The sequence below is a fragment of the Aliiglaciecola aliphaticivorans genome (assembly GCF_054782055.1).
The window spans coordinates 57,672-115,342 of record NZ_BAAGTF010000019.1; the positions used below are offsets into that span (position 1 = coordinate 57,672).

The 57,671-nt window shown below is 40.0% G+C and carries 60 protein-coding genes (2 of these 60 cut by a window edge); 41 read left to right on the forward strand and 19 right to left on the reverse strand.

The features are described from left to right. The 11 genes from ACYVIL_RS10540 to ACYVIL_RS10590 all read left to right on the forward strand — a co-directional run. Positions 1–83 carry the end of a TIGR04063 family PEP-CTERM/XrtA system glycosyltransferase gene (locus ACYVIL_RS10540; RefSeq protein WP_460312540.1) on the forward strand. The gene continues 1,114 nt to the left of window position 1, outside the view, so the window shows 83 of its 1,197 coding nt (coding positions 1,115–1,197); its start codon lies off the left edge, out of view; its stop codon occupies positions 81–83. Positions 84–85: 2 nt separating this feature from the next. Next, positions 86–1,294 (forward strand): glycosyltransferase, encoded by a 1,209-nt coding sequence (locus ACYVIL_RS10545; protein WP_460312432.1) that lies wholly within the window; start codon positions 86–88, stop codon positions 1,292–1,294. 3 nt (positions 1,295–1,297) lie between these two features. Continuing rightward, on the forward strand, positions 1,298–2,656 hold the full coding sequence (locus tag ACYVIL_RS10550) for a phenylacetate--CoA ligase family protein (RefSeq protein WP_303470543.1): 1,359 nt from the start codon (positions 1,298–1,300) through the stop codon (positions 2,654–2,656). Positions 2,657–2,735: 79 nt separating this feature from the next. After that, the gene (locus ACYVIL_RS10555; protein WP_303470541.1) at positions 2,736–4,067 is read left to right on the forward strand and encodes a putative O-glycosylation ligase, exosortase A system-associated; all 1,332 of its coding nucleotides are present in this window, start codon (positions 2,736–2,738) and stop codon (positions 4,065–4,067) included. Between the two features lie 10 nt (positions 4,068–4,077). Continuing rightward, positions 4,078–4,776: a tetratricopeptide repeat protein gene (locus tag ACYVIL_RS10560; protein WP_303470539.1), complete on the forward strand. Its 699-nt coding sequence runs from the start codon at positions 4,078–4,080 to the stop codon at positions 4,774–4,776. 9 nt (positions 4,777–4,785) lie between these two features. Further along, on the forward strand, positions 4,786–5,778 hold the full coding sequence (locus ACYVIL_RS10565; RefSeq protein ID WP_460312433.1) for a hypothetical protein: 993 nt from the start codon (positions 4,786–4,788) through the stop codon (positions 5,776–5,778). Continuing rightward, complete coding sequence (locus ACYVIL_RS10570) at positions 5,771–7,225, forward strand: oligosaccharide flippase family protein (RefSeq protein WP_303470535.1); 1,455 nt, start codon at positions 5,771–5,773, stop codon at positions 7,223–7,225. Before ACYVIL_RS10565 ends, ACYVIL_RS10570 begins: the two co-directional genes overlap by 8 nt. A 32-nt stretch (positions 7,226–7,257) precedes the next feature. Beyond that, a complete protein-coding gene (locus ACYVIL_RS10575; protein WP_460312434.1) occupies positions 7,258–9,009 on the forward strand; it encodes an asparagine synthetase B family protein in 1,752 nt (583 codons plus the stop codon). Further along, on the forward strand, positions 9,002–9,931 hold the full coding sequence (locus tag ACYVIL_RS10580) for a polysaccharide deacetylase family protein (RefSeq protein ID WP_460312435.1): 930 nt from the start codon (positions 9,002–9,004) through the stop codon (positions 9,929–9,931). The genes ACYVIL_RS10575 and ACYVIL_RS10580 overlap by 8 nt, the downstream gene beginning before the upstream one ends. 21 nt (positions 9,932–9,952) lie before the next feature. Beyond that, entirely contained in the window at positions 9,953–11,494 is a 1,542-nt protein-coding gene (locus ACYVIL_RS10585; RefSeq protein WP_460312436.1) for a hypothetical protein, read from the forward strand. A gap of 41 nt (positions 11,495–11,535) precedes the next feature. Next, positions 11,536–12,288 carry a glycosyltransferase family 2 protein gene (locus ACYVIL_RS10590; RefSeq protein WP_460312437.1) on the forward strand — a complete coding sequence of 251 codons (753 nt, stop codon included), beginning with the start codon at positions 11,536–11,538 and terminating at the stop codon, positions 12,286–12,288. A 51-nt stretch (positions 12,289–12,339) separates the two neighbouring features. Here ACYVIL_RS10590 and ACYVIL_RS10595 read toward each other — a convergent pair whose 3' ends face one another. From ACYVIL_RS10595 to ACYVIL_RS10640, 10 genes are all read right to left on the reverse strand, one after another. Continuing rightward, positions 12,340–13,542, reverse strand: a complete 1,203-nt coding sequence (locus ACYVIL_RS10595) for a glycosyltransferase (RefSeq protein WP_460312438.1) — start codon at positions 13,540–13,542, stop codon at positions 12,340–12,342. Next, positions 13,539–14,720 (reverse strand): polysaccharide pyruvyl transferase family protein, encoded by a 1,182-nt coding sequence (locus ACYVIL_RS10600; protein ID WP_460312439.1) that lies wholly within the window; start codon positions 14,718–14,720, stop codon positions 13,539–13,541. The genes ACYVIL_RS10595 and ACYVIL_RS10600 overlap by 4 nt, the downstream gene beginning before the upstream one ends. A gap of 1 nt (position 14,721) precedes the next feature. Then, complete coding sequence (locus ACYVIL_RS10605; RefSeq protein ID WP_303470520.1) at positions 14,722–15,798, reverse strand: nitroreductase family protein; 1,077 nt, start codon at positions 15,796–15,798, stop codon at positions 14,722–14,724. Positions 15,799–15,805: 7 nt separating this feature from the next. Next, positions 15,806–17,104, reverse strand: a complete 1,299-nt coding sequence (locus ACYVIL_RS10610) for a flippase (RefSeq protein WP_303470517.1) — start codon at positions 17,102–17,104, stop codon at positions 15,806–15,808. A 27-nt stretch (positions 17,105–17,131) separates the two neighbouring features. Beyond that, positions 17,132–18,205 carry a glycosyltransferase family protein gene (locus ACYVIL_RS10615; RefSeq protein ID WP_460312440.1) on the reverse strand — a complete coding sequence of 358 codons (1,074 nt, stop codon included), beginning with the start codon at positions 18,203–18,205 and terminating at the stop codon, positions 17,132–17,134. Positions 18,206–18,291: 86 nt separating this feature from the next. Then, positions 18,292–19,518 carry a glycosyltransferase family 4 protein gene (locus tag ACYVIL_RS10620; protein WP_460312441.1) on the reverse strand — a complete coding sequence of 409 codons (1,227 nt, stop codon included), beginning with the start codon at positions 19,516–19,518 and terminating at the stop codon, positions 18,292–18,294. Next, positions 19,515–20,480 carry a glycosyltransferase family 2 protein gene (locus ACYVIL_RS10625; RefSeq protein WP_303470509.1) on the reverse strand — a complete coding sequence of 322 codons (966 nt, stop codon included), beginning with the start codon at positions 20,478–20,480 and terminating at the stop codon, positions 19,515–19,517. The genes ACYVIL_RS10620 and ACYVIL_RS10625 overlap by 4 nt, the downstream gene beginning before the upstream one ends. A 56-nt stretch (positions 20,481–20,536) precedes the next feature. After that, entirely contained in the window at positions 20,537–21,490 is a 954-nt protein-coding gene (locus ACYVIL_RS10630; RefSeq protein ID WP_460312442.1) for a glycosyltransferase family 2 protein, read from the reverse strand. 10 nt (positions 21,491–21,500) lie between these two features. Then, positions 21,501–22,523, reverse strand: coding sequence for a GNAT family N-acetyltransferase (locus ACYVIL_RS10635; RefSeq protein ID WP_460312443.1), 1,023 nt, complete (start codon positions 22,521–22,523; stop codon positions 21,501–21,503). 9 nt (positions 22,524–22,532) lie between these two features. Continuing rightward, entirely contained in the window at positions 22,533–23,678 is a 1,146-nt protein-coding gene (locus ACYVIL_RS10640) for a DegT/DnrJ/EryC1/StrS family aminotransferase (RefSeq protein WP_460312444.1), read from the reverse strand. 251 nt (positions 23,679–23,929) lie between these two features. On the opposite strand from ACYVIL_RS10640, the gene ACYVIL_RS10645 reads away from it, so the two are divergent. From ACYVIL_RS10645 to ACYVIL_RS10655, 3 genes are all read left to right on the forward strand, one after another. Then, positions 23,930–24,721 (forward strand): alpha/beta fold hydrolase, encoded by a 792-nt coding sequence (locus ACYVIL_RS10645; RefSeq protein WP_460312445.1) that lies wholly within the window; start codon positions 23,930–23,932, stop codon positions 24,719–24,721. After that, positions 24,718–25,572, forward strand: coding sequence for a hydrolase 1, exosortase A system-associated (locus tag ACYVIL_RS10650; RefSeq protein ID WP_460312446.1), 855 nt, complete (start codon positions 24,718–24,720; stop codon positions 25,570–25,572). The genes ACYVIL_RS10645 and ACYVIL_RS10650 overlap by 4 nt, the downstream gene beginning before the upstream one ends. An 89-nt stretch (positions 25,573–25,661) precedes the next feature. Then, positions 25,662–27,779: a PQQ-dependent sugar dehydrogenase gene (locus tag ACYVIL_RS10655; RefSeq protein ID WP_303470495.1), complete on the forward strand. Its 2,118-nt coding sequence runs from the start codon at positions 25,662–25,664 to the stop codon at positions 27,777–27,779. A gap of 100 nt (positions 27,780–27,879) precedes the next feature. On the opposite strand, the gene fghA is transcribed toward ACYVIL_RS10655, so the two are convergent. From fghA to ACYVIL_RS10670, 3 genes are read right to left on the reverse strand one after another with little or no spacing between them, the layout of a single operon-like run. Beyond that, positions 27,880–28,734 carry an S-formylglutathione hydrolase gene (fghA, locus tag ACYVIL_RS10660; protein ID WP_303470493.1) on the reverse strand — a complete coding sequence of 285 codons (855 nt, stop codon included), beginning with the start codon at positions 28,732–28,734 and terminating at the stop codon, positions 27,880–27,882. Beyond that, positions 28,734–29,852 (reverse strand): S-(hydroxymethyl)glutathione dehydrogenase/class III alcohol dehydrogenase, encoded by a 1,119-nt coding sequence (locus ACYVIL_RS10665; protein ID WP_303498941.1) that lies wholly within the window; start codon positions 29,850–29,852, stop codon positions 28,734–28,736. The genes fghA and ACYVIL_RS10665 overlap by 1 nt, the downstream gene beginning before the upstream one ends. A gap of 39 nt (positions 29,853–29,891) precedes the next feature. After that, a complete protein-coding gene (locus ACYVIL_RS10670) occupies positions 29,892–30,299 on the reverse strand; it encodes a hypothetical protein (protein ID WP_303470488.1) in 408 nt (135 codons plus the stop codon). A 378-nt stretch (positions 30,300–30,677) separates the two neighbouring features. On the opposite strand from ACYVIL_RS10670, the gene ACYVIL_RS10675 reads away from it, so the two are divergent. Continuing rightward, positions 30,678–31,295, forward strand: coding sequence for a hypothetical protein (locus tag ACYVIL_RS10675; RefSeq protein ID WP_303470485.1), 618 nt, complete (start codon positions 30,678–30,680; stop codon positions 31,293–31,295). A 94-nt stretch (positions 31,296–31,389) separates the two neighbouring features. Further along, positions 31,390–31,647, forward strand: coding sequence for a DUF3081 domain-containing protein (locus ACYVIL_RS10680; RefSeq protein WP_303470483.1), 258 nt, complete (start codon positions 31,390–31,392; stop codon positions 31,645–31,647). 34 nt (positions 31,648–31,681) lie between these two features. Here ACYVIL_RS10680 and ACYVIL_RS10685 read toward each other — a convergent pair whose 3' ends face one another. Further along, complete coding sequence (locus ACYVIL_RS10685) at positions 31,682–32,257, reverse strand: GspH/FimT family pseudopilin (RefSeq protein WP_303470482.1); 576 nt, start codon at positions 32,255–32,257, stop codon at positions 31,682–31,684. A gap of 230 nt (positions 32,258–32,487) precedes the next feature. On the opposite strand from ACYVIL_RS10685, the gene nadE reads away from it, so the two are divergent. Both nadE and ACYVIL_RS10695 read left to right on the forward strand, forming a co-directional pair. Further along, positions 32,488–33,318 (forward strand): ammonia-dependent NAD(+) synthetase, encoded by an 831-nt coding sequence (nadE, locus tag ACYVIL_RS10690; RefSeq protein ID WP_303498944.1) that lies wholly within the window; start codon positions 32,488–32,490, stop codon positions 33,316–33,318. A gap of 213 nt (positions 33,319–33,531) precedes the next feature. Continuing rightward, positions 33,532–33,870 carry a P-II family nitrogen regulator gene (locus ACYVIL_RS10695; RefSeq protein ID WP_303470479.1) on the forward strand — a complete coding sequence of 113 codons (339 nt, stop codon included), beginning with the start codon at positions 33,532–33,534 and terminating at the stop codon, positions 33,868–33,870. Between the two features lie 67 nt (positions 33,871–33,937). Here the strand turns inward: ACYVIL_RS10695 and ACYVIL_RS10700 are convergent, their stop codons facing one another. Further along, positions 33,938–34,423 (reverse strand): FKBP-type peptidyl-prolyl cis-trans isomerase, encoded by a 486-nt coding sequence (locus tag ACYVIL_RS10700; protein WP_303470475.1) that lies wholly within the window; start codon positions 34,421–34,423, stop codon positions 33,938–33,940. A 44-nt stretch (positions 34,424–34,467) separates the two neighbouring features. Continuing rightward, on the reverse strand, positions 34,468–35,415 hold the full coding sequence (gene ygfZ / locus ACYVIL_RS10705) for a tRNA-modifying protein YgfZ (protein ID WP_460312447.1): 948 nt from the start codon (positions 35,413–35,415) through the stop codon (positions 34,468–34,470). A gap of 192 nt (positions 35,416–35,607) precedes the next feature. Here ygfZ and ACYVIL_RS10710 point away from each other — a divergent pair, with 192 nt between their 5' ends. The 3 genes from ACYVIL_RS10710 to ACYVIL_RS10720 are packed head-to-tail and all read left to right on the forward strand — an operon-like array spanning position 35,608 to position 37,196. Further along, positions 35,608–35,859, forward strand: coding sequence for an FAD assembly factor SdhE (locus ACYVIL_RS10710; protein WP_303470470.1), 252 nt, complete (start codon positions 35,608–35,610; stop codon positions 35,857–35,859). A 25-nt stretch (positions 35,860–35,884) separates the two neighbouring features. Continuing rightward, on the forward strand, positions 35,885–36,301 hold the full coding sequence (locus tag ACYVIL_RS10715) for a protein YgfX (RefSeq protein ID WP_460312448.1): 417 nt from the start codon (positions 35,885–35,887) through the stop codon (positions 36,299–36,301). A gap of 55 nt (positions 36,302–36,356) precedes the next feature. Beyond that, entirely contained in the window at positions 36,357–37,196 is an 840-nt protein-coding gene (locus ACYVIL_RS10720) for a MaoC family dehydratase (protein WP_460312449.1), read from the forward strand. A gap of 70 nt (positions 37,197–37,266) precedes the next feature. Here ACYVIL_RS10720 and nadB read toward each other — a convergent pair whose 3' ends face one another. Further along, the gene (gene nadB, locus ACYVIL_RS10725; RefSeq protein ID WP_460312450.1) at positions 37,267–38,889 is read right to left on the reverse strand and encodes an L-aspartate oxidase; all 1,623 of its coding nucleotides are present in this window, start codon (positions 38,887–38,889) and stop codon (positions 37,267–37,269) included. Between the two features lie 183 nt (positions 38,890–39,072). Between nadB and rpoE the strand changes: the two genes are divergently transcribed. From rpoE to ACYVIL_RS10775, 10 genes are all read left to right on the forward strand, one after another. Beyond that, the gene (rpoE, locus tag ACYVIL_RS10730) at positions 39,073–39,651 is read left to right on the forward strand and encodes an RNA polymerase sigma factor RpoE (RefSeq protein WP_303470459.1); all 579 of its coding nucleotides are present in this window, start codon (positions 39,073–39,075) and stop codon (positions 39,649–39,651) included. Between the two features lie 57 nt (positions 39,652–39,708). Beyond that, on the forward strand, positions 39,709–40,332 hold the full coding sequence (locus tag ACYVIL_RS10735) for a sigma-E factor negative regulatory protein (RefSeq protein WP_303470457.1): 624 nt from the start codon (positions 39,709–39,711) through the stop codon (positions 40,330–40,332). Beyond that, a complete protein-coding gene (locus ACYVIL_RS10740; RefSeq protein WP_460312451.1) occupies positions 40,313–41,311 on the forward strand; it encodes a MucB/RseB C-terminal domain-containing protein in 999 nt (332 codons plus the stop codon). Before ACYVIL_RS10735 ends, ACYVIL_RS10740 begins: the two co-directional genes overlap by 20 nt. A gap of 1 nt (position 41,312) precedes the next feature. After that, complete coding sequence (locus ACYVIL_RS10745; protein ID WP_303470453.1) at positions 41,313–41,804, forward strand: SoxR reducing system RseC family protein; 492 nt, start codon at positions 41,313–41,315, stop codon at positions 41,802–41,804. 264 nt (positions 41,805–42,068) lie between these two features. Continuing rightward, entirely contained in the window at positions 42,069–43,865 is a 1,797-nt protein-coding gene (gene lepA / locus ACYVIL_RS10750) for a translation elongation factor 4 (RefSeq protein WP_460312452.1), read from the forward strand. Then, the gene (lepB, locus tag ACYVIL_RS10755; RefSeq protein WP_303470446.1) at positions 43,866–44,762 is read left to right on the forward strand and encodes a signal peptidase I; all 897 of its coding nucleotides are present in this window, start codon (positions 43,866–43,868) and stop codon (positions 44,760–44,762) included. Next, entirely contained in the window at positions 44,763–45,440 is a 678-nt protein-coding gene (gene rnc, locus ACYVIL_RS10760) for a ribonuclease III (protein WP_303470445.1), read from the forward strand. It begins immediately after the preceding gene. Positions 45,441–45,463: 23 nt separating this feature from the next. Continuing rightward, a complete protein-coding gene (gene era, locus ACYVIL_RS10765) occupies positions 45,464–46,345 on the forward strand; it encodes a GTPase Era (RefSeq protein WP_460312541.1) in 882 nt (293 codons plus the stop codon). A 45-nt stretch (positions 46,346–46,390) separates the two neighbouring features. After that, positions 46,391–47,056, forward strand: a complete 666-nt coding sequence (gene pdxH, locus ACYVIL_RS10770) for a pyridoxamine 5'-phosphate oxidase (RefSeq protein ID WP_460312453.1) — start codon at positions 46,391–46,393, stop codon at positions 47,054–47,056. A 16-nt stretch (positions 47,057–47,072) separates the two neighbouring features. Beyond that, positions 47,073–47,843 (forward strand): TatD family hydrolase, encoded by a 771-nt coding sequence (locus tag ACYVIL_RS10775; RefSeq protein WP_460312454.1) that lies wholly within the window; start codon positions 47,073–47,075, stop codon positions 47,841–47,843. A 37-nt stretch (positions 47,844–47,880) separates the two neighbouring features. On the opposite strand, the gene ACYVIL_RS10780 is transcribed toward ACYVIL_RS10775, so the two are convergent. Then, positions 47,881–48,495: an AhpA/YtjB family protein gene (locus ACYVIL_RS10780; protein ID WP_303470432.1), complete on the reverse strand. Its 615-nt coding sequence runs from the start codon at positions 48,493–48,495 to the stop codon at positions 47,881–47,883. A 173-nt stretch (positions 48,496–48,668) separates the two neighbouring features. On the opposite strand from ACYVIL_RS10780, the gene serB reads away from it, so the two are divergent. The 10 genes from serB (at position 48,669) to fdx (ending at position 56,833) form a co-directional block, all read left to right on the forward strand. After that, positions 48,669–49,673, forward strand: a complete 1,005-nt coding sequence (serB, locus tag ACYVIL_RS10785; RefSeq protein ID WP_303470430.1) for a phosphoserine phosphatase SerB — start codon at positions 48,669–48,671, stop codon at positions 49,671–49,673. Positions 49,674–49,772: 99 nt separating this feature from the next. Continuing rightward, positions 49,773–50,537 (forward strand): tRNA (cytosine(32)/uridine(32)-2'-O)-methyltransferase TrmJ, encoded by a 765-nt coding sequence (trmJ, locus tag ACYVIL_RS10790; protein ID WP_303470427.1) that lies wholly within the window; start codon positions 49,773–49,775, stop codon positions 50,535–50,537. A gap of 19 nt (positions 50,538–50,556) precedes the next feature. After that, a complete protein-coding gene (cysE, locus tag ACYVIL_RS10795; RefSeq protein ID WP_303470424.1) occupies positions 50,557–51,366 on the forward strand; it encodes a serine O-acetyltransferase in 810 nt (269 codons plus the stop codon). A 106-nt stretch (positions 51,367–51,472) separates the two neighbouring features. Continuing rightward, positions 51,473–51,961 (forward strand): Fe-S cluster assembly transcriptional regulator IscR, encoded by a 489-nt coding sequence (gene iscR / locus ACYVIL_RS10800; RefSeq protein WP_303470422.1) that lies wholly within the window; start codon positions 51,473–51,475, stop codon positions 51,959–51,961. 12 nt (positions 51,962–51,973) lie between these two features. Further along, on the forward strand, positions 51,974–53,197 hold the full coding sequence (locus ACYVIL_RS10805; RefSeq protein ID WP_303470420.1) for an IscS subfamily cysteine desulfurase: 1,224 nt from the start codon (positions 51,974–51,976) through the stop codon (positions 53,195–53,197). A 59-nt stretch (positions 53,198–53,256) separates the two neighbouring features. Continuing rightward, the gene (gene iscU / locus ACYVIL_RS10810) at positions 53,257–53,643 is read left to right on the forward strand and encodes a Fe-S cluster assembly scaffold IscU (protein WP_303470418.1); all 387 of its coding nucleotides are present in this window, start codon (positions 53,257–53,259) and stop codon (positions 53,641–53,643) included. A gap of 24 nt (positions 53,644–53,667) precedes the next feature. After that, complete coding sequence (iscA, locus tag ACYVIL_RS10815; RefSeq protein ID WP_303470416.1) at positions 53,668–53,991, forward strand: iron-sulfur cluster assembly protein IscA; 324 nt, start codon at positions 53,668–53,670, stop codon at positions 53,989–53,991. 54 nt (positions 53,992–54,045) lie between these two features. Further along, positions 54,046–54,573: a co-chaperone HscB gene (gene hscB / locus ACYVIL_RS10820; RefSeq protein WP_460312455.1), complete on the forward strand. Its 528-nt coding sequence runs from the start codon at positions 54,046–54,048 to the stop codon at positions 54,571–54,573. Positions 54,574–54,619: 46 nt separating this feature from the next. Next, positions 54,620–56,485, forward strand: a complete 1,866-nt coding sequence (gene hscA, locus ACYVIL_RS10825; protein WP_303470411.1) for a Fe-S protein assembly chaperone HscA — start codon at positions 54,620–54,622, stop codon at positions 56,483–56,485. Positions 56,486–56,494: 9 nt separating this feature from the next. Continuing rightward, on the forward strand, positions 56,495–56,833 hold the full coding sequence (gene fdx, locus ACYVIL_RS10830) for an ISC system 2Fe-2S type ferredoxin (RefSeq protein WP_303470409.1): 339 nt from the start codon (positions 56,495–56,497) through the stop codon (positions 56,831–56,833). 77 nt (positions 56,834–56,910) lie between these two features. On the opposite strand, the gene ACYVIL_RS10835 is transcribed toward fdx, so the two are convergent. Next, positions 56,911–57,671, reverse strand: the 3' end of a protein-coding gene (locus ACYVIL_RS10835) for a choice-of-anchor I family protein (RefSeq protein ID WP_460312456.1). 1,117 nt of this gene lie beyond the right edge of the window; the window shows 761 of its 1,878 coding nt (coding positions 1,118–1,878); the start codon falls outside the window, past its right edge; it ends in the stop codon at positions 56,911–56,913.

Below are 57,671 nucleotides of genomic sequence, written 5' to 3' on the forward strand. Positions count from 1 at the left end.
GCAACTTTGTGATGCAAATTAGAAACTGGAAAAACTCAGTGGCTAATTATCAGTCTATTTACGAAAATTTACTGAGAAAATGAGCATGAAACGCCTTCGAATTGTTGTATTGAGTTCCTTGTTTCCAAACTCAGTGCGAAAGCAATCAGGCTTGTTCGTGCGTGAAAGGATGTTTCGGGTCGCAGAATTCGCAGACATTGAGGTCATCAGTCCCGTCCCTTGGTTTCCTGGGCAAGGTTTGATCCGATTATTCAAACCAAACTATCGTCCAATGCCAGCAAAAAAGGAAGTTCAGCAAGGGATCACTGTGCATTTCCCGCGTTTTTTATCTATCCCCAAATTTTTTCGAAAACTAGACGGCACAATGATGGCTAGAGCGGCTTACAAAGTTGCTAAACAATTAGAACTGCAACAAACAATTGATATTATCGATAGTCACTTTACCTATCCTGATGGATTAGCCGCAACCAAAGTTGCCCAGCGACTCAATAAGAAGGTTACTATTACACTTCGCGGTACTGAATTGACACATAGTCAAGATCCTGAAAAGTTAAAGTTAATGTTACAGGCTTGGCAAGATGCCGATCACATGTTCTGTGTGGCAAACTCATTGAAGCAGCTTGCTGTCTCACTGGGAGCTCAAGAAGACAAATTTACTGTTGTAGGTAACGGAGTCGATACCCATAAGTTTTCTGCTTTGGAGCCGAAAAACGCGCGAAGACAAATGGGCATTGATGAAGATGCTAAAGTGCTGATTACGGTTGGTGGTTTAGTTAGACGAAAAGGTTTCCATCGAGTTATCGACTGCCTTCCTGAGTTACTGTTGAGCTATCCTAATCTGGTGTATTTAATTGTGGGGGGGGCAAGTGCAGAGGGCAATATTGAAGCTGAATTGCGTGCCCAAGTTAACAGCTTGGATTTAGACAAGCATGTTAAGTTTTTAGGTTCTTTACCACCGAATAAACTCAGTGCACCATTGTCATCTGCTGATCTTTTTGTGCTCTCAACAGCCAATGAGGGGTGGGCAAATGTTATTCTTGAAAGTATGGCCTGCGGCACGCCGGTTATTGCAAGTGACGTGGGCGGTAATAGCGAAGTGATAAACAGTGACGATGTTGGCGAGATTGTGCCATTTGATGACCATCCGGCATTGTTTACCTCGATTAAGCAAGGCCTCAATAAAGAGTGGGATAGGCAGGCAATCGTTAACTACGCCCAACAAAATCATTGGGATACAAGGATGGCCAAGATTATGGAAATTTACAACAATTTAGTCAGCTTAAGGGAGCATTAGTGGATGACTGGTCTATATACTCAATTTGTATCTAACGTATTATTTCCATTACATGAAAAGCTAAAAAAGCACGATACGGTCAAAATTCGTAAATCTTTAGAAAAGTCTCAATGGCTTGATCAAGAGACCTTAAAACAACAACAATCCCTGCGTTTGCAGGGGTTTATGCAAACAGTCTACAAACATGTACCTTACTACCGAGAATTGTTTGATTCATTGAATATCACTCCTGATGAGATTCAGTCTGCAGAAGATTTGGTTAAGCTGCCATTTTTAGATAAAAGCAAAATTTCCGCGAATTTTGATGCTCTAAAATCGGATATAGCCGGTCCACTGGCGCGATTCAATACTGGAGGATCCAGTGGCCAGCCCTTGATATTTCTTTTGGGCAATGAACGTGTGTCCTTTGATGTCGCTGAAAAATGGCGCGCCACTCGTTGGTGGGATGTAGATATAGGCGACAAAGAGATTGTTGCTTGGGGCTCTCCCATAGAACTTGGCGCGCAAGATAAAGTGCGTTTGATAAGAGATGGATTATTTCGTTCAGAATTAATTCCCGCATTTGATATGACAGAACAAAAGTTAATGTCATTTTTGAACACCATCCAAAAAACCAAGCCTAAAATGCTATTTGGTTATCCATCAGTATTTGATTTGTTGGCTAAAACCGCTAAACAACATGGTATGCAGATGGATAATTTAGGTATCAAGGTTGCGTTCGTAACCTCAGAAAGACTTTATCCATATCAACGGGAAAATATTGAAGCTGTTTTCGGTTGCCCGGTGGCCAATGGTTATGGCGGCAGAGATGCTGGGTTTATTGCCCATCAATGCCCAGAAGGGGGCATGCACTTGTCTTACGAAGACATAGTGGTGGAGATAATTGATCCTCAAGGCAATCCTCTGCCACCAGGTCAGTCTGGGGAAATTGTTGTAACCCACATGGGAACATCTGAATTTCCTTTTATCCGATATCGCACAGGTGATATTGCGATTATGTCCGATAAAAAATGTGCCTGTGGTCGCGGATTACCTATGCTTGAGTCAATTGAGGGGCGTAGTACTGATTTCGTGGTGGCTGCAGATGGCACGATTTTACATGGGCTTTCTTTGATTTATATCTTGCGGGATATTAAAAGTATTGAAGCCTTCAAGATAGTTCAAGAAACGAAACAGCATACTCACGTTCAAGTTGTATCAAAAACGGGCGAAGTGGATGAGCAGATACAAAATATTATTGTGACCGGGATTCAAGCGAGACTTGGAGATAATGTATCTGTTACTGTAGAATCTTTAAACGAAATTGCTCCGGAAAAGTCGGGCAAATATCGCTATGTAATAAGTAAAGTGAGCATAACATGATAGATAGTTTGTATCTTATGGCTGATATTGCAGCAATTTGTTATATGTTTTGGTGGTCAAGTTTGCAGGATGATGATTAATGCGCGACCTGCTACTCGTTGGCTTCCTATTTGTTGCCATTTATTACAGTTTTAAACGTCCGTATATCGGCACTGCTGCGTGGGTATGGATAGCACTAACTGCACCTGCGAAATGGGCTTTTGGTTTTTCCAGTCATTTTCGTTTGAATTTAACCATAGTGGTGATAACAGCTCTGTCATACATCATTGTCCAAAAATATAAACAGTGGAAGTTTAATGGACTAACATTTTGGATGTTAATTTTTGCAATATGGACATTGATCTCTACAGCAACCAATCAAACCTCTTACTCCGCTTATGTGTGGGATTATTGGAATCAGTTTATAAAAGTCATTCTATTGTTTTTATTTATTACTTTGACTATTTATAAAAAACTACACCTCAATACGATGATTTGGGCCATAGTTTTGGCTATTTCCTCTTTTGCAGCAATGGAAGCTGTGAAATTCATGTTATCTGGAGGAAGCCACCGCATAGTGGGTAAGGCCGGTATTATACGGGATAGAAATGACCTGGCGGTTGCTATCAATATGTGTATTCCATTAGTTATTTATTTAATATCGGTAACTGAAAACTTCGTAATTAAACGTGGTTTAAAAATAATACTAGTTCTGAACATATTGGCAATTATCGGTACCTATTCTCGAGGTGGATTTATAGGTTTGGTTATTTTGGGAGCCGCATTTTGGTGGACCTCGAAACGAAAGGTGTTGTACGGAGTTGTTGCCGCAATCATCATTCCTTTGTTTTTTGCTTTTGCCCCAGGAGAGTGGAAAGAAAGGCAAAACACGGTTTCTACAGCGGCGAGCAAAGATGGCTCATTTATCGGGCGACTGTGGGCGTGGAAAATATCTACTCTAATTGCCCTTGATTACCCGTTGACTGGTGGCGGCTTCCATGCGGTTAAAAACCAACCGCTTTGGCGCTATTACGCGCCTATGACTCCTAATTTTGGTCCCATTGAAACGCCACCTATTCCGCCGACTCTAGGTGCAAAAGCCGCACACAATATTTATATGCAAGTGTTGGGTGATCATGGCTTTGGCGGCTTATTTATTTTTATGATGATATTGTTGGGCACCTTAAGAATGAATTTTAAAAATAAAAAGTGGGCAGAGAAGAATAACCAAGTTTGGCTAGTCAATTTAAGTAAAGCCTTAACGCTTACCCTGGTTGGTTACTGTATTACTGGTGGAAACGTGAGTTTGGCTTATTTTGATTTATTTTATACCATAGTGGGTATAGTTTGTGCGATTTCTATTCATATTGTGAATCCAAAGAAAGTAATAGAAAATAATGCTTTTGGAAGACAACCTATTAAGCAGGTATAAGATGTTAACTATGGCTAAGATTAAAATAACGAAAACGGTATTGATACAGTCAGGTTTTCTCGCCTTATTGGTTTTGGGGCAAGTAGGCGAAGCTTTTGCTAAATCTAATTGTATGGAAATGAAATGGCGACGAGGGAAGCCATTTGATTATTATGCTGCTGAGACTAGGCAAAGTACCGGTACATACCGAGGCGGTTTACTGTATTTGGTAGAATCCGCACATTTTCCTAAAAAAGTTCGTCGTCTTACCGAGGGAAATACCGGTAAGCAGCCTGGAGATTTGTTGTTCGTGCTAGGGTCTATCCCCAATCATCCTGCTGCACTAGACGCTTATGCACGTTATGAATACCAGTGGGAGAATTCACGCTCATTTAAGGCCAATTTAAATACTGGTGCGCCTAAATATGACGCCGGTTGTTTTTTTGAACGTGCAGCTAAAATTTATCCTGGTCAGGCATCAACATATTTAACATGGGGAATTTATCACTATCGTCGTGGAGAACACCAAAGTGCGTTAGAGAAGTTTTTGGAAGCGGATAAGCTATCGCCTGGTTCAGCAGAGACAAAATACAATGTTGGGCTTGCATATGCGGAAGTGAATGATATTGCTAACGCGAAAAAATATGCCGAAGCGGCCTATAAATTAGGTTATCCTTTGCCAGGTTTAAAAATGAAAATTGCAGAGCTAGAAAAAGCTAAAAATAATTAGGAGTTTAGGGTGTCTAAAAAGCTGATGTTATCTGGCGGTTGCCTACGCCCGAATGGGTTTGAGTTGGGGGAAGGTAAGTATTACGGAAAAGCCAGTTTAGTGTTATTAGATTTAGAATCCGGAGAATTCTCTCAACTTCTAACTAAAACTGAAGGTGGTGAAAATTATCCTAAAGAACACCCAAATTTACAATTTACAGCAGGCTGTGTCGATGGGGATAAATTATGGTTACCCACCGATACAGAAGTGCATTGTTATAGTCTGCCAGGGTTAAAACCCTTGTCTGTTTTTTCTCATCCTTGTTTTCACAATATTCATTCTGTTCATGTTTTAAATGGCGATCTGGTAGTGACTTCCACAGGATTAGATAACGTTGTGGTAATGGATATTGAAAATGGCGAGATTAAGTCAATTTTAAATACCGAAGGTAAAGATCCTTGGCATAGATTTGATAAGCATGTGGATTATCGCTTAGTTCATTCCACCAGACCCCACGATAGTCATCCTAATTTTGTGTTTAAAATTGACGAAGACCTTTGGGCAACGCGCTGTACTCAAGAAGATGCGGTGAATTTGAGTAAACCTACAGAAATTATCGATATTAGCCTTGGCGGTGAAGTCAGTGTTCATGATGGTATCTGGTGGGAGAATAAGCTCGTATTTACACGAGTAGATGGTTACCTTGTGTTTAGTGATCCCAAATCTAAAAAGACACTCGATACTTTTGATCCTTTCAGTGGAGCATTAAATCGTCCTATGGGATGGTGCCGTGGATTGCATATTGATGGTGATATTTTTTACATTGGGTATTCGAAATTAAGAAAAACCAATTTGAAATCCAAAATCAAATTTTTAACCAAAGGAAACTTTAAATATTCTTCTGGTAACAACTCTTTGATTGTTGCTTTGAACATCAGAACTAAAAAAGTTGAGAGAATTTACACTACACCAGAAGGTTTAATAGACGCTATCTACGGTATTTTGCCTTTCAATTATGAGTAACGAAATAAAGACCAATACGCTTTTTAGTATTGTCTGGTCAATTCTTTCTAAGTGGGGCTCTAAGCTCATCGGAATGGTAAGTACTTTTGTACTTGCCAGGCTGCTTGCACCTGCTGATTTCGGAATAATTGCAATGGCGACAATCGTCGTTGCGTTGTTGGAATCATTAACTCAAGCTGGTTTAAACCTGTATATATTAAGATATAAAGAGCATGATAACCGTGTATTTAACGCAGCTTGGACAGTCGGCATAATTCAATCGTTTTTGATTGCAGTACCATTGGTGATAATCGCACCTTTTATCTCAGATTTTTACAGTCAACCAGTACTTACCGAGGTGATATATTGTTTAGCCGTTGTTCGCGTTATTCAGGGGCTTAACAATTTTGGAATAATCATTGCCCAGAAAGAGATGAACTTTAAAATCGATTTCGTGTTAACTATTTGGACGCGATTGAGTTATCTCACTGCAACAATTGGTTTTGCTTGGTATTTAGAAAGTTTTTGGGCATTGGTTATTGGTCAATTAGTATCGTCAATTATTGGCTGTATATTAAGTTATTTCTTACACCCGTTCCGTCCTAAATTATCTCTATATAATTGGCGAGATATGCTTAAATACTCGAAAGCCACTGTGCCTCTGAGTATCGCCAGGTATATCAATAATCAGGCTGATGTTGCCATTGTAGGTAGAGTCGCCTCAGCGCAGTTTCTTGGTATTTATCATATAGCGGTTAATTTAGCTGGTCTATTCACCAAAGAATTACTGATGCCAGTTATCCGAGGTCTAATACCTAATTTGGCTGTACTTAGGGAAAGTGCTAATTTTAAAGATATCTTACTAATTACCTTTGCCGCTGCTGTGTATGTGTTTCTGCCTGTTGGTATTGGTCTATCAATGGTAGCGCAAGAGTTTGTTCCTGTATTTTTGGGTGACAAGTGGCTCGCAGCCATCCCTATGCTGCAGTGGTTTAGCTTGTATGCCATGATTGGCGGGATAATGATGTTTTTTAGTGAGCAGTTTTTGGTCATGATGGAAAAAGAGGTTGTTTCTAATCGATTGATGTGGGCTCGCAATATCATTTTGATCAGTACCATAGTCCTAACGCTTTCATTTAAGCAGGTTTCCGACTTACCTAAAATGTTGTTTTTTAGTGCTTTACTTGCACTGCCTATGGTTTTGGTAAGTATCAGTCGTGAACTGGATATATCTTTGCAACGTATTTTTGGTAGCTGGTGGCCGGCATTGACCGGCGCTTTTGCTATGTTTGCCGTTTTAACCTTCTTTCCTGTTCTCCAATGGCCTCTATTTATCGTTCTATTGGCCAAAGTTGCTGTTGGTGGAATGAGTTATTTAGCTACCATAATGTTACTTTACGTTTTACGAGGAAAACCTGAAAACACACTTGAAAGCCTAGCTTTAAATAAGGCTTTTGGTTATAAATAAATTTGTTTCGTACTTATAAAGGATAAATCAGCGTGCAATTAGCCGATTGGTATCAAATAGCCGATGATAATGAGTTAGAGCTGTTCGTTCATCATCATAAACAAACGAGTTCTTATACTTCTGAGCAAAGAAGTCTAATCGTTCACGGTTATATTCTGCTTAATGGCGTTAAAGTCGAGCCAGAATTAGTGTTAGATGCGTATTCTTCAAGTGCTTCTTTAAGTGATTTTTATGAGCAACTTTCCGGGCAGTTTTGGTTAGTCATTAGTGAAAAAAATTCGCCAGTTATTGTGTTGACCGATCACCTTGCGACCAAACCTTGTTTTTATTATCAAAGGGGCAATCAGTTGTTTATTAGTGATTCGTTACGGGCCATAAAAGCCATTGATAATGTGTCACTAATGATCAGCAAACAAGCTTTATACAACTATATCTACTTTCACTGTATTCCTGCACCAAAAACCGTTTACGAAGATGTCTATAAAGTCGAGCCAGGTAAAGCAATATATTTTGGTTTAGATGGTGTGGTAAACAATGAATTATTATATTGCCCTGAATTTGCCACTCATATTAAGGATCCCAACGAGGCTTTAAAAACCTGTTTAAATACCATCGAAACAGCGGTTGAGTCCCATTCTACAGATAATGTAGGAGCTTTTTTAAGTGGAGGCTTAGATAGTTCAACCGTGGCGGGTATGCTGGCTAAAATTCAAGGTAGAAAAGATCAGCCTGAAAAAGCCAAAACGTTTTCCATTGGTTTTGAAGTGCCGGGATATGATGAAACGGAATATGCACTGATCACCGCTAAACATTTCGACACAAATCATGAAGTCTTATATTTAAAACCGGAAGAAGCAGCCAAGGAGTTTGTTAAGGTCGCACAGTATTTTGATGAGCCATTTGGTAACTCTTCGGCTATGGCTGCATATTTTTGTGCAACATTTGCGAAAAGCAAGGGCATTGAGGTCCTTTTGGCGGGTGATGGTGGAGATGAGTTTTTTGCTGGAAACGAGCGCTATGCTAAACAAAAAGTGTTTGAGCACTTCACTAAGTTACCAACATGGCTAGCCAATAGTTTGGACGTATTATTGAATAATGGATTTACACGAAAACTTCCGTTATTTAAAAAAGTCGCCAGTTATATTGCCCAAGCAAAAGTGGCTTTACCGGGGCGGCTACAAACCCATAATTTCGTAAATCAATTGGGTAACGACGCCATTTTCTCACAGGAAATACTTGATAATGTTGATGTGACAGAACCTGCTCAACAGCTCAAAAGTCGTTTCCATGATTGCAAAAGCGAGCACCCAGTTGATGGTATGTTATATCTAGATTGGAAGTTTACCCTTGCTGATAACGACTTGGTTAAGGTCAACAAAATGTGTGAACTTGCAGGAGTTGAAGTACGTTACCCATTGATAGATAAAAATATTGTAGATTTTAGTTGTACTATTCCTGCAGATGTTAAATTGCCTGGGAGTCAGTTACGAGATTTTTATAAAAAAACCTGCAAAGGGTTCTTACCCGATGAAACACTTAATAAAAGTAAACATGGCTTTGGGTTACCCTTTGGTGTGTGGATGAATGAAAATCAAACATTAAAAGATTTAACCATAACGGCATTGAATAGTTTTAAAAAACGCAACATTGTTAAGCAAAGTCTAGTTGAACAAGCACTTGAATCACATGGTAGTGTGCATGCTGGCTATTTTGGTGAGCTTATTTGGATAATGGTGGTATTAGAATTGTGGCTACAAAAAGAAGCTAAGGATTTTCGTGCATAGTATTCTAGGGGCGATAAATAGTCTATTTGGTGGCAATAAACTCAGTATTCTAATTTACCATCAGGTGTTAGAACAGTTTGATCCCATGCGCCCCTATGAAGTCACTGCGGATACTTTTGATTGGCATATGCAACTGATATCCAAACATTTTTCACCCATTAGCTTGTGTGAAGCAGCTAGACACATAGAAAACAATACTGTTCCTAAGCGCGCAATATGCGTTACTTTTGATGATGGATATTTAAATAACTTAACGGTTGCCCAACCTATCTTAGCCAAATATAAGGTTCCTGCTACTGTCTACGTTGCCACTGCTTTTAGCGAAGGGGCGGATATGTGGAATGATAGGGTGTTGGATTTATTTAAAGATCCTCGCTTGGATAATTTGATCATAGAAAATACACAGGTGGCTTTAGGGGATTGGAACAATCGCAATCGGTTAGCTGAAGAACAGTTGATGCGACTAAAATACCTTCCTATTGATGAGCGCCTTGCAGGTGTACAACAACTTTATGATGACAATAACCTAGCCGATCCTGAACCTAGGATGATGAATCCTCAGCAAATTAAACAGCTTTCCGAAACAGGCGTTGAAATTGGCGGACATACCGTTAACCATCCCATTCTTAAAGTGCTTTCTAAAGAGCAGCAATTTGAAGAAATTCATCAATGTAAAGTGCAATTGGAAAGTTGGACAGGGAAACCCGTGAAGCACTTTGCTTATCCAAATGGGTCTTATGGGAAAGATTTAACCGATAAAACCGTACAATTGGTGAAACAGGCTGGATATGAAACCGCTGTAGTGACAGATTGGGGAACGTCAGCTTATGGAGACGATTTGCATCGATTAAAACGGTTTACACCTTGGGATACCTCAGCTCTTAAGTTTCATGGGCGGCTAATCAAGTCCAGATTGAGATAACTAATATTTTGAAGAGAAATTATGGATAATTCCACTCAGTTGAAAAAAATCGAAATGGTCAATTTTCTTTTTGTCGTGATTGCGGTCATTGCATATGCAGCATTTGCAACAAATTTTACCTTCGATTTCTTCCAGCCACAATTTTTATGGAAAGCTTATAATTATTATACCCTTGCTATGCTAGATGGGCGATTGGACATACCCGCCTTTGCTATTGGGCAAGAAGGTAATTATATCGATTCAAAAGTCTATATGTATTATGGCATGCTTCCCACATTGCCTAGGTTTATCCTAAGTCCATTCGTAGATCTTGAAACAACACCACTTTCAACATTGGTGGTTTTTTTGTTTTCGACTTTTGGACAAGTCTTTCTGCATTTTAGTATTTGGAAGCGATACGTTGCGTTTAATCGTTTTTCTATAACAAGTTTACTTGCGATTTTTGGGTTACTAATTGTTCTTTGGTTTGGCTCGGGAACGTTTATTATACTTCAAAATTCGGTGATTTATCATGAGCCCTATGCCGCAGCATTGTGTTTGAGTAACATATTTCTTGGTTTATTAATCAAAGACAATTTTTTCCTAGATACACAGAAAAAGTATAATTTTGCTTTCTATGCACTCATCGCTGGCTTATGTGTTCATACTCGAATGCCTACTGCACTAGCACTTTACTGTGTAACTTGCTTCTTAATGTTAATTTGTATTTTAAGAACCATGCGTAGCCAAGGTATTACGCAAAAATATACAGTTAACTTCTTTAGTATCGTTTTTCGCAACTATACGACACCACTCTTGATTATGTTCGTTTTTGGTACGAGTGTTTTGATATTAAATTACTTGAAGTTTGGTGATGCCATAGAGTTTATGGGGCACAACTATGGCTATAATTTTCTGGAAGGTTTTACCGAGCGGCGTTGTCCAGTTTTACCTGTTGGGGAGTTTGCAAAAGTCCTTAGGATAATTCCAAATCTCTATATTTATTTTACCGCTGATATGGAAATTTATAAGTATTTAAGATTAAATTTAGAAACTGGCTTTGGAAGAATTGAAGATCCCGTCGTCCCAATTTATCAATTGTGGCCTCTATCATGTCTTTGTTTTTTGATGGTTCTAGCTCAGGGAATTGGCAAGAGGAGGGAAGGTAACCCATTGTTGTTAATTGGCATACTTGTCTTTAGCTCAATAGGTGCATTTTTTCAATTAACCTATCCAACAATTGCTCACCGCTATATAACAGAGTTTTGGCCTCCATTAGCTCTTGCGACAGTGTTGATTGTGTATATTAATGTTATTGAAGGCAAAGGTTACAATAAAGGCGTTCTCGTCTTAATGGCATTTTTAGGCGCTTTTGGTACGCTAAATATGTTAAATATAAGCCTGACTAGTCGTTATTATCTAGAAGATGGTCCTGTTTTCAATCACAATGATTATCATTACTCGGATTCAGATAATGAGTACTTATCTGAATTAACCGAGGATAAAATTGAAAAGTTCATGATTCAATATCGTAAGGATAGAGAAATAGCATGTGCAAAATATGTAATTGAAGGTATTCAATAAATGTTAGTTCATTCCTACGCATATTTAAGGGCGATCTTGTTATGACTCAATTTTTACCTAAAATCTCCATTGTTACCGCTGTTTTTAATGGCGAAAAATATGTTGAAAGCTGCATAAAAAGCATAGTTGAGCAAACATATACCAATATTGAATATGTTTTTATCGATGGTGGTTCTTCAGATAAAACCTTAAATATTGCCAATAAATATTCAGACAAAATAGATATTTTAATTTCCGAACCGGATAAAGGTATCTCTGATGCAATGAACAAAGGGATCAAAAACTGCAGTGGTGATTACATTATTGTTATTCACTCAGATGATTATCTATTTGAGCCGACTACAATTAGTCAATTAGTCAGTCAAATGAGTGAAAATGATGACGTTGTGCTATGCAATGTTAAATATGGTAGAAACGATTCTACTTTAATCGCTCGACCACTGAGTTGGAAAACTAATTTCAAAGGTGTTCATCATCAAGGAGCTGTTTGTAAGAGAACTTTGTTCCAAAAATATGGGCAATTTGATGAGTCTTTCAAAATTTGTATGGACTACGATTTTTTTCTCAGAATTTATAGAAAGGGAATAAGATCTAAAACAGTAGATCTCACTTTATCTTTTATGCGAGATACTGGTGTGAGCTCCAAACAGGATTGGCAATCTTTACAAGCTCGCTTCGATGAAGAGCGTAAAGTGCAAGCTACCAACCCATCGACTAAATTGAATACTTTTATCCATAAATTATATTGGCTTATTTATCTTCCCTATCGTCGACTCAAATATTTGATTAATTAACTTTTGAATATGAGTTACCGAGAAGTTCAGAGGGTTAGGGCAGTATTAAGTTTAAGCTGAAGTAATCTGGGAGTATTTTGACTTATATAGTTTTGCAATAGTTTCTAGACTAAATTTATTTTTTGCATTTAGTCTTAACTTTTCAGGGGTTTTGGGACTAGTTAAATCAAGTTTCGATTCGCCATCCCATATGAATCCGCCATCTGTCGCCAATATCAATTCTTCAGGTGCTCCCCCGGAAAGCGTGATAACCGGTGTACCGCATGCTAGTGATTCAACAATTGTCTTACCAAAACCTTCTTGAACAGAACACATCAAAAAGTAATCAGCGATGTTATAAAGTTTAGCTAAAGAAGGTTCGTCTTGAAAACCAACAAGTTTAATATTTTCAAGATTTAAACCCTTAGTTAGAATTTCAGCGTTTTGGCCAAAAATAATAAAGTAAAAGTCATTAGCATGTAATTTAATAAATTCACGCACAAAATCTGGACCCTTATAAATATCCATAACATCTTGTGCACCGGTAATGATTATTTTTTTGCTTGTTTCAATACCAAATATCTTCTTTATATTCTTAATCGTATTTTGGTCATTTATGATATTAAATTTGGAGACATCCACTGAATTATAAATAGTATCAATTGATGAGTTGTTTAAAATAGTGCTAGATAACGCTTCTGATTTTAGCCAATCAGAGATGGCAATGAAGTTAATATCTTTAAAAGCCCATTGTTTTTTTAGAAGAAGAGAATTAGATATGTCTGTTTCGGTATTTGAATTCAGTTTCGGACAATCTCCACACGCCTCTTTATATCCGATACAGTTCAAAGAGTAATGGCATCCTCCAGTGAAGGGCCACATATCTCTCAACGTCCAAACTACTTTAGTTTGAGATTTTAGATACTCAATGAACCGAATATTCAATGAGTAATTTACCCAATGCAAATTTACGATATCGTAATGGCTAAAGTCGATGTGTTTGAAACAATTAAACAGGTCATTACCGACACTGAATATTTCCTCACTTTTGTGTTTATAGTGTTTGAGGTCAAACGTATTTTTTTTACGATTTAAAGAGTATTTAATTTTATCAAAAAAACTCCATTCAATTAAGTTTTCTATTTTTTCTTGGGTGTTATTATAACCGCAGAGATGCGAATCAACGCCAATATCCAGCAAGCCTTTATGCAAGCGTAAAGCGCCTTTTGCAGCCCCTCCTGACAATTTGCCAGAGGTTAAATGGAGTACTTTCAACGGCAGTTGCCTTGTAAAACTTCTACAACCTCATTCCACATGCGTTTGTTAGTGTCTCTTTGTTTTTCAAAATTGACTTTAACAATATCTCGTTTAAGTTTATTTTCACTCTCATTTGTTAACACGTTAATGAGCGACGATAGCTCTTTTTTTCCATGTTGCTCTGAAATAAGAAACTCACTCAACCCAAAATCACTTAGCAGTTCAGCGTATTTATGAGACCAGCCTATAGAAATAACAGGGACATTGTTGGAGAGTGCTGCGACTAAACCATGAAACCTAGAGCCAACAACAAATTGCATAGTGCTTAACTTTGATTTCAGCTCCCAAGGATCATCTATTTGCAGAACTTGAATATCGTCAGTTCTTTCTAGCAACGCTTTTTGAGCTACTTTTATATCTTCACCTGCTTGATCATGAATAACAAAGATAGGATCTAAGTTATTGTCAATGCAGGTATCGATGGTCATATTGAGGTACGGGATGTAGTTCTCTTTCCAAAATTCGCTCCCTTGATCAAGCATGCGCATATTGGGAATTATTGCTACTTTATTGCTGACAATTTGGTTTTCATTACTGTTAGCTTTTACAAACAGTGTAATATCCGGGGCTCTTTTTAGAACATCAGTGTTATTCGATATTTCTGTAAGGTGCTTATATGATGAAGAATCTCTGGCATAAATAAGGTTTGTGTTATTAATAATTTTTTCTATGGCGTTGATTATTTTAGGTTGTGTAAATGTGCCAAATGCTTGAGGAAGCATAACAACTTTCTTACCTTTACGGTGATAATAGCTCGCGAGCTTAGCGAAATCCTCACTTGGTTTATAACCCCATTGATCGGTGTAAGCAAAACCTGCGACGTCAATTACCCCGTCGATTTTATTTAATGTATAAGCATTCTTAAATAAAAAAGGAAAAAGTGAGGCTAATACTGCCAAAACTCGTTGTATTAAGAATCCAAGACCAAACCGTTTAGAGCCCATCCACCCACGTTTAAATAAGAGCTTTTTAAGATTTAATGAGTCTAATTGCTGATCATTCCCGACACAGCCATCAACAACAAAAGTAACATTTGGGATCCGTTGCTCGAGTTGCTTGATACAAGTAACGAGCATTTTCATTGCGCCTTTGTTTTTAAACTGGCCACCGTGAATTTCGAAAATCATTTTTGACATCCTAGTTATATTTCCTTAATTGACTTAAGGACTTCTTGTGTGAAAACGGTACTTTTTCGTTTTTGTCTGGATAGCCAACAGCTATGCACATGATAACCCTCTCATCTTCATCTAAGGCAAGGGCTTTGCTCATTTTCTTTTCTCGCTCCGGAACATCAGGCCAATTAATCGCACAACTGCTTAATCCTAGAGTTTCCAAAGCAAATAAAAAAGACATACTTGCTAAGGATGCATCAATATAAATTACATGCCTATCACGTTCATCAAAATAGGCACGTAATTGGCCAATTACAGCTATAAATACAGGGAAGTTGTGATTGAACCCTGCGGTACCACCTGGAATTTTTGACACTTCTTGTACCAAAGATGGGTCATCAAAAATATGAAATCTGAAAGGTTGGCGGTTGCAAGCACTCGGTGATTGAGAGGAAACTAGTATTGCTTGATCTATAAGGTCGCGAGGGACAGCTTTATCTTCGAACCACCTAACGGAGCGTCTTCTAAGGCTAAGGTTTTCAAATTGCTCGAAACTCGGGATATTGTTTGAAAAATTCCTAACATAGGGGATTTTGTCTGTAATCTTAAGATTTCTAAGTTTAACGGTATCGTCAAACAAACTTTTTGCTTTATCAATCACAGGATCGCTCTGAACAGCTAAAAAGTAGGTTGTTAAAACATCGCAAAACCAGTTAAGTTCATCAACCTCTGTTTCAGGGTTTTCGGTAACAACTTTGTGTAAGAATTCTACCGTTTCAGTTATATAGTCCTTTGCGAAGATTGGCCTACGAGGTTTCATAATTAAGCCCTTCTCAAGTCGGTGAACATTTCGACGAAGAAGGGTTAGGCCTGCTTTTCCATGTTTTATATCACTGGCATAACGCTTTTTTCCGTGCAAAACAGATAAATGTTCTCTATCAAATGCGCGAGAAAATAAAAAATAATAGGTAGAAGAAAGAAACATGCTGTTACTACATTGAAAAGCAATGCCTTCTTTTAATTCTCCTAATTTAGCGAGTATTGATTGTATAAACGTAACTATAGGACGCGGCAGTATTTTCTTGATCAACTTTAAACTCATTACAGTCCTACTTTTTGTTATTTATCAGGCTTAAACAATGCTTTGGAAACATAAATGGGGCGCATGTCATAATAACCGCTATTTTAACTGTTTTTTTAGTGAAAAAGAACGAAAACCAACTAGCAAAAGCGAGTGATAGAATGGTCGCCCAGGCAGCACCAAGGGCGCCATACTCAGGTATCAGGAGTAGATTTAGAATAATATTAACGATTGCGCCAGTTCCTTGAGTCACTAATGAAAAGTACAAAAGATCTTCAATGATTAACCACTTACTTAGTAATGCTCTCATATAAACAAATACCCCGCCCCAAACATGCACTGCTAGAATTGAGGCAGAGGCATTATATTCTGTTCCGTACAATATCTTTATGAGGTAAGTAGCGATTAATGTAACGACAATCGCAACTGCTATACCTAACCAACACAAACCGCCAAGAAATATAGCTAAAGTGTTGTTGTATGCTGGAGCGCTCAACTGTTTACGCTCAATTAGGTAAGGAAAAAATGCAGTTACAATTGCAACAGGGAGGAAGTAAGACATCTCTGAAAAGCGAACTGCAACAGAGTATATGCCGACCTCAGATTTTGATGCAATTGTGCCTAACATTACCTGGTCGATTTTCATGTAAAGCGCTGCTGCGATGCCAGAAAAAATCAACCACCAACATTTTTTAACGAGTTGTTTGCCATAGGAGTAGGAAGGTTGCCATTGAAAATGACATTGGTAAACCTTCGCCAAAAAATAATATAGAAGATAGCCGGTCATTAACTCACAAGCTTGCACCAATAACAGTAAGCTTAATGATTCAAATTTAATGACTACAAATACTTTTAAAATACTGAAAAGTAATAAGGTTAATACTCTTACAATTGCTACTGGTCGATTATTTTTCTTAGATTCAAACCAAAAATTAAAGATATCGAAAGCGGAGAATGTGTGAGAAAAAAGCAATAAAAAGAATAGAAGAAGATGACGTTCATCTATCCAATCAAATAATACCGCTGAGATTGCGCCAATTATAAACGTAAATAGAGATGCCAATATACGTATAGTCAGAGCAGTTGATAGTATTTCACTGGTTTTCTCAGTAAGGCTGACAAGCTCTTTTGTTAAAACGGAGTTTAAACCAAATTGCATTAACGGAAGGAAAATATAAACGGCTGAAATTAAAAAACTAAATACACCAAAGTATTCAGGCCCTAGGTATCTAGCCAGAAAAATACTAGTAATTAATCCAATGGGTAAACTAATCAGCTTTTCAATAATGAGCCAATTAGCATTGTAAAAATAAGTTTTGAGCTTCATGTTGGATTGTAGGCTAAATATTTCAAATTAAGATGTTCTCTCTAGTCTTTGTTGCAAACGTTTTACTAAATAGTGCCAGTCAAACTTTTTACTATTTTGTTTCATTAATGCAGGCGGTTTATTTAATAGCTGCTCTAGGTCACTGGCAAAAATACTCATATCAAAGGAAGATTCATAACCCGATGATATCTTTCGAACAGTTTTATTCATTGGGGTATAGATATAGTTTGCTTCACAACCTTCGTACTCCATTAGCTTGCTTGGAAAACAAAACTTAGTAAACTCATCATGCCGATTTGGAATTAGCATTATATCTGCAGAATTGATAAGCAAAGGAATTTGCTTCATCTCCATTTTCCCTAGAAATAATACGTTGCTTTTATTGATGAACTCTGGGGCAGTTGAATTGCTTGCTACTACAAATATGCAATTTTTAAATTTAGGAGATTCGAATAAATATTCAAGGTTACAGTTCACTCTTTGGTCGAGTGACCCGGCAAATCCTATGACTTGGACTCCTGCTGGTATTTCCAGCTGTTCTCTTGCAACGTTTTTATCCATTTTTGTGAAAATATCGGGGTCATAGCCATTGATATTCACAAGCCTTCTTGTCGTTTTATTTTTATCTAATTTCGCCAATTCAGCGGTAACGTATATGCAAAGTAATGCCGACTTCCTAATATACTTATCAAGTAACGTTATTGGAAAAAGTATTTTGGGGTAATAAGTAGAGTAATTGTCTAATACTTCATAAATGATTTTTTTCTTGAATATATTTATAAATATCATAGAGATAAAAGCAACTATTGGACCATTAGTAAACCAATAAACATCTGGTTTGTCGGTGGCTAAAAATGTTCTTAATAGATTTCGGCTTTTCAACCATTTAGAAGGGTGGGCACTTAACACGCATAATTTTTTATGTTCGGAAATATAGCACTTAGTATTTTTATAATTAATTAATACTAATTTAACCTCTACACCATATTCAGCGAATGCTTCTTGTAATTTGTAACTACGGTATTGGGTATTCTGAGAAATATCCATATTAGATGAAAAACAGTTTCCAATTAAAAGTATGCGCTTATATTTATTAGCCATTAACTAAACTGCCTCAAATTGGATTCGTACATATTTTTACCATAGGTGGTAACGTAGTTAACGGTTCCATGCGCCTGAAATACTTTTTAGTCATCTACTTTGCCAATATTAATTGAGCTGATAAATTTACGTGCTACATGCTCTACGAGGTAGTTTTCAACTGCGAATTTTCGGGCATTTTGAATAATGTCAGGAACGTTGTCTTGATGAAATAAAACGTTTTCGATTGTTTTCGATAAATCTTCCGCATTGTTGGGTTCACACAGCCAACCCGTTTTACCCGGTTGAACCGCATCTGGGATACCGCCACTTCTGGTGCCAATAACCGCACATTCCGCTAGCATTGCCTCTACAAACGTGAGACCTTGAGCCTCAATCCAGCCAGTAGAACTTTGTTTGGATGGGCCGACAAAAACATCCGAGGATTTGAAATAAGTATATATTTGATTGCTATCAACCCATCCTTCAAACTGAACATGTTCAGTTAAATGATGTTGCTTAACCAAATCTATGAATTTTTGTTTATCGTGCCCTTCACCTGCTATAACAAGGCGAACATCTAGCCCTTTATCAATTAGCCTTTTGATCGCTAAAATGGCATCCCCAACACCTTTTTCTTCACTTAATCTGCCGACGAACAAGACTAATTTTTGTGTTGTAGACTGACATAATTTAGCGCGTAATGATTTGACATCTTCACTATTGATGTGAGGTAAAGGTAAAATTCCAGTAGGCAATCGAAATAATTTATCATCGACTTTGGGGGCTAAATCTAGCACTTTTTGTTCAGTAACGCTGCTATTTACACTAACGCGGTGGGCTTGTTTAATAGCGAACGTTTTGACCTTTTTCATTATGCCACTATTTAACGCAAATACGTCTCCTCCGTGCACAGTAGCCACATGTTTGGTGCGGGTAACTATAGACACAATTGAACACAAAAAACTTTGCGGAACCAACCAGTGAGAATTAATAACATTTGGCCGCCATATCAAGGTTTGCACTAAAATACTCAACCACTCAAAAATAAGTAAAAAGGGAAGCTTATATTTGTTTGAGGTGTTTTTTTCTAAATTGCCTAAAGCACCACCTTGGTAGCAGACGGTTTGAGCGGATTGAGGGAGCAAGTATTGAAATCGTCTAATTTCCACATCGTCCATGGTTTCTTTTTTTAACGCACCTTCGTAGTGTGGCGCAATCACTCTTACTTGATGACCTAGTTCGACCAATTGTTTTGCAAAGTTATGCACGAAAGGTGTTGTGCTATCCCCTTTCCATCTGGGGTAGTTAGAGCTAACGACTAATATTTTCACTTTTTATCTTTCGTTTGATCTTTAATTTCAAGCTCAAGCCGTCTAACTTTTTCTAAAGTTTGCTCTACCAATTGTCGGTTGAAGTTGATTAGGTCAGCTAACAAAGCAATTAAAAAGGTTATAAAACCTAAGATTGTAAGAGCTCCGCCAAGTATTAATGATTGAATGTGACCACTACCGTCACCTGTAAAATAGAAGAAAAGAAACCTAATTATCGGAATTATACCCAGAACGGACAATGTCACCGCTATTATAAAAAACACTTTAAGGGGTTGGTACATGGTGTACATGCGCACAATGGTAGTTAGCTGTCGCTCAATAAATTTGGGGATACTGGTAAATAGCCTAGATTCCCGTGTTTTTTCATTTGTCTCGACAGGCACTGATGTTACAGCCATGTGTTTCTTGCCGGCTTGAATTAAAGCTTCAATGGTATAACTGAATGGCGACACAATGTTTAACTGCAGGGCCGCTTCTCTGCTGTATGCCCGGAAACCACTCACTGCGTCGGGTACGTCAACGCCTGACAGTTGACGGACCACGAAGCTACCGAGTCGTTGTAAAAATTTCTTAAGTCCAGAAAAATGATCTATTTGCCCTGTGCGTCGATCTCCAACCACTACATCTGCTTTGCGATCAAGTATAGGTTGAATGAGTTTAGGAATGTCCCAACCCGCGTATTGGTTATCACCGTCAGTATTGACAATAATATCTGCCCCTCGTTTTAAGCATTCATCAATGCCTTTACGAAAAGTGCGAGCCAAACCTCTGTTATTTTTGTTTATGACAATATGATCGACACCGAGCTCTTTAGCCACTTCGATAGTACGGTCTTTTGAACCATCGTCAATTATCATAATTTCTACCTGATCAATTCCTTCAATTGTTTTAGGAATATCATTAAATGTTGCAGGTAAAGTGTGCTCTTCGTTGTAGCAGGGAATTTGTACTATTAGTTTCAAAGTTTATTCCTAATACTAATTATTGTTACCGTCGGCAGTGCAACTGGACTCGTACATTAATCTATTCGTTTTAGTAAAGTGTCACGAAAAGGTTTATTCTGAGTATAGTGCTTATAAAAAAGCCCTAAAGCTGAGAGTTTAAGTCTTTTAAGCATAGATTGTAAGTTGCCAATATAAGCTTGGCGATTGTCGTAGAGCATTTCTTTTACTTTTTTTCGGTTTGCTTCTGTCATGGTGATATTATGCAGTAAAAAGTACCTATAATTAATTTCATCAAACAGTCTTTTACACATATGTTTACTACCCCATTTAGCCCCAGAAAATAAATTAATTCCTTCGCCATATCTAACCGTGATGGAGTTTGTAAAGGTGATTTTTTGGGCGTACTTTAGAATAGATAACCACATCAAGTAATCTTCACCAGCAAATTTGAAATTTTCATCAAAACGTAATTGAGGAGTTTTGGTAAACCGATAAAACACTGTTGATGTGCCGATTATATTGGCAGTGGTCGTTTGTAACACCATGTCGCCAACGTACTCATGAATTTTTTCATCTGCAATTATAGGGTGCTTAGAAGGATCAATATAGCCAGCTCGTTCGAAGGCTCCAATTGTCACCCCCATATGTGTGAAATTGGAAAAGTGGAAATCGCTCCCCAAATCTAAGCCCTTAAGGGAAAGCTCTACATGTTCAGGTTGCCAAAAATCATCGGGGTCTAGAAAAGCGACATACTCTGTCTCATCAGTGACTGCCTCTAGTCCCACATTTCTTGCGCGAGATACCCCCGAATTATTCTGTTTAATTAGGGTAATTTTTCGATAAAATTCCGAATCTGAATTAAAAGCATCGATTTCCGGTTTTGCTGGGGTAGGAGATCCATCATCAATAACAATAATATTTGCTATACGTGATAGGGCTGTTTGTGCCTGGATCCCTTTCAAAGCATTGGTTAGCAGACCACTTGTTCTTTGATAAAACGGAATAATTACCGATACTGAGTTATTCATAATCAATTAGTTACTTTTTTACTTTTTTTATGAGATTTATGGCAGTTTTCACCAATTTATTTGGAAAATAGGTGACATGTTCTATTTCTCTTAAGGTTGAATCAAGTCGCTTATGCCACTCCATTGCTTTTCCGTAAAACTCTATATTATTAATTCCTTCGAGTTCCCGGTGATTAGAATAATATTTAATCATTTCAATTTTAAGCATTAATGCTGGAGATTGTTTATTAAATTGTTCGTTATAGGTGGTTTTTAAGATAATTAAGCAATCATCTTGCTGTATGCATAAATCCACAGCGACAATTTCATCATTAATTAGATAGTACCAACAGCAGGCTTTATTTTGTTCAGCCATGCTACTGAGGGCTTGCTGATAGAATTTTCCTTGTGTGTTGTCTGGGGAGATAGCGGTACCTTCTTCACCTTTCCAACCACGACTTTCTAATTCACCGTATTTAATAATAGCTTGCTTCACTTCAGCTGGCTTGGTTACCTTCTGCCAAGATAATTTATCATCCCCTCGTGCAGCTCGATTAATTACTTTGTTGTAATTTTGCCGCATATTTTTGCCAAGTGATTGAAAGTACGTGTCAAAGTCTTCAGGTATAGGGCGATTACCGGAAGTAATATACGGCATAATTTCAAAATCACTTGCTGGGGTAAAGTGACTATATTTTGAATCCATTTGTAGCATATCTAGCATTGCAACTGTACCGGGTAGGGCATTACAAAGTGATTTCATCACACTGCTACTTATTTGCGACTCGTGGTGTAAAAATAGTCCTAGCGGGCATTGTGAGGGCATGGCTGTCGCCCAACGTCCTTTGCCTAAGGGTTTAAAGAATCCTGCGTATTGCAATTCATCGTCTTTATAAGCAACAACTAGTTTTTCATCTCCGTCAAAAAAGTGTGCAATAAGCCCGTTTACAAAGTCAGGTTCGAAAAACGCTAGATTCATGGTTTTATTATTTAGTTCTGCCCATGCTTTTTGATGGGTAGAAAATTCAGAACAACTTAAAACTGACCAATTCATTAAACTATCCTAAGGGCGTAATTGATTAAAAGTGTCGACAATAAAAGTAAGCTGACGGGTAGACAGCTGCTGATGACAAGGTATCTGTATAAGTCTAGAGCGATAATCTTGACTTACACTGCAATCACTCACTGCAACTTCTTCCCATCTTAGAATTTGAATCCCTTTTTTTCGTAAATCAAAAAAGAACTTTTCGTCTTCTAATAAAAATGGAATAACATAGGGAATATCTTCAGTTTCTAATTGTTTAAAAAGTGCATTCCCTACATCTGGGTTGTTAATGTTTTTGACTATGAACTCGAAGTTCTCACGTCTTTTATTGCGTATGTATTTTAAATTGCTGTGACAAAATATCATTTTAGTATGACGGTAACTTGCAGACACCAAATCTATTGGTTGAAAATACCGTAAGTGCATATCTTCTTCTGTCGGATCAGTGTGTTGCTGAGTAGGTTCAATTTCAGTCTTTTTAAATAACGCTTTTATTTTCCCAACCATTTGTGGAATGCCAACGATAAATGCACAGGCTTTAGCTTCTTCACTCCAGCCAACATGCGTTAATTCGGCTTGATACTTACTTTTCAAATACAGCGCACCACCGTCAATGGTAGGAAGAATCTTGTTGATACTACATATACTTGCATCAACATCTGGGATCTGTTTACCTGAATCAGCAAAATGATCAACGAAGCGAAACATCGAGTGAGCACAATCTTCAATAATGTTAACTGGTTGGGCATGCAAAAATTGAATAACGTCATTATTATTTTGACCAAATCCAAAATACCTAACCACCACGCAATGGGTCACATCACCGGAAGAAATGGCATCTTCTAAAACACTGATGTCCACCGATAAATCCGAACGAACAGGGTAGAATCGAATTTCGTAGTCTAACCATATGAAAGGTTCCACTAGAGCTGGGCAATGATAAGCGGGAATTAAGATAACATTCTTACAATTGTCCTTCCTTAAGGCCGTTCCGGCAATACCTATTGCACCGCGGCCATTGCGCGTAAAGGTGGTTTCCCTCACATCCCCTTTAGTGTGTTGGGCTAAATCTAAATCCCTTAATCTAAATTTAGGTGTGGCTGTGACGCTGGGAGCCGGAAATTGACTTGCATCGGCAAGGGGTTTTAAAAATTTTACTGCCATGTGATTCCGCTAAACTATGCCTGATATCGCTTTTCTTCATGAAAAACAGAGAATTCCTAAGCTTATGCTAAGGTATGTTTAGCAAAATTGCTATATTGATGATTCAGTTAACCGAAATGTCATCATAAAGTCCTATTTTTGTATATGTGCTTGGACAATTATTTGACGTTTTTTAATCATCTAGGTGCCTTTTTATTTGGAGTAAGATATTATTATCTTTGATAAAAAACATGTACCTATAGGAAGCAAATGTGATTAAAGGTTATTTCCTACCTTGTGCCAAAGGTAACTTGTTTGTTAGTCAATACGGACAAACAAATTCGCAAAAAACAATTTTATTGCTTCCGTCTATTTTCGAAGAGCTAAATCTAAGTAGGGCAATACTTACCAAACAAGCGTTATTTTTAGCTAAACAGGGGTATTGTGTTTATGCCCTCGATTATCTTGGAACTGGTGACAGTGAACAAGACATCGAACAAGTCAATGTTGCTATCTGGCGAGATAATATTGTTACCACTGTTAAGTGGTTACAATCTAAAGATATTCAAAGTATTACCCTTTGGGGGGTGCGCTTTGGTGGGTTGATGGCGTTGACAACATTACAAAGCATCGAATCAGTATTACCCGTAGAGCAGATTCTGTTGTGGAAACCTGTCATGAAAGGTAAGCAATTCATGACTCAGTTTTTGCGTTTAAAGCAGGCTAATTCGATGATGCAGGGAGAGCAAAAAGTAAATTGGCGTGAACGAATCCTATCCGGTACTAATGTTGAGGTAGCTGGTTACGAAATTACCGCCGACTTACTTTCGTCTATCGATAGCCTCGAAGTCTCTAAAGCATTAGCCCTAACTTGTCCATTAACCTGGTTCGAATTGGCCTCGGCTTCCATTCCCCCAGCGGTATCAATACAGACTAAAGAGTGGGATCAACAGCTCCTTAAAACGGCATGTTTTGAAGGTTCTGCTTTTTGGCAGATTCCAGAAATATTTGAACAAAGTCAATTGCATTTGCCTACTTTGAACGCGTTGCAGGGAGAAGCATGATGTCCTCAAAAATCACCGAGTCTGCAGTGGTAATTAACAGCAGTGGCGCTCAGCTCATGGGGATCTTACATCGTCCCTCTCCAGCCGTTAAAACCGCAGTGCTTATCGTCGTCGGTGGACCACAGTATCGTGTTGGTAGCCATCGGCAATTTGTGCAGCTCTCCCGTTCCCTCGCTAAGGCAAATATTGCTTCATTGCGGTTTGATTACACAGGTATGGGCGATAGCGAAGGCGACAAAAAATCCTTTGAAAATATTAGCGATGATATTAAGGCTGCTTGTGATCTACTTTGCGAGGAGTTAGGTATAGATTCTGTTGTCATATGGGGGCTTTGCGATGCGGCATCGGCGGCAATGATTTACGCCCCGCAAGATAACCGAGTGAAAGGATTATTTTTGCTAAACCCATGGTTGAGAAGTGATGCAGCTATGGGCAAAACCATGTTGAAATACTATTATGTACAGCGCTTACTTTCAAAAGAGTTTTGGTCAAAACTCATCCGTGGAAAGGTGAATGTGGCCGGGAGTATAGGTGATGCAAAAGGCTTTGTTAGCGACAGTGTTTCTAGTCAAGACAATCAACAGCAAAGCTATCAAGCTCAAATGCAACAAGGTTTGCAAGCATTCTCTGGTAAGGTCTGTTTAGTCTTAAGTGGGGTAGATTTAACAGCGAAAGAGTTTGAACAGCAAACCCTAAATAATAAAGCGTGGAAAAAATTGAAAAGCAGTGATAGCACTGTTCACCGAATTTCTAAAGCGGATCATACTTTTTCAAGCAAAGAATTTAAACAAGAAGTCGAAAATTACACCATTGAATTTATTAAACACAACGAATTTTCTGGCGTTAATTAAAAGGGCGTGTTTAACATTGTTAAGTTGCAGGTGTAAGCTCACTATCTGCTAAAAAGCCTTTTAGATTTAAACATTTTATAGGATTGAATGTGTCAAACACTAGTCGTCAATACTTTATCTTAAGCGTACTTGTTCAGCTTATTTTAGTTGCTTTAACGGTGTCGCTTAGTTTCAGCTTTACCAAACACTTTGAAATAATACCAGATAGCATTTTACATCTGCCTGATGTTTACGTGAGTCACGCAGACATGCTGCAAATAGTCAAAATCTTTGTGATCACCTATGGAATTCAGATAGGTCTTGCGTATTGGCGAAATGGTAGTAGTGCATTTTCTAGCCCTAAACGATTTGCTAATGAGTATATTTGGTTTCTGTATGCTTACACAACGGCATCCTTATATTTGTTTCTGGCTACCACCATCAATTACGATCCGCAATTAATAGCCGCTATTGGTTTGTTTGCAACTGTATTTTACTTTGTTGCATTCATACTGATCCATAGCTTGCTATTCAATGGGGCTTTTTTAAGTAGTTTGGGAAATGGGGTTGCCGCTACGTTTAAACGTGTGTTCAGTGTGACCGGCATTTTAGCGTTAATATACTTTTTGGTTCCACTAGCGATGGGAAAAGCGTTTACTTCCGATCGTGACATTGCCAATGCTATTACCCAGGTCCGTATTTGGTTCAATCCTGTTGAAACATCTGATTGGGGGTTCAAAAACTACTTACCCAAGCTTAAATTTGCACAGCCTGTTTTAGTCCGCGAAGGACCAGAAAATGACGGTACGGTTTACGTATTAGAAAGAGGCGGTAAAATTAAAAGAGTTTCTCCTCAAACATCTGATAATGCTGAAATTGTGGTGGATGTTTCGGCGCTGATGGGGGAAGTGGAAATGGAAAATGGTGCTATAGGTTTCGATTTTCATCCAGACTTTGCCAATGTTAACGAACCTAAGCCTTATTTGTATCTTTATTACACCGATACACGTAAAGAAAAGATCCAACATAATCGAATTTCTCGATTTGCAATAACGTCACAAGATACCCTCGTTAATACTGCCTCAGAAACAGTATTATTTGATCTAATTCGCAATGATTCAGGCTTCCACAATGGTGGCGCATTGGAGTTTGGAGCTGATGGTTTTCTTTATATTGGTTTAGGTGAAGGTGTTCATCCACCCGAGGCAAAAACGTCTTCAGAAGTGTTACGGTCTGGAATTTTACGTATTGATGTGGATATGGATCCGCAAAAAAGCGTGCCAATCAGCAAGCCAATGGAATACGGCGTAGTTCAAAATTATTTCATCCCTAAAGACAATCCGTTTCTGGATAATGAGAACATACGTAATGAGTATTATGCCTTGGGGTTACGCAATCCATTTCGATTTAAATTCGACTCTTTAACTAACGATTTGTGGTTAGGTGATGTGGGTTCGACTATTTGGGAAGAAGTAAATAAAATTGAAGCCGGAAAACACTATCAATTCCCAGTCATAGAAGGGCGCAGTGAAAGTGGAGTAGATGCTTGGGAAACGCTGGATATTCCCCAGCAAGGCCCTGTTTATACATATGAACACAATGCCTACGACAGAGCAGTGATAGGCGGAATAGTAAATCGCTCTGATATGTATCCGGAATTAAAAGATAAATATGTGTTTGCGGATAATTATTCGGCGAAAGTATTTGTAATGGACTCTGATAAAGCCCAGGTTGAAAGCGTCGAATTGATAGCCAGAGCCAATCAATATGCGCAGCGAGGGATCAGTTCTGTGGTGCAATTAAGCGGTGGCGAAATTCTGATCACAACCTTAGGTGCAGCATCTGAACCTAGTGGAGAGGTATTGCAATTGGTCCATGCTGATCAAGCTAACGTTTTCAGAGAAGAGGTAGACAATACACCTGAAGATTATGACCAAGATGCCACCGCAGGTCTTTTTGCGGTTAACTGTGCTCGTTGTCACGGTGTTAATGGGGACGGGAAAGGGCCTGATGCAGCGCTGCTAGGTGTTCCAATGCCAGATTTTACATCACCTTTGTATCATCATAATACTGATACTTCAGCGATTAAATCTATCATAGTGGAAGGGGGAGCTGCGGTGGGTAAAAGTCCGCTGATGCCACCTTGGGGGGGATTCTTAAAACCAAAAGAAATTGATCATCTGGTAACGTATTTAGAATCCTTGCCAGATCAGCACCACCACCATTAAAAATAGACGAACTTGATACAAACAAAAATCCCCTGTTTTGCAGGGGATTTTTATTGATAACAGACGCAATAACAAATTGAGTGTAATGGTGCTTTTTTGACTAGTCTGTCGCGGTCAAAAATTTATGGTGGAAACGTAAATGCTCTTCAATAAAGCTGGCGATAAAAAAGTAGCTATGATCATAACCAGGATGATAATTAACGATAGCTGGGTAATTTAATGTTTGTGCTAACTCATCAAATGGCTTAGTTAATTTTTGACTTTGATAAAAATCATCATCTAAACCTTGATCGATGAGTATGGGAACTTGCAAAAATTGTCCTTGTTGCTGGAGTAATTTGCACGCGTCATATTGCTCCCATTCAGTGACGTCATCTCCTAAATAAGCCTGAAATGCTTTTTTGCCCCATGGACAATCCAACGGGTTTACAATGGGGGCAAATGCAGAAATAGAGGTGTATTTCTGTATATTCGACAAGCCTAGAGTAAGTGCGCCGTGGCCACCCATCGAGTGACCCGCAAGGGCCACTTTGGGTATGCAATTAAAGGTTTGATTTATGCAGTCAGGTAACTCATCAACAATGTAATCGTACATATGGTAATGGGTGTTCCATGGTGGCTGAGTCGCATTTACATAAAATCCCGCGCCCTGTCCTAAATCATAAGCTTGGTCATCAGCAACCTTTTCACCCCGAGGGCTGGTATCTGGGCACACTACAATTAAGCCAAGCTCTGCTGCAACTCTTGCCGCGCCTGCTTTAGTGACGAAGTTTTCATCTGTGCAAGTAAGCCCACTTAACCAATATAAAACCGGTAGGGGTTTGTTCTGTTCAACTTGTGGCGGTACAAATACACTCAAGTTCATTTCGCAATTAAGCACTTTTGACTGGTGCTTAAAGCGCTGCTGATGACCGCCAAAACTCTTTACTGATGAGACCAGTTCTAAGGCAGACATTAGTAATGCACTACCGAACGAATAGACTTACCTTCATGCATCAAATCAAAGGCTTTATTGATGTCTTCCAATCCCATTGTATGGGTGATGAATGTATCGAGTTCAAACTCTCCGTCCATATACCTTTGTACATAATCAGGTAATTGGCTACGACCTTTGACTCCCCCAAACGCAGTCCCTCGCCAAACCCTGCCAGTCACAAGCTGGAAGGGGCGGGTTGAAATTTCTTGGCCTGCACCCGCGACACCGATTATCACTGATTCTCCCCAACCTTTGTGGCAACATTCAAGAGCTGAGCGCATAACATTGACGTTGCCAATGCACTCGAATGAGTAGTCCACACCACCTTCGGTCATATCTACAATGACTTCTTGAATTGGCTTATCATAATCTTTGGGATTGATAACATCTGTTGCTCCCAGTTGTTTGGCGATTTCAAATTTATCTTCATTGATATCAATGGCAATAATGCGACCGGCCTTGGCCATTCTAGCACCAATAAGTACAGACAAACCGATTCCGCCTAGACCAAATACGGCAACTGTGTCACCTTCTTGGACTTTGGCAGCATTGGTTACCGCGCCCATGCCTGTAGTCACACCACAACCTAACAAACATACTTTTTCAAGGGGGGCTTCTTTGGGGATTTTTGCTAGTGCAATTTCCGGTACAACGGTATGTTCGGCAAAAGTGGAGGTGCCCATATAATGATAAATTGGTTTGCCATCTTTAGAAAAACGAGTAGTACCATCTGGCATTAAACCTTGGCCTTGGGTGGCACGAATAGCCTGACATAAATTAGTTTTACCCGATAGACAATATTTGCATTTTCCGCACTCAGCCGTATACAAAGGAATCACGTGATCGCCAACTTCTACCAAAGTCACTCCTTCGCCAACAGCTTCTACAATTCCCGCACCTTCATGGCCTAGAATCGCTGGGAAAAGTCCCTCAGGATCATCACCCGACAGTGTATATGCATCGGTATGACAAACACCCGTTGCCACTATCTTTACTAATACTTCGCCTTTTTGTGGTGGCATTAGATCAACTTCTTCGATGCTGAGTGGTTTTCCAGCTTCCCAAGCGACTGCAGCGCGCGTCTTAATGGTTTCCATATTTCATTCCTATGTTACGACTATCTGATTTATCTAGACTTATTGGCATTTTCCAATAAAGCCGATAGAACGTTCAAGCCATTTAATTTGATCAATTTTATATCCATGTGGGCACATTCGATTAGATTCAAGTTCGTTTTCTAATCGCTGAATTGCAATATCTTCTAATCTTAGTCGTGTTTCATTATCGAGGGAGAAACGTGAGGCTTCTGCACTCGTAGATCTCAACCTAGTATTCATATACAAATTGTTTTGTTTACCGCGCACCAGCTCTGCCGGCGGTAAATACCAAACTAGTACAAATTCGAAGCCAGACTGTGATGATGTAATTTGCTTGTCAAACACATGTCGAATTTGTAGCTGTGTATCTTTATTTGAAACGCAGCCTGATAAGCAAACGAAAACGATAATCGCTATGGTTAAAAATGGTGATATAGGTATTTTCAAAAGTATGAACCAGTCAATTAACAATCGTACTTCACTATTTTAGTGGTCTATATGCTTGAACACCGCTAATAGGCATAGCACTCGCAAAATATAGCTTAAACAATAGGGTGAAATCAAAATGGCGTGTGGCTCTATTATACAAGTCATAACAAGATAATCGCTATCCACTCATTACGGACGCTATCTTAAGCTTAAATTTTAGGTTGTTTATATGCTTTATTAAAAGTCGTTTGAATTTAATTTTACTAGAAAAAATAAGCACATCCTGGATAAATTGGGTTAATATAAAATGCCTAATAGGCTTAGTTTTTTTCTTACTAAGGCTATTTAAACTTATACAGTATCACTGTGTTTTTAGCTCATTTTGAAGGATTATGTGTGAAACTCTCTCGTTGTCTATTTATTGCCACTTCATTCATTCTAAGCGGTCATGCTGTTGCTACAGACAATATGTATGGTGTAACGACCCTTGGATATGCCAAAACTAGTCTAGAATCCACTAGTGCCAGTAAAACAAGTTACAAATTGGCGGTAGGCTACCAATTCGCTGAAAAATGGTATGCAGAATTTGGTTATCATCAACTTGCCAATCAATCACTGGTTGAGCAGCTTCCCACTACAATTGAAGGCTTAAGCGCAACCGATTTCGGACTTAAAGCTGATGCATTGGGGATTTCGGTGTTAGGTAAGGCCACTAGCAATTACGGTGAACTATATTATCGACTGGGAATATTAAACGTAGATGTTGAAGGGCAAAATCTATCTTCAGGGGAGGGTTGTGAATTTGGCACCCCAGCCCCATTTAATTTAGATAGTGGCGAAAGTTTAACTTTGTGCGAGTTTGATGAAGGTGTCGCTGCAGGACAAATTGGTATTGGCTTTGATTTTTATCTTGGGGTTAACTTGTTACTCCGCACAGAAGTTGAACATATACGCGGCGAACAGGGATTTGAACACAATGGGGCTTATATCGGCTTACGATATAATTTTAATTAATTTTAAATTTACTCATTATAATCCAGCAGGTGCAAAGTTGTGCTGATGCAATTTCGATTATTTTTAAGCATATTCGCCGTGAATGGAGGTTTATATGAAAAATGAATTAGACAGTCGTTTTATTTTAAATGTCTTCGAAAAAATCCGCGAAAAAGGGGAGGCTGTTGAAGGTGGGCATCTATTTCAGGGGGTCAAAGCTTATACTGATCTTGATGGCTATACCGTTTTTTTAGAAGATGCATTGGTTAGTTTACGATTTGGTTTTCATAACCAATATCATTTTGACTATGAAAAAGCTGAACACTTAGAACAGTTTGAAAAAAAACTAAAAGCCATCAGCCAAATTGAATAAGGAAAAATGGATTAGGGCCTCAGGAGAGTTGTGTTTAACTGCAACTTAGTGCTCCACCAGAGATGTTTTCATGGACCCCGTTTTTATCTGTATCTTGACTCATTTTGACCCTTCCTTGAGGCGTAACCGTAAGTTGCCGAGCGTAGGTGGCCTCCTTATTTTTATGACAAATAAGTAGAGTAGACTGAGTATTTGCCGAGCCGTTGGGGTTAAATTGAATGGCTTGCGCAGGACCTGTCACATAATTGTTATCAGAAAGTAATGCTGTAGCCGCCAAAATATCTTCATCATCTCCTCTTGAGCCATTACCATCTTCATCACCAAACACCATTTTAACCTGATTCCAATTGGTCGAACAGGTTGAAAAGTCAGCGGTGGGGCAGACAATTGTGGTCAGTTGCTCATCCACCGCGTTAGCCCGAGCAAATTGAATGACACCGCTGATTTCATTTACTTCTGATACAATACGGTTTTTAATGATGATCCCTTGGGCGGCGGGAACGGATATGGTTAAAACTATGGCAACTATTGCCAGACCTATCATTAATTCGACAAGTGTGACGCCTTTTTGTAAAGTATTGGACATCAAAGAGATGTTTACGCTTTTCAAAGATACTCCAAAGGTTATTAGCTTACTGACAGAACTAAAAATTACGTGATTGGACAATACAATAACGTATTTAAATGACTTTTAGGTATACAATTACACATCAAAGTATCTGAGAATATTTTAATTTTGAAAGGCAGTATGTTTATTTCGAAACCTATTGCCTAACTAAGTTTAGTCGTTCATCAACTGAACGTCATATCCAGCCTTACAACATAGAAACGAGAACTGAGATGCACAAAAAAGCCATTTTAGAAGAAATGCACGTACTTCCTGAAATTAATCCACAAAAAGAAGTTGAAAGACGAGTCGCATTTATTCAGAACCAACTTACGCTTTCAGGAATGAAAACGTTGGTGTTGGGGATCAGTGGAGGGGTTGACTCTTGCACTTTGGGGCGGTTGGCCCAATTGGCTGTTGATGGATTAAATAAACAGTCTAATGGTGGATATCAGTTTGTCGCCGTTCGCTTACCATACAGTGTTCAGGCTGACGAAGAGGATGCACAAATAAGTATTGATTTTATACAGCCAAGTCATGCTGTTAGTGTGAATATTCAACCTGGTGCAGATGCAATTCATGACCAAACATGCGGTTCGTTAGCAGAAGCGGGTTTATTACCTGACGATGCCCATAAGCAAGATTTTGTGAAAGGAAACGTTAAGGCACGCTCACGTATGGTCGTTCAATATGAGATTGCTGGGATGATGGATGGTCTTGTCTTAGGTACAGATCATTCAGCAGAAAATATTACTGGATTTTACACCAAATATGGCGATGGAGCCTGTGATTTAGTTCCTTTATTTGGCTTAAATAAGCGTCAAGTTAGACAAATTGCTACCCATCTCGGAGCCCCGGATAAAATCGTTAATAAAGCCCCAACAGCTGATCTAGAAACCCTGTCTCCGCAAAAGGCGGATGAGCAAGCATTGGGTATGACCTATGATCAGATTGATGACTTCCTAGAAGGTAAAGAAGTTTCACAAGACGTGGAACTTAAATTAATCGAAATATTCACTAAAACACAACATAAAAGAGTGCCTATTCCCACGCTTTATGATTGATTAAAAACAGTGCTCCTCTAAAGTGCGATACATTATCCAGTTTTTTTTCATAGAGCTGGACGATTTTTTGCTGCTTGCGTAATTGCTGATGGTATATTTTATTAACCTGATGTAAATTAAATGTAAACTGAGGGGCGAATTAGCGGTTAGCCAAATTGCCCATCCGATTACGCTAAAATTCCCATGCTGGTAGTAGGATCCTAAGGACGTCTGATGAAAAAAGTTGAAGCCATTATCAAACCTTTCAAAATGGAAGATGTGCGAGCAGCACTTTCTAGCATAGGGATTTCAGGTATGACCGTTACCGAAGTCAAAGGCTTTGGTCGACAAAAAGGTCACTCAGAATTATATCGTGGTGCAGAGTATCACATTGGCTTTTTACCCAAACATAAAATAGAAATTATTATTCCTGATGATATGGTCGAGCGTGCAATTGAAGTCATTATGGACAAAGCGCGTACAGGCAAAATTGGTGATGGGAAGATTTTCGTTTCTACAATCGACAGAGCGATCCGCATTCGAACAGGGGAAGAAAATGAAGAAGCAGTTTAATATTCTTAGGAAGACCGAAACTCAACCTATATGGTTGAATTTCGTCTTCTAAGTCAATGATTCGTTTTTAATGGTGATGTCCGCAACCACCTTCAGCATGGGGGTGACCATGGGCAATTTCATCTTCAGTCGCTTCTCTTACTTCTAAAATTTCTACGTCAAAGTTCAGAGGCACACCAGAAAGCGGGTGGTTGCCATCAATCACCACTTCATCATCGGTTTCATCAATCACCATAACAGATTGTTCACCATTGTCGGTTGTGGCTCTAAAGGTCATGCCAACTTCAACTTCCATGCCTTCGAACATGGTTTTGGGAACCATTTGAACGAGTTCATCGTGACGCTCGCCATAGGCCAATTCAGGAGGTACGTCGAGAGCAAATTTGTCTCCTTTTTGACGTCCTTCTAAGGCATCTTCTAAGCCTTTTATGAGGTATTGACTACCTTGCATGTAAATCATAGGCTCACCATCACGTGATGAATCAATTTGGGTTCCATCTTGAGTCTTCACGGTAAAGTGCATTGTCACAATGGCATTTTCAGAAATTAGCATATAAGGGTATTCTCTATATTGTTTGGTCGGTTAAACCGATTTAATTAATCTAGGTCGTAGGGCAGAGGCTCTACTGTAAATAGTTGCGTTGGATTCTCTTTAGATCTCAATATTTGCTCATTACTTGTATCATTTGGCAAAATCGCCAACAAGCACGTACCTTGCTCTAGCGAAGCACTGCGTAATACTGTACCACCCCGTCGCCAATTATCACCCATTTTAGCCTCTAAAATGTCGCCTGCAAGTCGAGGACTGCTATCATCCGATTTTAGTATAAAAGCGGCTCTTTTGTTTTTACCTAAATACTTGGTACGGGCAACGACTTCTTGGCCCATGTAACAACCTTTTTCAAAACTGATGGCCTGAAGCGCTTGTAAATTCATCATTTGCGGTACAAATTGCTCTGATGTGGCGGCTTGAATATTTGCTAAGCCGCTCAGTATGTCGGCTGCTTCCCAATACTGCTGTGCCATGTTTGATGGGCTTAGCTGTTGATTTAATTGTTGTGCAACGGAATCTTTGGCTAGCACTAAATAACGAGTGAGTGGCACATCGAAACGGATAACCTTCGCGTTTTGGTTTTCGATTATGGCTAAGTGTTCACCTGGTAGCTCGCCAAACAGTTCTTCTAATACTTGTTCTGCCTGAGCGCCACTTGCTGCAAAATATTGCCAGTCAGCTGTAATATCATTGAACTCAACTTTAGAAAATACACCGTATTTTTTAAGTTCACCTAAAGATGCTGGAATACTTTCACGATGACACAATAAATCTACCCCTTGCGCGGTCTTTATAGCATGAAAAATATTCCAGGTTTTACCTTTAAAATCACAATGACAACCAAGTTGTACCTTTTCTTTTTGCAATGAATCCATGTCATTGGTGACTTTACCTTGCAGATAACTAACTGCTTCTTCACCTTCAACGGAAATAATCCCTAGGTTGGTTAGTTCACCGTAAAAACTGTCAGGCGCTGAAAAACTAGACTGCATATTCGCTAATACCTTGTTAATCTATCTATCATGACCACTATAATGGGGTTTTGCGACTCAGATGCAAGTGTATCGTGAATTTGTCTGAGATTTTTTAGGATAATCAGAATACAATTAGCAAAAGCTGATTTCTCAAGATTTGATTGAGGGAATAGTTTTCCCATTATGTTTTAAATTTTACCTGGAGCCAGGATGTTTGATAAAAAAAGATTGTCTAGATTGAAGTGGGCGTGTCGACGAGGCATGCTCGAACTTGACGTCCTTTTTATGCCGTTTGTTGATGAAGCGTTTGACGATTTAGATGAATCTCAGCAATTGCTTTTTGAACGTTTGTTAACCTGTGATGACCCTGATTTATTTGCTTGGTTTATGGGCCATCAAGAATGTGACGATCCCGAGCTTGCGCAAATGGTCGAATATATTTTGAGTCGTGTCAAAGTATAGGATTAGCATAACAAAAAGCCGTCTAATGATTTGTCTGCAAATCACTTGGATCAGCTTCTTAATCGCCAGTTTTTGGTTGTGGAAAGAGGCGGTTATACCTGGTCAACTTTTACTGCAATGCTTGTGTACCTTGCTGGTCGTAATGTTAGGCCTTACTTGGTTAATCAGGCTCAGTCGAACGCCGTCGGCAAACGTAATGAGCTTAACTGCTGACGGAGAAGTGAACTGGTTACAAGGAACAGAACAAGGGTGTTGGAAGCTTAGCCATAAAAGTAAAATTTGTGGGGTGTTTATCTGTTTGTTTTTTCAAAAAAACATCTTCGACAATCGATCTCGTTTTATTTGGTTAGCAAAAGACCAAGTTTCTGAGCAAGATTTTAGGCGTCTTTGCAGAGTTGTATTGAGATGCCAACAACAATCATTGGGTTGTGAAACCAGATAAACAGCAAACCAGAGCTCTCGGGTTCTATGTTAACAAGTAAATGACGAAGGGATGTATGCTGGATTTTTTAAAAGCAGGACTGAAACGAAATCATGCCTTTGTTTTCGACTCGGCATTGTTGCCCAATTTAGACCTGAATATTCGACAAAAAATAAATAGAGTCGATGAGTCCAAAATCAAGGCATATCATAAAGTCGTCCAGTGGCAAGAAACACAAGATAGTAGAATACATCCGTGTTTTTTGCATTTGTATGCTTTTAAGCAACATATGCAGTTAATGCTCAATAAGCAGTTTCCGTTTGCTTTGCTAGGGATTGTTCACTTAAGCAATCAAATCAAAACGTTTACATCATTAGATTGTTGCGATGAGTTAGAGATTGAAAGTCGCGTTATTGGCTTTGAGCGGCATGTAAAAGGTATCAGTTTTAAAATAAAAACCACATTTTACCAACGACAACAAGTCATATGGCAATCGATAAGTGAACTTTTGGCCGTTAATAAGTCGGCCTTTGCGGGAAAACCTCGTTCAGATCCCTATCAACTAGATGTTGATCAGCAACTCGTCAATAAATGGCATTGCGAGCCCGGCATAGGCCGCCGTTATGGCAAAGTATCAGGTGATCTTAATCCCATTCACTTGAGTCAAGCTAGCGCCAAGCTTTTTGGGTTTAAGTCTGCTATTGCACACGGCATGTGGAGTAAAGCAAGAAGTGTGTCCGAGTTTCAGAAACACGTTTCTGACGATTTTTTTGTAGACATTCGTTTTTTAAAGCCTGTTTTTTTACCATCTAAGGTTTGCTTATGGAAATCCCAAAACAATCCTAATGAAACCCAATTGGTACTTACGAGCGACGACAGTCGAATTTGTCACTTTAGAGGACAAATGAGATTTTAATAACATGTTGAGTCAAATTTAAAACAAGGGGAGCTTGACACTCCCCCTGTTATTTCATCCCTTAAGCTGTTTAAGTATCAAGCCGCTGGGTAGGCGAACTGCGACGACCACAAAGTACTGTCACTTCAGCGCTATCCAAGGTGTCTGGGTAATCAAGGTTATAATGCAGGCCACGGCTTTCTTTACGGCTCATAGCACAGCGCACGATGAGTTCTGCTACTGTGACTAAGTTGCGCAACTCGAGTAAATTGTTACTCACGCGGAAATTGGCATAATAGTCGTGAATCTCTTGTTGTAATAATTCGATTCTGCGCAGTGCTCGCTCCAAACGTTTATTGGTTCGGACGATGCCAACGTAATCCCACATAAATAAGCGCAGTTCATGCCAGTTATGTTGAATGACTACTTCCTCGTCAGAGTCACCCACTTGGCTTTCATCCCAAGGCGGAATGACCTGTTCGAAAGCTGGCTTATCTGCTTTTGACAATATATCTTTGGCTGCAGCATGGGCAAATACCACACATTCCAATAATGAATTACTGGCCATACGGTTAGCACCATGTAAACCTGTATAAGCAACTTCACCTATTGCATATAAATTGTCTAAATCTGTTTTAGCGTTAAAATCGGTTTTTACGCCTCCACAACTATAATGGGCTGCAGGTACCACAGGAATAGGCTGACGGGTAATATCTATTCCAAGGTAACGACATTTACGATATATATTAGGAAAATGCTTAACAATGAAATCTGCTGATTTATGACTAATGTCTAAATACATGCAGTCTTTTCCGAGTCGCTTCATTTCAAAATCAATTGCTCGTGCAACAATATCCCTAGGTGCTAGGTCGCCCCTAGGGTCAAATTTGTGCATGAATTTACTGCCATCTTCATGGCATAAAAATGCCCCTTCTCCGCGCAACGCTTCGGTGATCAGAAAGTTCTTAGCTTCAGGGTGGAATAAACAGGTTGGATGAAATTGATTGAATTCCATATTTGCTACAGAGCAACCCGCACGCCACGCCATTGCAATACCATCACCACTGGAAACATCTGGATTAGAGGTATATTGATAGACTTTACTGGCTCCACCTGTCGCCAGGGCGGTAAAACGACTGCGGATAAATTCAACATGTTCTCTTTTGCGGTTCCAAACATAGGCCCCTAAACACTGATTTGGCGCAGCTTCATGGCGCACTAAATCAATAGCATTGTATCCTTCGAATAGGTGAATATTAGGGTTTTGCTTAACGGCTTCTTGCAAAGAGGTTTGCACAGCGTAGCCGGTGGCATCAGCTGCATGTAAAATGCGACGATGACTATGGCCGCCTTCTCGGGTTAAATGGAAACGAGAATTACCTTGCTCATCTTTCTCCTGATCAAAAGGGACACCATAATTTATCAACCATTCCATACAAGACTTTGCTTGTTCGGCAGTGAAGCGAACGGCTTGTTCTTCACATAGTCCTGCTCCGGCCTCAAGGGTGTCTTTAACATGTGACTCGATGGAGTCTTGCTCGTCAAATACGGCAGCTATTCCACCTTGAGCGTACCGGGTGGAACCTTCTGATAAAGTACTTTTACTTAATACGATTACGTTATATTTGTCCGCTAACTTCAATGCTAAAGAAAGACCTGCTGCGCCACTTCCAATAATCAAAACGTCACAACGATGTTCAACAGTAGAGCTCATATAGTATAATAGCCAATTGGAATGAATTTGCAGACCCTATCAGAATTGACAGCTTGTGAAAATAAGCCTTTTAATAGAAAGTTTGTATTAATTTAATTTAAATCGAACTTTTCGCAAAACGTACAGTCTATATTTGTGCTTGCGAGAGCCGTGGTAGTATTTATATTAGGAGTGATGGCTCGAATGAGCGAGCAGATAACGGATCAACAAATTGTTGAAAAAGTACAGCGAGGAGATAAAAATGCGTTTGGTTTGTTGGTTACTAAGTATCAACATAAAGTCGCGCATTTGGTATCACGCTATGTCAAAAACTCAGGTGATGTAGCTGATGTAACCCAAGAAGCATTTATTAAGGCTTATAAAGCTTTACCTAACTTTCGCGGTGACAGTGCTTTTTACACTTGGCTTTATAGAATTGCGGTTAATAGCGCAAAAAATTATTTAGTTTCGCAGGGGAGAAAGCCTCCTGCCAGTGATGTAGATGCAGAAGAAGCAGATTATTATGACGGAAGTGACGCGTTAAAGGAACAAAACTCCCCTGAACGTAGTCTGATGTCAGAAGAACTTGAAAAAGTGTTGTTTGATGCACTAGATAAACTACCTGAAGATTTACGTATGGCCATTACATTACGTGAATTGGAAGGGTTGAGCTATGAAGACATAGCGAATGTGATGGATTGCCCAGTGGGTACCGTCCGTTCAAGAATTTTTAGAGCGCGAGAGGCGATAGATAAAGTCTTAAATCCGCTCTTACAAAGATAAATAAATGACATTTGTAAAAAAATGTTGAACAATGAAGCGTTAATTCAGGAACCTTTTATGACGCATAAGCATGAAAATTTGTCCGCATTTGTTGACGGTGAGAATCAAGACGAGAACTTTGTGTCTGATATTCTCAATGATGATGAAATGGCTGCGAAGTGGCAGCGCTATCACATTATTCGTCAATCCATGCGTAAAGAAATGCCAATAAGCGCGGATTTTGATGTAAGCGCATCTATTGCGGCTGCATTGGAGTCTGAGCCTGCTATTCTAGCGCCTAAACGCACTTGGCGTGATCTACCGGTGATTAGTAATGTGGTGCCTTTAGTTCGTTCAGGTGGGCAATTGGCTATAGCCGCATCCGTTGCCGTTGCAGTGGTGGTTGGCGTTCAACAACTGAATCAAGATGAGCAACAGGTTTTTAATCCCGCTCCAGCTTCATACCCTGGTATCCAAGGTGGATTGTCACCAGTTAGCCTTGAGCAAACACAGGTGACTCCGGCGGTAAGTGTTCGCGATCATCAACGTCGTATCAACGCGTTTATCAACGATCACATGGAGCAAGTCTTATTAAAAGATAGCCAACGCTATCTGGAAGACGAAAGTGCTTTGGTAGATGAAGTTAAATCTGAAGCTAATCAACCAGAAGTAAGCCAAGAACGTGAGAATCTTCCTGAATAAATACTCTCTGCAGCTCAATAACCTTTGGGCTGCAATACTCTTTTTTAGTTGTGTCAAACTGGCGAGTGCACAGGTTGGATTAATTCAAGATCCAAACGTTTTAATGTGGCTCGATAAAATGGCAGATGCTAAAGCCAATCTCAACTACACAGTTTCATATGTACTAACCAAACCGGGTGCAGATCCTCAGCCTTACCTTTGGCGTCATGGCGTTAATGAGGAAGGCATTGAAATGGAACAGCTCGATCAGTTAAATGGTCCTGGTCGCGAAGTGGTGCGAATGGGGGAAAAGGTCAGCTATTTTGAATCGCATCGTGCGCCTTATAGCCTTGCTTCAGGCTACATCATTGGACCTATGCCAAACGTACTCCTTACAAAACCTAAGTCTTTATTGAGTTCCTATGATTTTGTCATCATCGGTAAGAGCCGCATTTCTGGTAAAGTGGCTCAGCAAATCCGCATGATAAGCAAAGATAAAAGTCGTTATGGGTATAACCTTTGGTTAGATCAGCAGACTGGACTACCGTTAAAAATCAATGTGATGGATTTGAACGGTCAAAAAGTAGAGCAAATTCAAGTTACAGCATTAAATGTAACCGAACAGCCGGATCCATACTTCGCTAAACTACAAAGTGCGACCATGCCCGCTGTTATTCAATTGGTACCAACTAAAGACGCGGAGAAACTTTGGCAAGTTGATTACATCCCAGTAGGAATGAAGCAAGTAAAACATAGCGTGCGTCAGTTACCCGATAACGCCGGCTCACTCGAATATTTAATGTTAAGTGATGGTCTGGTAGATATTTCAATTTATATGCAACAAGCTACAGCATCTTCAGCAGAAAGTGACATAGTTGCGCGTTTTGGTTCAGATATTTACTTTTCAAGAAAGCAGGGCGCTGTGTTGGTCACAGTCATTGGTAAAATTCCAGCTAATACCGCTAATTCTATCGCCACGTCAGTGACTCGGGTGCAATAACGTGATTGAGGAAATTGGCGTCATCACGGCTGTTGATAAGGATCATATTTGGGTTGAAACCGAAATTAAATCCACTTGTGGTGGTTGTCAGGCACAAGATAACTGCGGTACCGGGGTGGTTGCTAAAGCCTTTACTCCTAAAAAAGAACAATTGATCTTAAGATGCCATCACACTGCAAAAGTGGGCCAAAAAGTTAAGCTTGGGGTAGCAGAAAGTCAACTACTGACGGCCTCAGCAATGATGTATTTATTACCACTTTTGGTTATGATAGTTACGGCTTTGAGTGGGCAATATTTGTTGCCTTTGATGGACTTGCAACATGAACTTTGGATTGTCGGTGCGGCCTTCATTACGACATTTCTTACTTTTAGATTCCTTAAAAAGTACGCTAACCAACCCCATACAAATCGATTTCAGCCTAAGCTTTTGGCTATTTTACCCGCGCAAGAAGATCCCGTTTTGGCTGATTCCAAAGGGCAGACCCAATATTAGATTCGCTACAAAAGCGGTTAAAATGAGTTAACTTGAAGCGCTGTTAAAGCAGTATTCGTTGAATTAGTGTTATCGATAGCCGCTCTAAGGTGTTAAAAATCCCTTAATAACGAAGTATTAAAATCAATTGTCTGTGTATTCGTCAGAACATTATCGCAATGTGCATCAGAACACTGTAAAATCCCCGCCAAATTATTTTTTATTCGTTCCTGTTTATTCACTTTTGATAACAAGAGCACTAGCTGTAGGTAACAGTCTTAAACTATGCAACATAAGCACATTCGTAACTTTTCCATAATAGCCCATATTGATCATGGTAAATCGACTCTTTCAGATCGACTTATTCAACATTGTGGCGGTTTGACCCAACGTGAAATGTCTGAGCAAGTCTTGGATTCGATGGACATTGAGCGTGAGCGCGGGATTACGATAAAAGCCCAAAGTGTCACCTTAAATTATACGGCCAAAGACGGTGAAACTTATCAATTAAATTTCATCGACACGCCAGGGCATGTTGATTTTACCTACGAAGTTTCTCGTTCTTTAGCCGCCTGTGAAGGTGCGTTGTTAGTGGTAGATGCCGGACAAGGAGTGGAAGCACAAACCTTAGCAAATTGTTACACCGCCATCGATTTAGATATGGAAGTGGTTCCAGTATTGAATAAAATCGATCTGCCACAAGCCGAGCCTGACCGTGTAGCCGAAGAAATAGAAGATATTGTCGGTATCGATGCCATAGATGCAGTACGCTGTTCTGCAAAAACCGGAATTGGCATTGAAGATGTACTGGAAGTGATAGTGCGTCAAGTGCCGCCTCCCGAAGGTGATCCTAATGCGCCCCTAAAAGCCCTAATTGTTGATTCTTGGTTCGATAACTACCAAGGTGTGGTTTCTTTGGTTCGAGTGATGGAAGGAACACTAAACGCGAAAGACAAAATACAAATCATGTCTAATGGGGCGGTACATCAAGCAGATAATGTGGGCATATTTACGCCTAAACAAACCAAAACCGGTATGCTAAAAAGCGGTGAGGTGGGGTATGTTATTGCAGGAATTAAAGATATCCAAGGAGCACCTGTTGGCGATACCATCACCTTAGCCAAAGAGCCTGCTGAATCGGCCCTTCCTGGATTTCAAAAAATTAAACCCCAAGTGTACGCTGGATTGTTTCCCGTCAGTTCTGATGAATATGAAGATTTCCGTGATGCATTGGCTAAACTTACCTTAAACGATGCTTCTTTATTTTATGAACCTGAGAGCTCGTCTGCCCTAGGCTTTGGATTCCGAATTGGATTCTTAGGCATGTTGCACATGGAAATCATCCAAGAACGTTTGGAACGAGAGTACGACTTAGATTTGATTACTACCGCACCTACAGTGGTGTATGAAGTAGAAACCACTAAAGGTGAATTACTAAAAGTCGATAATCCATCGAAATTACCTCCTTTGAATGATATCGCAGAAATTCGCGAACCTATTGTTGAAGCGCATATTTTGGTGCCCCAAGACTATTTAGGAAACGTAATTACTCTGTGTATCGAAAAACGTGGTGTACAAACCAATATGACCTACCACGGTAAGCAGGTAGCAGTGGTCTATGAATTACCAATGGCTGAAGTGGTTATGGATTTCTTTGACCGTTTGAAATCAACCAGCCGTGGCTTTGCTTCATTGGATTATAACTTTATTAAGTTTAATGCTGCTGACATGGTGCGATTAGACATTTTAATTAATGGCGAGCGAGTCGACGCCTTAGCGGTTATCACCCATAAAGATAACGCTCAAGGTCGTGGTCGTGATTTAGTTGAAAAACTTCGGGAATTAATCCCCAGACAAATGTTCGATATTGCCATTCAGGCAGCTATCGGAAACCACGTAATTGCTAGAAGTACTATAAAACAATTGCGTAAAAACGTTATTGCCAAATGTTACGGTGGTGACGTGAGTCGTAAGAAGAAGCTCTTACAGAAGCAAAAAGAAGGTAAAAAACGTATGAAACAAGTGGGTAATGTTGAGTTACCGCAGGATGCATTTTTAGCCGTACTCAAGGTAGGAAAATAAATGGCCAATTACTTTTCATTATTGCTCGTTTTTATAACTGTTGCCTCTGGCTTGATTTGGTTGATAGATGCGAAAGTGTTTGCGCCAAAGCGTCGGCAAAAGGTGATTGCTGCTAACGGTGGGAATGCGTTACCCGAAGGCACAGAGTTGCCAATTCCTTATATTGTCGACACTGCTCAGCAAATTTTCCCAGTGATTGCGTTCGTTTTGGTGTTGCGTTCTTTTTTGTATGAACCTTTCCAGATCCCTTCAGGATCAATGATGCCCACATTATTAGTAGGGGATTTCATTCTTGTGGAGAAGTTTTCTTATGGTTTAAAAGACCCGGTCACTCGCACTAAGTTTTTTGAAACTGGCGATCCAGAACGCGGTGATGTGGTGGTTTTTAAATATCCAGAAAACCCTAAGTTAGATTACATTAAGCGCGTAGTTGGTTTACCCGGCGATACCATTAGTTATTCTTCAAAAGACCTGTACATCAAACCTGCTTGTCCGTCGGGACAAGGCTGTCTACCGGAATACAAGGTGGAAAGAGACTTTTTAGGACAATACGCCTATCAGGGGTACCAAATTAACAAGTTAAGTGAACAATTGGGTGATGTGAATCACGAGATCCTTATTTATCCTAGAAGACTAGATGATATCAGTCGCTACTATGAACAACCTGGTACCAAAATTGGTGAGTGGGTAGTGCCAGAAGGGCACTATTTTGTGATGGGTGATAACCGTGACAACAGCGAAGATGGTCGTTTTTGGGGATTTGTTTCCGATGACCACTTAGTCGGTAAAGCGGTTGCCATTTGGATAAGTTTTGAATTTGAGCGTGTTCCTGAAGATATTTTACCCACATGGATACCTACCGGTGTGCGTTTTGAACGTGTTGGTGGCATTCAATAAATGTCGTTAAACCCATTATATAAAAAGTTATACCAGCGACTTGGTTACCAATTTTTAGATGCAGATAATCTAACCTTGGCACTTACCCATCGCAGTTATAAAAATGTTCATAATGAACGTTTGGAATACCTAGGAGATGCAGTTTTAGGGCTGGTGGTAGCTGAAGAGTTATTCAAACGGTTTCCTAAACAGCCAGAAGGCAAACTCACCAGAATGAGAGCGACTTTGGTGAAAGGGGAAACCTTAGCCGAAGTAGGTAGAGAATTTGAGTTAGGCGATGTTTTGCTACTGGGTTCAGGAGAGCTGAAAAGTGGTGGTTATCGACGTAGTTCAATACTTGCTGATGCCGTTGAAGCGATTATTGGAGCTATTTATTTAGAATCCGGATTAGATTGCTGTAAGCAGTTGATTTTGAATTGGTTTGATTCTCGCTTTAGTGACTTAGATCCCACGGCTCACCCAAAAGATAATAAAACTCAGCTTCAGGAGTTTCTGCAAGGTCGCAAGTTGCCTTTACCAGAATACGAAGTGCTTGAAGTGCTCGGCAAAGATCACGACCAAATTTTTGTGGTTACCTGTTCTGTGGAAGGTTTATCTGAAAAAATTGCGGGCCGTGGCAGTTCTCGTCGTAAAGCAGAACAACACGCTGCCCAACAGGTTTTGGAGAAGTTAAAGTGACACAGGCAAAAACACATTGTGGCATGGTTGCTATTGTTGGCCGCCCCAATGTTGGTAAATCGACGTTACTGAACAAGCTGTTAGGGCAAAAAGTCAGTATTACTTCTCGTAAACCTCAGACCACGCGTCATCGCATCATGGGAATTGATACTGAAGGCCAGCATCAAGCTATTTTTGTTGATACCCCTGGATTACATGTTGAAGAAAAACGCGCCATTAACAAGTTAATGAATCGCGCTGCTTCTAGCTCTTTGGCGGAAGTGGGACTCGTTTTGTTCTTAGTTGAAGGTACAAAATGGACTGACGATGACCAAATGGTTCTGAGTAAAGTTAAACAGTCCAAATTACCCTGTTGGTTGTTGATCAATAAAAGTGACAACGTTAAAGATAAAACTCAATTGATGACACATATGCAATGGCTACAGGAACAACATGATTTTGAAAAAATCATGCCTGTCTCAGCTAAGTTAGGACGTAATGTGGATGAATTGCGAGAAATGGTGCATGAAACTTTACCGGAAAGTGAGTTTTATTTTCCTGAAGATTACATCACAGATCGGTCGAGTCGATTTATGGCTGCAGAAATCGTACGGGAAAAGCTAATGCGTTTTACCGGTGATGAACTGCCTTACTCTGTGACCGTAGAAATAGAACAGTTCTTGCTTGCCGAAAATGGTGTTTATCGTATTAATGGTTTAATTTTAGTTGAGCGTGAAACACAAAAACGCATGGTGATAGGCAAGGGCGGACAACGGCTCAAAACCATTGGCGCTGAGGCACGCAAAGATCTAGAAAACTTATTCGAGAATAAAGTGTTTTTGGAATTATGGGTAAAAGTTAAATCCGGCTGGGCAGATGACGAACGAGCACTCAGAAGCTTGGGCTACGGTGATAACAATTATTAAATACCTCTGTTTTTAAGCTTGTGTTAAATAAAATAGGTGAATGGGATGGCCAATATTCATGGTTTGCGGAGAAATTACAATCTGGGTGAACTGCGGGAAGAAGATCTTGATTCAAACCCGATTACGCAATTTAACCATTGGCTTAAACTGGTAATTGATTCTGGAACACCAGATCCAACTGCAATGACGGTCGCCACAGTCTCACCCGACGGCCAGCCATCGCAACGTATCGTGTTACTCAAAGACGTAGATGATAGCGGTTTTGTTTTCTACACAAATTTAGGCAGCCGAAAAGCAACCGAATTAGCCCATAATTCAAAAATATCCTTGCATTTCCCATGGCATTTCATGGAGCGCCAAGTCAAAATTTGTGGTGTTGCCCAGCCCCTTAGTACTGGTGAGGTGGCAAAGTACTTTTTTTCTCGACCAAAAGAAAGTCAACTTGCCGCATGGGCATCTAAACAAAGCCAACCCATCTCCACCCGACAAATGCTAATGAGTAAATTTGATGAAGTGAAAAAGAAGTTTTCAGCGGGTGAAATACCACTTCCCAAGTTTTGGGGGGGCTATCGAGTGGTTCCCCATGAAATCGAATTCTGGCAGGGGGGAGAGCATCGTCTGCATAATCGCTTTGTGTATACCTTAGGAGATTCAAACCAAAGTCAAGGTGGGGAGTATCAACATTGGCAAATTCAACGTTTAATGCCCTAATGGAATAATGGCGGCAATGATTGATAGCCACTGCCATTTAGACTTTGAAGCCTTTGACGTCGATAGAATGGATATTCTAAAGCGTTGTTGGGAATTAGGCATAAAAAGAATTCTTATTCCCGGAACCCAAGCAAGCCAATGGCAGTCACTTATTGAGCTTTGTGATAAGACGTCAATGTTAGAATATGGATTAGGTATACATCCCTATTTTATCAAGCAAAGTGAACAAGCCCATTTAGATAATCTGATTACTTTGCTAGAACAGCATTCATCTGTAAGAGCCGTTGGTGAAATAGGTCTCGATTTTTTTGATACTGATCAGCAAAGCGAAATCAAACAACAGGATTTCTTCTCACAGCAACTTGATATTGCTAATCAGTATAAACTGCCTGTCATTATTCATCATCGTCGTTCTCACAATGCTATTATCCAATCCTTAAAACACCAAAACTTTCAACAAGCTGGAGTCATCCACGCTTTTTCTGGTAGTTATCAGCAGGCTAAAACTTACTTAGATTTGGGGTTTAAATTGGGTTTTGGTGGCGTGATCACATATCCGCGAGCTCGCAAGACAAGAGATGTTCTAAAACGCATTCCACTGAACGCCATGGTATTGGAAACTGATGCTCCAGATATGCCTATTTGTGGCAAACAAGGAAGACGCAACAGCCCAGAGTTTTTACCTGAAATAGCCCAGCATATTGCGCAAATTAAGGAGATTAGCCTTGATGAGGTAATTAATCATACCACGGCTAACAGTTGTGAGCTCTTTTCTATAAAGGATTAGGGGAAAGTTGTTGGCCAACTTGTTTTGTTGCTGAGTACTAGTTTCTAGCGGTTTTACTGACTTTTTCATAATGACGAAAGCGTATTTTATAGTAAGCTCGTGTGATCAATAAACCCACCAGTCCAGCCACTAGCATTAACATAAGTAGTTGTTTATAAATTTGATTTTGATATTCGTGGTGATACAGCATGACTTGCTCTTTATCCAGCAATAATCTTACATAACCGAGCAATTTGCCTTCCGAAACCACTTCTTCAACAAACACGAGTGGAAACTCATCTTCAATTAAAAAGCTGGCCAATACAGAGGCATTTTGCTCATTACTTTCAACCACCTCACCAAGTCGATTATAAACCGACACGCCTGCTACGTGATTATCTCTCGACAATAAGTTGATATATCGAAGTATTTGTTCATTTTGTTTTTCATTTAGGTGAGGGGCGATTATATCCGCAGTAAATTTGGCTAAACTTCGACCTAGTTGCGAAGATTGATTGTTGTGCCAATTTTGTGACTGTTCAGTATTTAACAACCAAATATTGACACAAATAGCCGCAGCCACTACTAGCAACGTGAGGTTTGCTACTCGTTTAAAAATTGAGTAATTACTGGGGACCTTTAAGGCTGAATCAGCCAATCCGAATTTTGTCATATCCATGGCTATGACAATAAGACAATTTGCTACGTTTGCCAATATTAGTTGTTGTTTTATTTATTAATTTGACCTCACTTAGTGATTTGTTCTAAGTCATAGGGATATCTTATTGCGTCACCTATTGAAATCGGTAAAATCCCTGTCCTGATTAATAACCCGGTGAGTTAATTGTGCTTTCGACCAAATTATCACAACAAGAATGGCTATCGGCCAAATATCTGACCAACCTTCACCATAAAAATGTGAGTTTTACATTACCACAAGATCAGCAAATTGAATTAGCTGAAACCCGTGAAGCCTGTACTCAACAATTGATCCTATTTTCAGAAAGCTTAAATTTGGAAAAGCTGTATCAGGTGCAAATTGCATTGGCTGATGTTATGACTATTCAGGTATTCCAACCGGGCTATGACTCAAATAATGGTTGCGCCTACGAAGCAGAAGTTGAAGTGAAACGATCATCAGACTTAGGGGCGGTGATTGAGTCAGCTGCGGTGAACTTTCAAGTGGATATTAGTTTTTTAAAACAACGCCCCACATTGGCCAAGCCCGGGCTATTAGTGATGGATATGGATAGTACTGTCATTGGTATTGAATGTATTGATGAAATAGCAAAGTTAGCAGGTGTTGGTGCACAAGTATCAGAAGTCACCGAATTAGCTATGCAAGGTAAACTTGATTTTGCGCAAAGCCTGAATAGCCGAGTCGCCTGTTTAAAAGGGGCAGAGGAATCAATCCTCAAACAGGTTCGCGATGGCATTCCCATCAACCCAGGGATCACCCGTTTGTTGGCAAAGCTCAAACAAGCTAACTGGAAACTCGCCATTGCATCAGGCGGCTTTACATTTTTCGCAGATTACCTTGCTGAACGTTTAGGGTTAGATTTTGCTATTTCCAATCAACTCGAGATTGTAGAGGGCAAACTGACTGGGAAAGTACTAGGCGACATCATCGGCGCACAAAGCAAAGCAGATACCCTTAATCGACTGGCCGAACGTTATCAAATTGAGGCGTCGCAAACTATTGCTCTAGGGGATGGGGCCAACGATTTGGTGATGATGGAACAAGCAGCAATGGGGGTGGCATATCATGCAAAACCCGTTGTGCGCCAGCAAGCGGATGCTGCACTTCGGTTTTGCGCCGCTGATGGACTGTTAGCCTTGTTGAAGAGTTAGCCTGAAGAATAAACTAGTCTGTCATTGTGTTAATATTGCATATATGTAGAGCTCACACTGATGGGTTTATTAAATTGTGACGAATAAAAGAAAATAATTATGTCTAACTCTGTAAATTCTGCCCCTAACCCTGATTCTGCGCTTCTGTCGAATGTGCGTATTGTGTTGGTGAATACCTCTCATACTGGCAATATTGGTTCAACCGCTAGAGCGATGAAAACCATGGGGTTAAGCCAACTAGTGTTAGTGGATCCTGTGGATAAGCCAGATGGCAAAGCCAGCGCACTTGCCGCTGGGGCTGGTGATGTACTTGCGAATGCAAAAATTGTCTCCACCCTGGAAGAAGCAGTGCAAGATTGTGGGTTAGTTGTTGGTACAAGTGCCCGGTCTAGAACCTTACCATGGCCAATGCTTGAGCCAAGGGAGTGTGGTGAAAAGCTCATTAGTGAAGTGGAAAAATACCCAGTTGCATTAGTGTTTGGGCGGGAAAATAATGGGTTAAGTAATGATGAGCTCCAGCAGTGCCACTTTCATGTGTGTATTCCTGCCAACCCAGAGTACAGTTCCTTGAATTTAGCCGCCGCAGTGCAAACCTTGTGTTACGAAATAAGGATGGCCTTTTTAAATAAGTCACGGATCGAAAGTGAGCCAAATGAATACCCACTGGCCGATGATTTAGAGCGTTTTTATAGTCATTTGGAACAAACCCTTTCAAAAACGAATTTCATCATTCCCCAACATCCCGGTATGGTGATGACCAAATTAAGACGTCTGTTTAATCGTGCCCGCCCTGAGAGCCAGGAATTGAATATATTGAGAGGTATATTGGCATCAGTAGATAAGTCAATCAAAGCCAAAGATTAGGATTTTCGAAAGTAATAATATGTTTGAGCGAATAAAAGAAGATATTCAAAGTGTGTTTCATCGTGATCCAGCAGCACGTACCACCTTTGAAGTACTCACCAATTACCCAGGTTTGCACGCTATCTGGTTACATCGTATTGCGCACAAACTGTGGAAGTCTAACTGGTTGTGGCTTGCTCGCAGCATTTCTACCTTTTCACGCTGGTTAACGGGAATAGAGATACATCCTGGCGCAACCCTTGGCCGTAGATTTTTCATTGATCATGGCATGGGAGTGGTGATTGGCGAAACCGCAGAAATTGGTAACGATGTCACCCTATATCATAGTGTCACCTTGGGTGGGACTAGTTGGAACGGCGGTAAACGCCACCCCACGTTAGAAGATAACGTAGTCGTCGGGGCGGGGGCTAAAGTGCTTGGTCCCATTACCATGCACAAAGGTGCAAAAGTAGGCTCTAATTCTGTGGTGGTTAAAGATGTACCTGAAAATGCCACCGTGATTGGTATTCCTGGCAGAATTGTCGTACAAAAGCAGCAAAAAGATCAGGATAAACATCAACGACGTGATAAAATCGCGCGCAAATATGGCTTTGACGCTTATGCGGTTGCCCCTGATAATCCAGACCCTGTGGCAAATGCCATTGGTGTTATGCTAGATCATGTGCATTTGATCGACACCAAAGTAGAAGAAATGTGTAAAGAAATTAATAAAATGGGCGGCAGTGTGTGTGGCGATTCATTACCTTCTATTAATTTGGATAACTTTCAAGATTCTGATTTAGTTGACGATTTTCAGAAAGAAAAGGATGCATTTGATCCATCCATCTAAACTTTATTTCTCCTCAGGAATACTTGACTAAATTACTAGGTCTAATACTTGACTAAAATGGTCAGGTATGTGAAAATTCACAGTATCTTGTTAACTGGTATTTTCTATGAAACTAACTTCCAAAGGCCGATACGCCGTAACTGCTATGTTAGATGTTGCATTACATTCCCGTAGAGGACCGGTCTCGTTAGCCGATATTTCGGAGCGTCAGGAAATTTCATTGTCATATTTAGAGCAATTGTTCTCACGCTTAAGAAAAGAAAATCTTGTACTCAGTGTTCGTGGACCAGGCGGTGGCTACAAATTAGGGCGTGTCCCTGAAGAAATAGCCGTAGGCGAGGTTATACGTGCGGTAGACGAGTCAGTTGATGCAACACGATGCCAAGGTAATTCAGATTGTCAAGGTGGAGAGAGATGTCTTACTCATAGCCTGTGGCATGATTTGAGTGAACGGATCAGTCAATTTCTGAATAATATTACGTTAGGTGAACTAATGGCCAAACAAGACGTAAAAACGGTAGCAGGAAGACAAGACAGAACTAAACAACTTAATACTGTTGTTGCAAATGAAATTGAAATTAGCTTGCAACTATAAGTGGAGCCAAAAATGAGCAATATTAATTTACCTATCTACTTGGATTATTCGGCAACCACACCGGTTGATCCCCGCGTAGCCCAAAAAATGATGGAATGTTTAACCCTTGAAGGGAATTTCGGTAATCCGGCTTCTCGGTCCCATAAATATGGATGGATCGCAGAAGAAGCCATCGATCTTGCCAGAAATCAAATTGCTGAATTGGTTAATGCTGACCCTCGTGAAATCGTGTTCACCTCAGGTGCAACAGAATCTAACAACTTAGCCATTAAGGGTGCTGCTCACTTTTATAGTAAGAAAGGTAAGCACATTATTACTCTTAAAACTGAACACAAAGCGGTACTTGATACCTGCCGTCAGTTAGAGCGTGAAGGCTTTGAAGTCACCTATATGGATCCAAAACCAAATGGTTTGTTGGATTTAGAGGAATTTAAAGCGAATTTGCGTCCTGACACAGTGCTAGTTAGCATCATGCATGTAAATAACGAAATCGGGGTGATTCAAGATATTCAACAAATTGGTGAAATTTGTAGAGAAAACAAAACCTTGTTTCATGTTGATGCAGCACAAAGCGCCGGAAAAATTGAGATAGATTTACAAGCTTTGAAAGTCGATTTAATGTCTTTTTCAGCCCACAAAATATACGGTCCTAAAGGTATAGGCGCCTTGTATGTGCGTCGTAAACCACGGGTGAGAATAGAAGCTCAAATGCACGGTGGTGGACATGAACGTGGTATGCGTTCAGGAACCCTGGCAACTCACCAGATTGTTGGTATGGGCGAAGCTTTCCGCATAGCTAAAGAAGAAATGGTTGAAGAGAATGCCCGCATTCTAAAACTTCGTGACCGTTTATGGAACGGTTTGAAAGACATAGAAGAAGTTTACTTGAATGGTGATCTTGAGCAGCGTATTACGGGTAATTTAAATGTGAGCTTTGCCTATGTAGAAGGCGAATCACTCATTATGGCCCTTAAAGATATGGCAGTGTCATCTGGTTCAGCTTGTACATCTGCAAGTTTGGAACCGTCTTATGTGCTACGAGCATTGGGACTAAATGATGAGTTAGCGCACAGTTCTATCCGTTTCAGCATTGGTAGATTTACCACTGAAGAAGAAATTGATCACGTTGTGAGTGTGGTGCAAAACGCCATCGACAAATTACGTGAAATGTCACCGCTTTGGGATATGTTCAAAGACGGTGTGGATCTGACTAAAGTTGAGTGGGTTCATCACTAATTGGTGAATCGCTCAAATTGGAATTAACGCGAGAAATCGTAATTTAAGAGGTAAGTAACATGGCTTACAGTGAAAAAGTAATCGATCATTACGAAAATCCACGCAACGTTGGTGGATTTGATAAAAACGACCCAACTATCGCTACTGGAATGGTAGGTGCACCAGCATGTGGTGATGTGATGAAATTGCAACTTAAAGTAGGTGAAAACGGTTTAATCGAAGACGCCAAATTTAAAACTTACGGTTGTGGTTCTGCTATTGCGTCAAGTTCCTTGGTAACAGAGTGGGTTAAAGGTAAGACTTTAGATGAAGCTGTTACGATTAAAAATACAGACATCGCTGAAGAGCTTGCATTGCCACCTGTAAAAATCCATTGTTCGATTTTGGCGGAAGATGCCATCAAAGCCGCGGTGGATGATTACAAGTCAAAGCACTCTAAAGCTTAATAGACAAAGTGATAGGAGCCAGTTTTGGGAATTAAAGTGACAGACGCCGCTGCAAAGCGGGCGAGAACATTTTTAGACAGCCGCGGAAAAGGAGTAGGATTACGCCTTGGGGTGAAAACTACGGGATGTTCCGGCCTAGCTTATGTTTTGGAGTTTGTTGACGAACTAAATGCAGATGATGAAGTATTTGAAGACAATGGTGTGAAAATTATCATTGACGGAAAAAGCTTGGTTTATCTTGACGGTACTGAACTAGATTTCGCTAAAGAAGGATTGAATGAAGGCTTTTTATTCAATAATCCGAATGCGAACGGTGAGTGTGGTTGCGGCGAAAGCTTTAATGTTTAATGCTGTTCGTTGCAATTTTTGTACTGATCATTTGATTGAAAGAAAAATAAAGCTATGAACTTTTTTACGCTTTTTGGCCTTCCAGAAACATATCACATCGATAACGCCAAATTAGCCAACGTATACCAGTCGTTGGCTAAAGTTACCCATCCTGATAAATTCTCCAACGCGGGTGGTCAAGAAAAACTCATGGCTGTGCAAAAAAACGCACAGATTAATGACGGTTATCAAATTCTCAAAAACCCTCTATCTCGCGCTGAACATATGTTGGAACTTCGAGGGATTTCCCTGCAACATGAAACTCAAACTATGCAAGATCCTGCATTTTTGATGCAACAAATGGAATGGCGCGAACAATTATCCGAAGTGGAATCCGCCGGCGATCCCGAGCAGATCCTTCAGGCACTGGATGAAGAAGTTGCAATACATACCAAGCAGCATTTTAAAACGTTGCAAGAGCTCCTTGAACAACAAAACGATGAAGCCAACAATCTTGCTGCTGCTGAAGTCAGAAAATTAAAGTTTTTGAATAAGTTGCATAAAGAAATAGAGCTGAATGAAGATGTACTGTTTGAAGATTAGCGCGACTGCGATTCACTAAACATTTAAAAGCGAGTTAGAACCTATTATGGCATTATTGCAAATTGCTGAGCCGGGTCAGGCGGCTGCCCCCCATCAACGTAAATTAGCTGTTGGAATTGATCTCGGTACGACCAACTCATTAGTTGCTACTGTGCGCAGTGGCTCTGCCGAAACATTGCCAGATCATCTTGGCCAACACATTTTGCCATCGGTTGTCCAATATACCGAAGACGGAATTGTGGTGGGTGAGCAAGCCAAACAATCAGCAAATTTGGATCCAGCCAACACCATAGTGTCAATCAAACGTTTGATGGGAAGAAGTCTGCAAGATATCCTAAGTCAGGATACAAATTTACCTTATGAATTTGTTAAAAACAGTGAGCAAGTAGCTATCCAGGTGCCAGGTGCGACTGTGAATCCGATTCAAGTGTCAGCGCAGATTTTAGCCACCTTAAAGGCTCGTGCTGAAGACTCTTTAGGTGATGAACTTACAGGCGCAGTGGTCACTGTTCCTGCTTATTTTGATGACGCCCAGCGACAAGGTACAAAAGACGCAGCTCAGTTGGCCGGATTGCACGTTTTACGGTTATTAAATGAACCAACAGCAGCCGCAATCGCATACGGTTTAGATTCCGGACAAGAAGGTGTGATTGCCATTTATGATTTAGGCGGCGGCACCTTTGATATTTCTATTTTACGTTTATCCAAAGGCGTCTTTGAAGTGTTAGCCACAGGTGGTGATACGGCATTAGGTGGTGACGACTTCGACCAATTACTGTTTGAGCATATTTGTAAGCAAGCCAATCTGCCAGCAGATATTTCCAAAGGCTTAAGACGTCGTTTACTCGATGATGCAAAAGAAGCTAAGGAAGCCCTCAGCAACGATTCGGCTGTGGATATTGAATTTAGCGATGATAACGGTGAATCCCATCAAGTGGTCATTAGCTGTATGACTTTCGAGTCATTAATTGAACCCTTGATTAAAAAGTCATTACGGGCTTGTAAACGCGCAGTAAAAGATGCAGAAATCGATATCGAAGAAGTGCTGCAAGTTGTGATGGTAGGGGGTTCTACTCGTGTGCCTTCAGTACGACATAAGGTCGGTGAGTTTTTTAATAAAACGCCATTAACCTCAATCGATCCCGATAAGGTTGTTGCTATCGGAGCCGCTATTCAGGCAGATATACTTGCGGGTAACAAGCCCGACAGTGAAATGTTGTTATTGGATGTGCTTCCTCTATCGTTGGGGATAGAAACCATGGGCGGTTTAACGGAAAAAATTGTCGCACGAAATACGACTATCCCTGTTGCTAAGGCACAGGAATTTACGACCTTTAAAGACGGTCAAACAGCGATGATGGTGCATGTGCTGCAAGGGGAACGTGAATTGGTTAAAGATTGCCGGTCGTTGGCAAAATTTAATTTAACCGGTATTCCACCCATGACTGCGGGCGCGGCACATATTCGTGTCACTTTTCAGGTTGATGCGGATGGTCTTCTGAATGTTACCGCTATGGAAAAATCCACCGGTGTTAAAGCGGAGATTCAAGTTAAACCGTCTTACGGACTTAAAGACGAAGAAGTGGCAGAAATGCTGAAGGATTCCATGCAATATGCCAAACAAGATATGCAGGCTAGAATGTTAAAAGAGCAGCAAGTAGAAGCAACAAGAGTGGCTGAAACTTTGAATAGTGCACTGCAAAAAGATGGTGATGAGCTGCTTAGCGACGAAGAAAGTGCGGCAATCAACAATGCCCTGTCAGAGATGCTGGAGTTAGCAAAAGGCGAAGATATCGAAGCCATTAAGCAAGCCATAGAGAGAGTCGACAGCATTAGTCAAGCATTTGCCGCTAGACGAATGGACAAGTCAATCAATCAAGCACTGACTGGTCATTCAGTTAACGATATTTAAGGAGCAGTAATGCCACAAATTATATTTTTACCCCACGCAGAGTTGTGTCCAGATGGCGCTGTTTTAGAAGGTGATAAAGGAACATCAGTATTAGACGTTGCTTTAAAAAATGGTATTGGAATTGAACATGCCTGTGAAAAAGTTTGCGCCTGTACTACCTGCCATGTGCTTATTCGAGAAGGACTAGAGTCATTAGGTGAAGCCGATGATTTAGAAGAAGATATGTTAGATAAAGCCTGGGGACTTGAGCCAGAATCTCGGTTAGGTTGTCAGGCCGTGATTCAAGACGAAGATTTAGTTGTAGAAATACCTAAATACACAGTTAATCAGGTGAGTGAAGGGCATTAGTTTCCTCTTTCATTTGTTAAAAATAAAAAACCCGGATAATCCGGGTTTTTTCGTATTTAACTTAGCCTAGCTAATCACTATAGCTCAGTCACTTGGTAGACAGTCACGGTTCCGCTGACTTCATTACCGATAATAAGTAATGCATTGCCATTCGGGCTTTGCTCTGCAGAAACAAACTTAATGCTTTCTGGACCAAGATCCCCAGACTCTGCTACTTCAGAACAATCCATACCTTCACTCTCGTCGCAAGGGTTATCTAGATCGTCATCTAATTCAAAATCAGTATCAAAATCACGGTTATTGTTATGGGCCACGAAGGCGACATTGAACGGGTTGGTAACGTCATAGGTGAATAAATCTCCAGAACGTTCTAAACCAATGAACGCATAAGTCCTACCGTTAATTTCACCCACGGCAATGGCTTCAGGTTCACCACCTTTATCATCAGAGCGGTTATCACCCTTGTTTTCAGTATGGGCACTGTTGAAATCGTTACCTAAAATGGCCGACGAAATCTTTTCAAAATCATCACCAGAGTCAAAGACTTGATTAACACTTTGGTCCCAAATCGAGAATGAACGAGAACCATAAGCGTAAAGTTCTTCATATACGCCATCGCTGTCGGCATCGCCTAAAACAGTGGTTACTTTCAAACGGCCTAGGCCATCGTCTGCGCCACTTGCATCATAAAATGCTTGTAATTCGTCAGACAATTGCATATTTAATTCGTCAGGATCAATGATGTCTTCAACACGGACTTCTTCAGAGTATTCGTCCCAGTCTCGTGAATCACCTTCATTTGCCGTTAAGATAAAAGTAGCGCCATTCCACTGATAAG

Coding starts and splice junctions, on each gene's coding strand:
- ACYVIL_RS10545 (WP_460312432.1), top strand. CDS start 86: ATGAAACGCCTTCGAATTGTTGTATTGAGTTCCTTGTTTCCAAACTCA.
- ACYVIL_RS10550 (WP_303470543.1), top strand. CDS start 1,298: ATGACTGGTCTATATACTCAATTTGTATCTAACGTATTATTTCCATTA.
- ACYVIL_RS10555 (WP_303470541.1), top strand. CDS start 2,736: ATGCGCGACCTGCTACTCGTTGGCTTCCTATTTGTTGCCATTTATTAC.
- ACYVIL_RS10560 (WP_303470539.1), top strand. CDS start 4,078: ATGGCTAAGATTAAAATAACGAAAACGGTATTGATACAGTCAGGTTTT.
- ACYVIL_RS10570 (WP_303470535.1), top strand. CDS start 5,771: ATGAGTAACGAAATAAAGACCAATACGCTTTTTAGTATTGTCTGGTCA.
- ACYVIL_RS10585 (WP_460312436.1), top strand. CDS start 9,953: ATGGATAATTCCACTCAGTTGAAAAAAATCGAAATGGTCAATTTTCTT.
- ACYVIL_RS10590 (WP_460312437.1), top strand. CDS start 11,536: ATGACTCAATTTTTACCTAAAATCTCCATTGTTACCGCTGTTTTTAAT.
- ACYVIL_RS10600 (WP_460312439.1), bottom strand. CDS start 14,720: ATGTCAAAAATGATTTTCGAAATTCACGGTGGCCAGTTTAAAAACAAA.
- ACYVIL_RS10605 (WP_303470520.1), bottom strand. CDS start 15,798: ATGAGTTTAAAGTTGATCAAGAAAATACTGCCGCGTCCTATAGTTACG.
- ACYVIL_RS10610 (WP_303470517.1), bottom strand. CDS start 17,104: ATGAAGCTCAAAACTTATTTTTACAATGCTAATTGGCTCATTATTGAA.
- ACYVIL_RS10615 (WP_460312440.1), bottom strand. CDS start 18,205: ATGGCTAATAAATATAAGCGCATACTTTTAATTGGAAACTGTTTTTCA.
- ACYVIL_RS10630 (WP_460312442.1), bottom strand. CDS start 21,490: ATGAATAACTCAGTATCGGTAATTATTCCGTTTTATCAAAGAACAAGT.
- ACYVIL_RS10635 (WP_460312443.1), bottom strand. CDS start 22,523: ATGAATTGGTCAGTTTTAAGTTGTTCTGAATTTTCTACCCATCAAAAA.
- ACYVIL_RS10640 (WP_460312444.1), bottom strand. CDS start 23,678: ATGGCAGTAAAATTTTTAAAACCCCTTGCCGATGCAAGTCAATTTCCG.
- ACYVIL_RS10650 (WP_460312446.1), top strand. CDS start 24,718: ATGATGTCCTCAAAAATCACCGAGTCTGCAGTGGTAATTAACAGCAGT.
- fghA (WP_303470493.1), bottom strand. CDS start 28,734: ATGTCTGCCTTAGAACTGGTCTCATCAGTAAAGAGTTTTGGCGGTCAT.
- ACYVIL_RS10665 (WP_303498941.1), bottom strand. CDS start 29,852: ATGGAAACCATTAAGACGCGCGCTGCAGTCGCTTGGGAAGCTGGAAAA.
- ACYVIL_RS10680 (WP_303470483.1), top strand. CDS start 31,390: ATGAAAAATGAATTAGACAGTCGTTTTATTTTAAATGTCTTCGAAAAA.
- nadE (WP_303498944.1), top strand. CDS start 32,488: ATGCACAAAAAAGCCATTTTAGAAGAAATGCACGTACTTCCTGAAATT.
- ACYVIL_RS10695 (WP_303470479.1), top strand. CDS start 33,532: ATGAAAAAAGTTGAAGCCATTATCAAACCTTTCAAAATGGAAGATGTG.
- ACYVIL_RS10700 (WP_303470475.1), bottom strand. CDS start 34,423: ATGCTAATTTCTGAAAATGCCATTGTGACAATGCACTTTACCGTGAAG.
- ygfZ (WP_460312447.1), bottom strand. CDS start 35,415: ATGCAGTCTAGTTTTTCAGCGCCTGACAGTTTTTACGGTGAACTAACC.
- ACYVIL_RS10710 (WP_303470470.1), top strand. CDS start 35,608: ATGTTTGATAAAAAAAGATTGTCTAGATTGAAGTGGGCGTGTCGACGA.
- ACYVIL_RS10715 (WP_460312448.1), top strand. CDS start 35,885: ATGATTTGTCTGCAAATCACTTGGATCAGCTTCTTAATCGCCAGTTTT.
- ACYVIL_RS10720 (WP_460312449.1), top strand. CDS start 36,357: ATGCTGGATTTTTTAAAAGCAGGACTGAAACGAAATCATGCCTTTGTT.
- nadB (WP_460312450.1), bottom strand. CDS start 38,889: ATGAGCTCTACTGTTGAACATCGTTGTGACGTTTTGATTATTGGAAGT.
- rpoE (WP_303470459.1), top strand. CDS start 39,073: ATGAGCGAGCAGATAACGGATCAACAAATTGTTGAAAAAGTACAGCGA.
- ACYVIL_RS10735 (WP_303470457.1), top strand. CDS start 39,709: ATGACGCATAAGCATGAAAATTTGTCCGCATTTGTTGACGGTGAGAAT.
- lepA (WP_460312452.1), top strand. CDS start 42,069: ATGCAACATAAGCACATTCGTAACTTTTCCATAATAGCCCATATTGAT.
- lepB (WP_303470446.1), top strand. CDS start 43,866: ATGGCCAATTACTTTTCATTATTGCTCGTTTTTATAACTGTTGCCTCT.
- rnc (WP_303470445.1), top strand. CDS start 44,763: ATGTCGTTAAACCCATTATATAAAAAGTTATACCAGCGACTTGGTTAC.
- era (WP_460312541.1), top strand. CDS start 45,464: ATGGTTGCTATTGTTGGCCGCCCCAATGTTGGTAAATCGACGTTACTG.
- pdxH (WP_460312453.1), top strand. CDS start 46,391: ATGGCCAATATTCATGGTTTGCGGAGAAATTACAATCTGGGTGAACTG.
- ACYVIL_RS10775 (WP_460312454.1), top strand. CDS start 47,073: ATGATTGATAGCCACTGCCATTTAGACTTTGAAGCCTTTGACGTCGAT.
- ACYVIL_RS10780 (WP_303470432.1), bottom strand. CDS start 48,495: ATGACAAAATTCGGATTGGCTGATTCAGCCTTAAAGGTCCCCAGTAAT.
- trmJ (WP_303470427.1), top strand. CDS start 49,773: ATGTCTAACTCTGTAAATTCTGCCCCTAACCCTGATTCTGCGCTTCTG.
- cysE (WP_303470424.1), top strand. CDS start 50,557: ATGTTTGAGCGAATAAAAGAAGATATTCAAAGTGTGTTTCATCGTGAT.
- iscR (WP_303470422.1), top strand. CDS start 51,473: ATGAAACTAACTTCCAAAGGCCGATACGCCGTAACTGCTATGTTAGAT.
- ACYVIL_RS10805 (WP_303470420.1), top strand. CDS start 51,974: ATGAGCAATATTAATTTACCTATCTACTTGGATTATTCGGCAACCACA.
- iscU (WP_303470418.1), top strand. CDS start 53,257: ATGGCTTACAGTGAAAAAGTAATCGATCATTACGAAAATCCACGCAAC.
- hscB (WP_460312455.1), top strand. CDS start 54,046: ATGAACTTTTTTACGCTTTTTGGCCTTCCAGAAACATATCACATCGAT.
- hscA (WP_303470411.1), top strand. CDS start 54,620: ATGGCATTATTGCAAATTGCTGAGCCGGGTCAGGCGGCTGCCCCCCAT.
- fdx (WP_303470409.1), top strand. CDS start 56,495: ATGCCACAAATTATATTTTTACCCCACGCAGAGTTGTGTCCAGATGGC.